Origin of the sequence: Chryseobacterium sp. SIMBA_029 (assembly GCF_046535275.1) — a bacterium.
Classification (GTDB): Bacteria; Bacteroidota; Bacteroidia; order Flavobacteriales; family Weeksellaceae; genus Chryseobacterium.
Genome location: NZ_JAWRXA010000003.1, coordinates 1 through 57,671 on the forward strand (window position 1 = coordinate 1; position 57,671 = coordinate 57,671).

The following is a 57,671-nucleotide window of genomic DNA, read 5'->3' on the forward strand; positions in this document are numbered from 1 at the left end:
TTACTTGGTTGTTATATTATTTTTCAATGATCTTCTCTTCTTCCGCTTTTTACAATACCCTACTTTCTGTCGTTTCGAATACTGATTTGCGAGTGCAAAAGTAATGGTTTTTATTAAACCAGCCAAATCTTTTTAAACAAAATTTTAAAGTTTTTTAAGTAACCCTAATCTATTATTCTCTTTCAAATCTGACCCGCTCTGCGCTCCCCCTTAAGGGACTGCAAAGATACAAACTTTTTTAAATTATCAAAATTAAATCCTGATTATTTTTTTAGTTCATCCCTTATCTCAATTACTGTCTCTGCGCTACCTACTATCTCTCGTTTTCAGTGGGGCAAAGATAGAAACTTTTAACCTCCCTACCAACTTTATTTAACATAATATCCACAAAGTGGATAAGTAATTACCTAATGTTTTGATTATGAATTTTTTATATCAATCAGTGGAGTTATCCACTTTGACACGATATTCATCTTTGTCAGGGTATCAGCTTCTTTACTGCTTATTTTCAGCATAAATTACACTTAAAAATTCTGCGTAAGATTTCTCCAAACCGATAATATCTCCAGTTTTCAGGTTTAAACCGCCTACTCCGGAGGTATCTGGTTTAACTTTTAGAGATGATATCTGAAAATACAGGTTTTCATCTTTATCTTTGGGCTGGATCTTTATTGCAGATCCTAGAAGTTTTTTCGTAGAAATAGTATATACTTCTCCAGGAACTGTCTTTAGCTTTATATAAGATCGGGGTGATAAGACATAATCTTTTCTATTGATGCTTATTTTTTGTTCTTTGTCTGAAGAAGCAAAGATGTATAATGCTCCGTTCTGGTCTGCAAGTTTTTCTTTAGGCGTATAGTATAATGCCAATTTATAATTTGCAGGATTGAAGGACTGGGGCGTACCTTCTATATTTTCAAAAGGTTTTAATGAAAATGTATTGGCTCCAATTTCTTTTGCCTTCTTATATATATGTGAAAAAACTACAGCATCATCTTTTGAAAATCCCTGCACTTCTAGTTCTCCCAGATATTGTCGATCTTTTATATCTTCATTTACATGGTATAAAAATTTATCTGTGTTGTCGTTTGTTTTTTCAACTTTGTTGAGATATACATTTTGTGCATTAAAAAGCTGAATACATAAAACGAAAATGATAAGTGCTGGATTTTTCATAGTATTAAATTATGATGAAAGTGTATTTACACAGTCTTCTAAACTGTTTTCCCAATGTTTGGGTTCTATTTTATAAACCTGCTCGATTTTATCTAAAGCTAATGTGCTTCTGGTTGGCCTTTTTGCAGGCGTAGGATATTGTTCCGTCGTTAATGGGTTTAATTTCACTGTGGACTTGGAAAATTCAGCGATTTTTTTCGCAAATTCGAACCAGGTTGTTTCCGGATAGTTTGAAAAGTGAAAAATACCAAACGTTTTATTTGGAGTTTCAATGATCTCCATAATCGCTTCGGCTAAATCATTGGCATTGGTTGGCTGGCCAAACTGATCAGCAACGATTCCAAGTTCGTCTTTCTGAGAGAAAAGATTCATCATTGTTTTAAGGAAGTTTTTATTGAACTCTGAATACAGCCATGAGGTTCTCAGGATTACTGTTTTCGGATTGATTTCCAACGCTAATTCTTCTCCTTTTCTTTTGGACTGGCCATACACTCCTATTGGATTGGTGAAATCATCTTCGGAATAGGAAAGATTGGTATCTCCATCGAAGACATAGTCTGTAGAAACATGAATTAAAATGCTTTTGTGGTCTACACAAGCCTGAGCAAGATGGGCTACCCCATATGCGTTGACCGCAAATGCTTTTTCTTCTTCTTTCTCGGCAAGATCCACAGCAGTATAAGCTGAAGCATTGATACAGAAGTCTGGTTTGTGATCATAAAAAAAATCATTTACCTGATCTTCGTTTGTGATATCTAAGGTTTGTGAGTCTGTAAAAATAAATTCATATTTATTTTCAAAATCAGGAGCTATTTTTCTGATACAGTTTCCTAATTGTCCGTTTCCTCCTATTATTACTATTTTTTTCATTATGAATTTTTTGCGTTTTGCGATCTTAAAAATTTAACTCTTGACTGGAAATCTTTTTGTTCCAGATCAACATAGAATTGATGAAATGTTTCTTTTATATCTTCCGGATGTATTTCCGATTTTCTCTTTTTTACATTAAAATAGATGATGGTAACCCATAATACGGCATGGATAGTTTTCTCGTCTAAACTTTTCATCAGGATTTCCACCTTCGCCGTCCTGTCTTGTATATCAATTGTTTTGCTGCTGATGACCACCTGGGTATTATATCTTACTTCTCTAAGATATGCAATCTCATTTTGAATGGCAATCCATGTACAGCCTGTTTTCTTGGTGTATTCTTCATATGTAAACCCGTAAAATGTTTCTACGTGATCTTCTCTGGCATTGAACATATAATCCAAATACTTTACATTATTCAAGTGCCCAATAGGATCGCAGTCGCTAAACCTTACTTTTACCTTAGTTGATACTTCTTTTTCCATACGGCAAAAATAAAAAAACCGCCTCTAAAAGAGACGGTTAATTTATAAAACTTTGTTAATTTATCGAATTATTGAATTCCTAATTCTTTTTTAACAGCAGCAGTAGCGTCAGCACCACCTTTGTAAACAAAAGCAGAAGAGTTAGAATCCATTACAAATTCGAATCCGCTAGCTTTAGCTACTTTTTCGATAGCTTCATTTAACTTTTTCTCGATTGGAGCGAAAGCGATGTCTTGCTTACCTTGTAGGTCTTTTTGCGCTTTTTCTTGCATTTGAGCAATTTCTTCCTGCAACTTCTGTAATTCAGTTTCTCTAGCTTTGTTTTCCTCAGCTGTTTTCTTAGGAGCTTCTTCGCTGTATTGCTTTAGTTTAGCTTGTCCGGCGTCTGCTTTTTTCTTGATTTCAGCTTGCTTAGCATCCAAGAAAACTTTTATATCAGCATCTGCTTTTTTCTTTTCAGGCATTGCGTTAAGAACCGCCATCACATCTAAAGTAGCAATTTTTTGAGCTTTTGCCATACCTACCGATACAACCATCATTACCGCTGCAAATAATACACTTAATTTTTTCATAATTGGTAAATAAATAATTTAATTTGTTTTAGATCTTTAATTGTCGTAAAAGTTAATTTTAAATATTACTTTTTACTTTTACTATTAGTTTTTTCTTTTTTATCAGTTCCTTTTAATAATACATCCAGAACTTTATCGGTGTAGTCATATCTTTTTTGAAGAAAAATGACACTAATGTTATTGCTTTTATCAAGAACTATGCCCAATCCATTTTTTTCGGACATTGTTTTGATAGCAGTCCAGATCTGATCCTGAAAGGGTTGTACTAAGTTTGTTCTTAGTTTGGTAATCTCTCCGTTGGCTCCAAAACGTAAACTTGTTGTTGTTTTCACATTTTTGTCCAGATCCATTACTTCTTTTTCTCTCAGCTTCAGTTGATCCCCTATCAATAATACCTTTTCACTTTCAAAAGCTGCTTTTTTTCTTTCGAACTCGGACTGCAGATTTTGCAATTCAGACTGCCAGGTATCGATTTGCGAGTTTAATCTTGCTTCTGCTTCTTTATATTGAGGCAATTTATTCAAAATATACTCTGTATCTACAACTCCAATTTTTTGTGCATTGCTTACTCCGAAAAGCAACAAAAATACAAATGTGAAAATGATTTTAAAGTTCTTCATATGTATGATTATAACGATTGGTTCATCAGGAAGTGAGTCTTCCATCCAGAAGGATCAGTTCCTGAAATAGTTTTATCAAAACCATAAGCAAAGTCAAATCCAATCAATCCGAAGGCTCCCATATAAACTCTTACTCCGACTCCGACTGATCTTTTCAGCTGGAATGGGTTGTAAGTACTCCAAGAGTTCCATACGTTACCTCCTTCAGCAAATGTAAGGGCATAAATTTTAGCTGTCTGGTTCAATGAAATCGGATATCTTAATTCCAAGGTAAATCTGTTATAGATTGTTCCTCCTCCTTTTTGAGTGATATCTTCAGCTTCACCACCATAGGTAGATGCATTTTCGTATCCTCTTAAAGGAATAAGTTCTCTACCATCATATCTACCTCCAAACAAACCGGTACCTCCAACATAGAATCTTTCGAAAGGCGGTGCACCCAATTGTTTGTTATACCCATCCATGAATCCCATTTCAGCAGAAGATCTCAAGACTAATTTTCCAGCGATTTCGTTATATACATCCGCTTTGAATTTGATCTTATAAAACTCCATCCACTTATACTTTTCAGTAGGTGTCATGGTTGAGTAATCTTTATTGCTGAATAATGAATACGGCGGAGTTAATTTTGCCGAAAGTTCAATATTTGAACCTGTTGTCGGGAAAATAGGATCTAAACCTGCAGAGTTTCTGCTCAACCCTAAGTTGATACTGAAGTTATTGGCATTACCGTAATATTCTGTAGTATTTCCAAATTCAAAAGGATAATTGTTGAATGTATACTTTTGAAACTGAATACCTGTGTATAAAGAGAAATAATCATCCGGCCAGTTCAATAGTCTGTTCAGACCTACTGAAGCAGAGAATATATTTAATTTCTGAGCATTTCCGCTAACATCAGAATATTTTACTCTAGATGTATTCAAACTTACAGAAAGAGCGGTAGGTTTTGTTCCAAATAACCAAGGTTCAGTGAATGAAACTCCGTAGTTCTGGAAATACTGACCTGCCTGTGCCTGGATAGAGAATGTTTGTCCATCTCCCTGAGGTACCGGTCTGAAGTCTTTAAATTTAAGGAAATTCTTTAAAGAGAAGTTATTGAATGTTAATCCTAACGTTCCGATAAAGCTGTTTCCACCATATCCTGCCTGAAGCTGAACCTGTGATGATCCTTTTTCAACTAATTTCCAGTTGATGTCCACGGTATTATCCTGTTGGTTTGGCTGAATATCCTGTCCTACCTGTTGAGGGTCGAAGAATGACATCCCTGCAAGGTCGAAATAGGTTCTTTTAATTTCAGTTTTCTTGAAAAGCTCACCTGGTTTTGTTCTTAATGCTCTCAATACAACGTGGTCATGGGTGGTCGTGTTTCCCTGCCAGGTTACTTTATTCCAAGTTGCCTGTTCTCCTTCATTAATTCTGATCTCCAGATTAACTGCATCACCTGTTACTGATTTTTCTACCGGTGTAACGCTAGAGAAAAGGTAACCGTTGTTCATGTAAATGGATTTGATATCGGAATCATCTTCCTTACCTCCGTCTTCTCCCACTTTTTTGTTGAAACCTACAGCATCGTAGATATCTCCTTTTTTATATCCTAATAATCTTTGTAAAACATCTGTAGCATACACGGTATTTCCAGTGAATGTAATATCTCCGATATAATATTTTTTACCTTCGCTAAGCTTTACATTGATCTCGTAATTATTTCTTTTGTTTCTCCATACGGAATCTGAAACAATTTTAGCATCTCTATATCCCAACGAGTTATAGTAGTTGATCAAACTTTGTTTGTCTTCCTGGTATTTATCGTCAATAAATTTGGAAGATTTAAGAATTCCCCCGATACTAAACCTTTTTTGTTTGGTTTCTTTGAATGCTTTATTTCTAAGCTGTCGGTCGGTAACACTTGGATTACCTTCAAATTCGATATGGTCAATTTTTATTCTTTTGCCTTTATCTACATTGATGGTCCAGTCTACTAAAGCGGGGTCATTTGCATTTACTTTGTCCTGAATGGTAATTTTAGCATCTGCAAATCCTTTCTTTATATAGTCTTTCGGGATATTGGTCTTAAGGCTGGAAATCAAATTTTGGGTAATTTTTGTACCTGGCTTCAGATTGTTATCTTTTGCCATTTTTTCATTCTTTGATTTGCCAATTCCTTTTCCTTTGAATTTAACTTCTCCAAGCTCTTTCAAATCTTCAAGGTAAAATCTTAGAATAACGGTTTTACCGTCGATGCTTTGCACGTATACCTCTACTTCAGAAAAAGATTGGGTATCCCAAAGCTTTTTAACAGCAGTGCTGATTTTCTGTCCTGGAATATCTACGCTTTCACCTTTGGATAGGCCTGTAAAACGCAAGATTTGAGCCGGCGTATATTTTTTGACCCCATCTACAACGATGTCCTTAAGCGTGTAAGTTCCTGCTTCGTTTTCTGCGTGTACAGCACTATTCACTTTCGTGCTGTCCTGAGGAGTTACTTGTCCATAAAAATGCGCAGAAGCAGCAAACATTATGATGGGTAATAGTCTAAACTTCATTTTATCGAGTCTTTCTTTTCTTAAAAATTTATTGAGCTTTTATTTGCTCTCCGGTTAATCCGTATCTTCTTTCTTTGCTTTGGTAATCTACAATGCACTGGAAAAAAATATCTTTGGTAAAATCCGGCCATAGGACATTTAAAAACTGTAGTTCTGCATAAGCAATCTGCCAAAGGAGGAAATTGCTTATCCTTATTTCCCCGCTTGTTCTAATAAGCAGGTCTACAGGAGGAAAGTCTTTTGTATAAAGATAGCTTTCGAATAATTTTTCATCAATATTCTCTACATCTACCTTTCCTTCTTTCACATCAGAACTTATATTTTTTATGGCATCCAGTATTTCGTTTTGTGAGCCGTAGCTTATTGCCAATACTAAATTGCCTTTTGTGTTTTCTTTTGTAAGTTCCACAACACGCAGCAATTGTTCTTTCACTAGGGAAGGCAGTTTGTCCAAATTCCCTATAACATGCATTCTCAATCCTTTACTAAAAATCTCTTCGGCTTCCAGCAATAAAGTTTCAACGAGTAAATTCATTAAAGTATTTACTTCATTTTCTGGACGGCTCCAATTTTCAGAAGAAAATGTATAAAGCGTTAAATAGGGTATATCGACCTCATTACATGCGTTAATAGCATTTCTTACAGCATTAATGGCATTTTTGTGACCGAAAGTTCTGTCTTCGCCACGAGATTTTGCCCATCTCCCATTGCCATCCATAATGATGGCTACGTGTTTCGGTAAATTCTCAGAATTTATTTTATCTTTAATCAACGACATATTAATTAATCACAATAGCATGGAGGTCTACCAAATGAATAAGTCAGCCCTAAACTGAATGTGTTCATCCAATCGTTAGAATTTCCATCCCCAATATTTCTTTTACCGATAATCCCGGCCTCTCTTTCTTTGGAAACTGCATAATAGTTTCCAGACTGTAGCAATGAACCTCCTGTTGAAGGATTCAAAATATCTGCATTATAAGAATACTTTACATCTTTAGAAAGCACTTTGCTGTGATCAAGCTGATCAGTCAAGGTATATCTAAATGTAGCTTCTGCAAATATTGCCCAGCTATGGTTAAATTTATATTTCAAACCTACCCCAAAAGGAATATGTACGGTTGTCTTTTTTCCTACTGAATATTGTGCAGTGGTTGTAAAATCCAACTCATTAATAGGAGCCTGCGCTACCCCATCTGCATCTCTTCTAAAATCATTAACAAGCGTTGCCTTAGGAGCATCAAACATCAAAGCACCGATCCCTCCAAAAATGTATGGACTCAACATGCTTATCTGATCATTATTCACTGGTAAAAAATTGTATTCAAACACTAAACTTGCTTCGTACACATTATTCTTTCCGAATGCATTTCTATTTTTTCTATATTCTTCTTTAGCAACTTTATCACTAAACTGAATCTGGTTATATCCCAAGTCCAATCTAACAGTCTGATGCGGATTAAAATTAAATCTATATAATAAACCTCCATAAAATGGAACTCCCCATTCTGACACTCTATCTAAATCCAACGGCTTTTGTAAAATATAATTGGTTCTTCCTACGTCCCCTACTAGGTTACTCATACCCAGACGAATTCCCAATTCGTTTCTTTGTGCTTTAACACTTACCAATCCTAAGAGGGCAAGAAAGCTAAACAATAATTTTTTATTCATAAAAGAATACGGATTTATGGTTATTTTAAAATTTAATTTTTGCAAATATAAAACATTTTTATATTAATGATAATCTTAATGTTTAGTTAAAAATAAACAAAAAAACATAATTTGTTATAAAGTAAACGATAAAGTGGCAAAAATATTCTTTTTTCGATAGAATGAAAATGATCAAAGTATGAAAAAACCCCCATTACATGAGGGTTTAAAACTCTATTTTTTATTAAATATTGTCTGTATCTTATTTCTTATTTTAATCAATAAAGGTTCTTTATAATTTTTATCTTCATCAAAATATCCATATCCATACCCGTATCCGTACCCATATCCGTACCCTTGTTTGGTATTATAGTCATTATAAATAAGCCCTAAATGCTCGATTTCATCGTTGTGATACTTTTCTGTTATCATCTTCAGCATATACTTTTCTGTATATTCATGACGAACAACATAGATATTGGCATCAGATTGTTTCATTAATTCATAGGAATCTGCTACCAAACCTACTGGTGGAGAGTCAATGATGATATAATCATACTTTTCTCTCAAAGCGTCAATAAATTTAATATTTTTTTCGCTCATTAAGAGTTCAGAAGGGTTTGGCGGGATGGGTCCCGATGTGGCCACATCCAGGTTCGGAACTTTCGTTTTATTGATAATCTGTTCTATAGATACTTCTCCTGTCAGATAATTGGAGATTCCATATTTATTGTCAATTTTAAAATCTCCGAAAATTTTCGGCTTTCTTAAGTCCATTCCTAACAGGATCGTCTTTTTATCACTCAATCCTATTACAGAGGCCAGGTTAATAGAAATATATGTTTTTCCTTCCCCTCCAATAGATGATGTTATCAGTATTACTTTTCCTTTTTCACCATCATTATTCATCAGGAATCTCATATTAGCCCTGATTCCCCTGAATGATTCTGAAACCGATGATTTCGACTGTTCCAGCACGGTAAGCATGTTTTCATTGGTATTGTTTCCAATAACTCCAAGTAATGGAATTTTCGTTGCGCTCAATAGTTCTTTGATATTCCTGATCTTACTGTCAAGCAATTCACCGATTAGAATAAACAGTAACGGCAGAAGTAATAATCCAAACATGATCGCTGCTTTGGTTGCTTTCACATTAGGACCGATTGGCGACTGTCCCAGATTCTTCGCAGGGTCAATTACAGTAATATCAGACTGATTGGTAGCTACTTTCATCTGAGCTTCATTCTGACGTCCCAACAAGCTGTTATAGGTTGCTTCAATCATATTATACCCTCTTTCTGCATCCAGATATCTTCTTTCTTTTTCAGGATATGTTACCAAATCAGAGTTTGCTTCTGCTACCTGTCGGTCAATCTTGTTAATTTCTTCGTAATATCTCGTGTAATAATTCCTTAAAGTTCCTGAAGAACTCATTTTGGCATCATCAATAAGCCTGTTGATTTCCTTCATTGGTTCGGAATTCGGTTTATAGATCGCCGCCATTTCTCTTTTCTTAAGATATAACGCTTTCAACTCGGTTACAGATGCAGAGAAAAGTCCATCTTCAAAACCTGCCGCATTGGTACTGATCATCTTGTCAAAATTCTGCGCCTGAAGGGTATTTTTAATATTATTCAGTGAACTTATTTTGCTTAAGATGTCAGCTTTTTTAGCTTCAAGATCTTTGATCGCCTCCAGAGATTTTTCGTCTCTGTCTTTGATATTATAAAGTTTTTCGGATGTTTTTAAATAATTTAAAACATTGGCGCTGGAATCTAATTTCTTACGTATACTGCTAAGATTCCCCTGAAGATAAACTTCTGTATTTTTATTAACTATATTCTTATCAGCCAATCTTTTTTTCTGAAGCTCTGTTACAGATTTATTCAAAAAGTTAACCGTACTGTTCAGATTATATCCTTTTTTGGAAATAATCATAATGGTTCCGATTTCTTTATCAAAATCTACTCCTGTTGTAGAAACAATTTCGTTAACGCTATTGTTTACCGAACTCAGATTTATGATAATATTATCAAGTTTAATGTTGGATGCAACTGGATTGGGAAGCAGCCTGAATCTTAGATTCGGCGCATCATACCATTCATTTATCTTTATGATCTTATTAGCGGGTCTATTATAGCTGCTAATAGATTGATATCCTTCTGATTCGTAGCTGTACAGACTGGTAGATTGTCCTTCTTCCGGTAAAACTACTTCATAGGTACCATTTCCTTTCGGTATCACAGTAATAGGATAGTCAATCTGCTGAAGATGTTTTTTGTCAATTTGCAGAAAAATAGGAGAATCATCTTTATCCAGATAGGTAGATTTGATCATTCCTTTAGTAGAATAATTAACAAAAAGGTCCAATTCTTTTACCAAAAACTCATTGTGAGATCTCGACAAAAGCATTTTTTTTAGATAAATTCCATCCTGATTCCCGTTTTGTCCCCAAATGAAGTTGATGGATTGATTAGGAGTAAAATAACTTGCCGTATTATTCGATACACTTAGGGATAAATTGGATGCATAAATGCTCTGTGCATAGTATTTGGTATATACCCAAGAAGCAAGGTATCCAATACTCAGCATCAGAACGAACCAATACCAATTTTTGAGTATTCTTCTCAGAAAATGCTCGATATCAAATAATGCAAATGATCCATACTTCTCTTTCGGAGAATCTTCTCTCCCTACTTTAATGTCTTTTCCTGGAATCATGATTAAAGGTTTTTAAGAAGTAGGTAAATTGATAATGCTGTAGTAATTACGGACACACCGGAAATTAAAGTCTGTATAGGATCTTTTCCAAATCCATTCAAGCTTTTCGCTCTGGTATTCAAATAAATCTCGTCCCCATTTTGTATGTAATAATAAGGAGAATTCATAACATCTTCACGGGTAAGGTCTATTTTTGCCACCTTAATCCCTTCCGGTAGTTTTCTATGTATGACAATGTTTTTTCTGTCAATGGTTCTGTTAAGTCCTCCATTAATAGCCAAAGCTTCTGTAATATTGAGGGTGTTTTTATGGGCTACTTTCTCTCCTGAAAGAGCTGTAGTTTCCACATCTCCAAGAATATAGTAGGTAATTCCGTCTGTATTCAGTCTTACTTCCGATTTTCCTTCCTGAAAGTTTTCATTTACTTTTTCCTGAATCTCTTTGGTCATATCCTCAAGGGTTCTTCCTTCCGCTTTTATATAACCAATTCCAAAGACATTTATATCTCCGTTGGAGTCAACTTTCAATCCGTTAAAATAGAAATTTGTATTTCCACCCGTGCCTGACGCTCCTCCTGTTGCAGGATTATTCGATGAGGCAGCGCCTCCTCCTCCTGAAGTATTAAACGAAGAGTAAAATTGTGCAGCATCACCTTTGGGAGTGGTAACAATATTCAAATTGAGTATATCGTTTTTCGTAATTCTGTAGGTGGGAATATTATAAGGGATAAGGCCTTCTTCGTTAATTACCAGACTTTCGTTTGGCTGCATATACCTCACATCTTTTGTTGTAATGCAAGATGTGATCAAAAAGGGTACTATTAAAAATAAATACTTAAAGTTCTTCATCATATTTGAATGTTGTTTACAAAAGTAAAGATTAAATTGTTAGTTTTTATTATTTCTTAAACGATAAACCATATCCGGCAAATAGGCACCCAAGAATCCTAACGACAGCACAATAAATAATAATAGATTTACATTTAAGTGCCTTAAATAATAGGCTGCTGCCACTATCATCAGATAATAGACAATAATATAGAAGCTTGATCTTCTATGGGTAATATTAAGCTTCAGCAGCTTGTGGTGGATATGATTTTTATCTGCATCAAAAGGGGATTTCTTGTTGCAGAGCCTGATAATAATTACATTTAATGTATCTACAATTGGTAAAATTAATATAGCTACTGCTACAACAGGCGCCGATTGAAGATGATACTTTGGGATATTAGGCAGTTTTTTATCAATAAAAATATCAATAAAACAGATGCAGGTAAATGCCAGTAAAAAGCCTAGCAGCATAGACCCTGTATCCCCCATGAATATTTTGTTGGTTCTATAGTGCGAAAGATTGTAGTACAGGAATGCCAAAACGGTTCCTATTATGATTGCAGATAAAACAACCAGCGGATAATTATATTCTCCTAATCTATAGTAACTTATTCCAAATAATGCACTGCAGATTACAGAATATCCACCCGCCAAACCATCGATACCATCAATCAAATTGAAAGCATTGATAAGGATAATAAAGGTGATGATGCTGAAAAGGACGCTTGCCCAATAATTAAATTCATATATTCCGAATATTCCGAATAAACTCCTTATTCTGATATCTGACCCAATAACGATAAGTGCAGACACAACAATCTGCGCAACAAGCTTTTTATAAGCCCTCATTACCACAATATCATCCATTACTCCAACATATAGCAGAATAATGAGCGAAGCAAATAAGAATTTATATAGATCAAAAAGTTCGTACGCAAAAATAGAAGCGCAGATTCCAATGGAATAAAAAATGGCAATACCTCCTAAATTAGGAATTTTTCTAAGATGTGAACTCCTTACCCCGGGTTCATCCATAAGATTCTTCCTTCTGGAGATCTTTACGATGGTAGGTATGGAGAAAAAGGTAATTAAAAAGGAAAATACGAAGCCTAACCCTATCTTCACGTAGAAAATAGAAATCCCCGACTCGCTTAAGAACAATTCAAAATTCTTCATTTTTTTTATCTAGTACAGCTGTGTTTCTTTTAATAACTTATCATAAGAATTGTATAAAAACATCCCTTCAAAGTTTTTACTGATCGAAACGATAGTACTTACATTTGTGTTTACATTAACTTTTTTATCAGTCTTTTTTGTCCGGCAAAAAACAACAGATAAAAAATCTTTTTTTTCAGGGGCAAAGATAAAAGATAATTTTTACCAAAACGACTATAGTTGAATATATCTTTGATTTTTATTTTTCTTTCCTTCATGAAAATGCTTAGTTTATCGGCCATTCCGTAAAAAGTTTCATGATCTTTTACAAATGCCAAATATGCAAGAAAGGAATAAACTCCCTCAAAAATCTGAAAATTTTTCAGTTCTTTTCTTTTATCAGAGTAGCTAGATTCTTCAAAATACCGCTCTACATCTTCTACTGCTTTCAGCATATCCACCCCCTTTTCCGTGTGGGTTTTTGTAATAGAGTCCGTGCGTTCAAGATATTGATAATGGAAATTTTGAGTCTGAGCAAGGATCTCACATTGCAACAAAAGCTGTGGGATAAGCTGAATGTCTTCAAAATGAATCCCTTTTTTAAATCTCCTATGCTCAAAAAGGTCTTTTTTAAATAATTTATTACATGCAAAATAACTGACGTCCGAAAAAACAGAAAAGTTCTTTTCCAGATCAATCTTTTCAGGCATGTTGGGAATTTGTGTCAGTTTCTGAGTGATTTTTCCATTCTGATCTACTTTTTGAATGTTACAGATGACCATTTTTGCCTGATGCTTCTCTGCAAGATGCAGCATTTCTTCAAACATTGTTTCTGTAACGTAATCGTCGCTGTCTACAAAACCGATATAATCTCCGGTTGCCCTGTCGAGCCCAAAATTACGGGCATCACTTAAACCTCCGTTGGTTTTGGAAAAAGCTTTTATTTTTTCGGGATACTTTTGTGCATATTGCTGAATGATCTGTTCAGACTGATCCTTACTTCCGTCGTTTACTACTACAATTTCAATATTCTGATGGCTTTGGGCCACCAAAGAGCTTAAACATTTTGCGAGGTAATTTTCAACATTATAAACGGGAACAATAATGGAAATCTTGGAGGGAATACTTGTCATACATTAAAATTTCGTCAGTCGCGCGTTCAGCCAGCCTTTTTTAGCTTCATCAAAGTCTTTTCTTGAACACGGAATGCAGTTTTCTATATTTTCATCGTCGCCAAAATACCACAAATTACTGAAAGTATCACGCTTGAATGCATATTGTGTGTCATCGATCAGAATATAAAACACTTCGTATTGTCTTTCTTTAGGATGCGACCGCTGAATATTGATCCCTTCAATCAGGTACCAGAGCATCTGAGCAAGGAGTTGGTGGTTCAGCTGATTTTCAGAATAGATATTATAATTGAAAATCCCTACGGATTTAAGGTTTTCACTGAGGCCTATTTCTTTCATATAGGCACATATTTCTCTTCTGTTTAATCCATTTACCTGTGGATTCATGGAAAAAGGAGTGCTAAAACTTTCTATCGCATCACAGTTTACCGTCACCAGATCTGCTTTTCTGAAGAAAGGTTCTGTTTTTTCTGTGGAATTCATCATTTCAGCCAGGCGGATGATTTCAAATTCCACTTCTTTAATCAGCCTTACAGAATCTGCTTCATTCAAGTGTTTCTGATATCCTAAATGGTGATAGTTTTTAATGGAAAAATCTTTAGCTCCAAAAATTTTACTTAAAAAAGTATATTCATTAATATGTTCACCCTGTTTTAAGGAGATGATATTGCTGATCTGTGTATAATTGATGTTTTTATGATGGAAATTTAATCCGGAAAACAGTGAGAAAGCAAAGTCATTGGATCCTCCGATGATAACAGGAATAGCTCTTTTATAATGACAGGCCGACAACACCTCCTGCAGGATGTAATGAGAATCCTGAACTGATTTTCCTGAAACCAGATCTCCAAGGTCTACCACCGGAATATCAAAATCCAATTGAGAAAGCTTGTAAAATTCTTTCCTTACAGCTGTAAAGTCCTGCACTTCTGCTTCTCCATCTGAACCTCTGTAATCTGAAACAAACAAAATAACAATACTGTCTTCTTTTATTTCTTTGGTAATCTGATATCCGATCTGCCAGCTTTCCGTTTTGAAATTTCTTGGTGAAATAATAAAGTCTTCAAAATCCATTCTCTAAATATGTCTTAAAAATCAAAAATATTAAAATAAAATCATTTTATGGTATAAAAAAAGCCATTAACACACAATGTTAATGGCTTCTTACTATCCTTTTATGATTACTTTTTCTTTGCAGCTGGTACTTTTTTAGCGGCAGCAGTTGTTTTTTTAGCAGCAGGCGCTTTTTTCTTTGCGGCTGGCTTCTTCTTCTCTGCAAAAGCATTTTTATCCTGATCGGTGATCCATTTTTTAACCTCATCTAATGAGATATCTTTCAGCTCATCCGCTTCATATTTGGTATCATCTTTTTTCTTAGGGATCTTGAACATGGCCTTTCCAAATTTAACAAAAGGGCCCCATCTGCCGTTTTCAATAGAAATTTTCTCTTTTTCCCACTGCTGGATGTATCTGTTGGCTTCTTTCTCCAGTTTAGCATCTATCAATTCATTGATATCGCTTTGAGAAAGGTTTTCAAAATCATATTTTTTAGGGACATTGACGAAAATGCTCTTGTATTTGATGAACGGACCGAATCTTCCTGTTCCTTTGGTTACCGGCTCTCCTTTGTAGGTAGCAATCGGTGCATCGGCAAGTTTCTTTTCTTTGATAACCTCTTCTGCTCTTTCCTGATTTACAGAAAGCGGATCTTCTCCTTTGGGAATACTGATGTACGTTTCGCCCCATTTTACGTAAGGACCAAATCTCCCAACACCTACAGAAACTGGCTGTTCTTCAAAATCACTAAGTTCAAAAGGCAGCTTGAAAAGCTCTAATGCCTCATCAAAAGTGATGGTTGCGATATTCTGCCCCGTCATCAATGATGCAAAAGTTGGTTTTTCTTCATCTTCTGTTTCTCCAATCTGGATCATAGCTCCAAATCTTCCGATTCTTGCATGAACATTTTTTCCGGTTTTAGGATCAACTCCTAAAAGCCTGTCTCCTGTGGCACGGTCAGCATTCTCTTCTACATCTGCAATTCTAGGATGGAATTTCGAGTAGAAATCCAGCATCATTTCTTTCCATTTCTGACCTCCACTTGCAATTTCGTCGAAGCTTCCTTCTACTCTTGCCGTGAATCCGTAATCCAGAATTTCTTTGAAATTTTCGGTTAAGAAATCACTTACCACTTCACCGATATCTGTAGGAATGAACTTATTTTTATCACCCCCGAATTTTTCATCAAGGACTACTTTTTTAATTTTATCTTTTGCTAAAGAAATTTTAACCACCTCGCGGGTTTGAGGTTCTATCTCTCTTTTATCTACATATTCACGATTCTGAATCGTCTGGATCGTTGGTGCATAGGTTGACGGACGTCCTATTCCTAAATCTTCCAGTTTTCTTACCAATCCGGCTTCAGTGTATCTCGCGCTTGGTCTGGTGAATTTTTCGGTTGCAATAATTGTTTTATAGCTTAAAACTTCACCAACACTTACTTTCGGTAATAGTTTTTCGTTGTTTTCCTCATCATCATCTTCCGCCTTTACAATTCCATATGCTTTTAAGAAACCGTCGAAGATAATTACTTCCCCCTGTGCTTCAAAATGCTGAGCCAGTTTTGGGTTTCCTATTTCGATTACCGTCTTCTCTATTTTAGCATTAGCCATCTGGGAAGCCAGTGTTCTTCTGTATATTAACTGGTATAATTTACTCAGCTGCGCATCTCCGATCGTTTTTACTGAAAAATCTGTAGGGCGGATGGCTTCGTGAGCTTCCTGTGCAGAGGCTGATTTTGTTGTATAATTTCTTGGAGCTGAATATTCTGATCCGTATTCTGAAACGATTTGTTTTTTTGCTCCTTCAATGGCTTCCTGAGAAAGGTTTACAGAGTCTGTTCTCATATAGGTAATGAATCCTTCCTCATACAGTCTCTGTGCAAGACGCATGGTATTGGTCACATTATACCCTAATCTTGAGGAAGCTTCTTGCTGCAAGGTAGAAGTTGTAAATGGTGCAGAAGCGGAACGTGTTCCCGGCTTTGTTTCAACATTCAGAACTTTGAATTCTGTGGTTCTCGCCTGCTCAAGGAATTTTTCTGCATCGGCTTCTTTTTCGAAATCTTTTTTAAGTTTGGAAGCGATTTCCTGTTCGTTGTTGTTTAAGAATATTCCATCTACTTTGAAACTTGCTTTTGGTACAAATTCGCGGATTTCTTTTTCTCTTTCAACAATTAATCTTACGGCAACTGACTGCACTCTTCCTGCTGATAATCCCGGTTTTACTTTTTTCCAGAGAACCGGAGACATTTCAAAACCTACGATCCTGTCTAATACTCTTCTTGCCTGCTGGGCATTGACTAAGTTCTGATCTATATCTCTTGGATTTTCGATCGCTTTCAGAATGGCATTTTTAGTAATCTCATGGAAAACAATTCGTTTTCTGTTTTCCGGCTTCAGTTTTAATTCATCTGCTAAGTGCCAGGCAATAGCTTCTCCTTCACGGTCTTCATCGGAAGCCAGCCAAACCATTTCGGCTTTCTTCACAGCAGACTTAAGTTCTGTTACTAATTTCTTTTTATCTGCAGAAACTTCGTAATCGGGGCTGAAGGTCTCCAGGTCTATTCCCATTCCTTTTTTAGGCAGATCACGGATATGTCCGAAGCTGGATTTCACATCGAAATCTTTCCCTAAATATTTCTGAATAGTTTTTGCTTTTGCAGGGGACTCAACGATTACTAAATTTTTCGACATTCTAAAATTTTTGCAAAAGTAAAGCTTTTTTATTACATACTTTTTGTTCTGGAAATTTAATTTGTCAATTAAAAAAGTTTACTCAGGGGTCGAGAATGCATTCCAGAAGACACCAACTGCTTCATACAATACGTTTTAAGCATCAATAAAAAGGGAAACAATGGACGATATAGAATTTTTCATCAATCGTCATAGAGTAAAGGATTTGCACAAATAAAAAAAGGAAGCAGAACAATTGGTTATATTCTACTTCCTTTATCAATCACTTATTCTAATCTTATTCTTTAATTATTTTTACAATGGTTTCGGAATTATTTATCCTTATTAAATATATTCCTGAAATCAATGATGAAAGATCTGTCTTTTCATTTTCAAATTTCCCGGACTTTATCATTTGTCCGGCCATATTATAAATCTGATAGAAGTATCCTTTTTCTTGTGTTGCTTTGATATACAGCATATTTTTCACAGGATTAGGGAATACAGAAATCCTATTTTCTTTAACTTTCGTGTCCACATCTGCTGCACTTAATACTGGAGCCGCCTTAGTTGCCGGCAATGCGGTTACGGGTAATCTGGGAACGGGCCCTTCTTCGTTTCCGTTGGTATCATATTTTATTTTGGAACAGCGGCAGCTCATGGCAAAATACGGATCGTTATTATCATGAAAAGCGATAAAACGGTTGGCCGTGGATGCTGCATCAAAAACAATACTCACTGATCTTCCCATATAGTTTGAACTTAAAGCATCAGTCCAGATCCCCGGATATTGAAAATTTATTGTATTAAATGTTCCCTGACTGTTTTGGTTTGCCGTTACACTTCTAAATCCGCGAGCTCCTGAATCGGGAAAGTTACCCACCTGGTAAGAGGCATTAAGGAACATATATCCTATCGTAGAAGTTGTAGAAGGATTTCTCACTCTGCTTCCCGCATAGTCTGTAGCTACACTATATGAAGTCGCTATATTTTTATCTTTTTTATACCATGGGGTCTGTCCAAAATCCTGTGCTGAAACAATTGCCGTACTGGTAAGATCTGGAATTCTCCAACCTTCAGGGCAGGGATCAAAAGGTGATTTCTTGCCACCCCTTCCCCATCTGTCGGGAGCCAAGTTGGGCTCATTAGCCAGCCAGTCCGTTCCATTGGTATAATTAGGAGTCGCACTGTTGAAAGGAGCAAATGAACTTGGAATCATATACACCAAAGGATTCTTTACAGAATATGACAATACTTTCGCCACTTTATCTGCAGGCACGTCAGAGGCTAATACATTGGAATTTCCTGCGTATGTAATGTAAGGAACAATGTAACTTCCTGCCATATTGTTGTATACGGCGGGAGTAAGTGTTGTATAGGTAATGGTTCCATTATCAGCTACTGTTCCTAAGAATACATTGTATGACGTCCTGTCATCTGCATTCTGGAAGACAGGGATAGGATCTTTTCGTCCCCATTGGTAATGCAGCCCCGTAGATGCTCTTATCGCCGCTAGTTCTACAGTATTGGGAGTAAGCGGATTGGCTACAGCTGGAAAGGCGTCGGTAGCCCCTAAATTCCTGTCCATAAATTCTGTCTGCAATATTACATCTGCTTTGGGCACATAGTTTACATAATTCACGGCTGCAGTTACCGGAAGTTCTGTTGTATAGGAATATGAACCTACGGTGCTATCTGTTATCCATATGTGCCAGCTCCAATATACCGGATTGGTAATACTTCCATTGTGAAGTGTTATCACTGCATTCCCACTCTGATTGGGTCTTATCTCAACTGAAATATTAGAATTACCAATTGTTGATAATGAAGCAGGAGATGGATTAACTACTGATATTTTATTGATTAAATTCGTATTGGTGGTCCATAGAACATTTGCTTTTAAATTGTTAAAACTGGATGGATCTAATATATCCTGGTTATTCAGCAACTGGCTTTGTACAGAAAATGCTTTACTTACCGGAATATCAATGGTAAAAGATGTTTCTTTTTTAACAACCTGATAGGTATTGGGATTGTTCATTCCCTCTCTATATTCTACGGGTGCCATTAAATATTCTGTAGGAAAATCATACCCATCAACAACATAAAGCGGATCTTTTATACATCGGCATCCGTTGGCATCTGAAGTATACATTCCAGCCAGTGGCTGATAAAAATACCGGCCTTTTATAGTAGGATAATTAGGATCTGGCACATCCAGCTGTCCTTTATCGGGAATCATGGATAATCCTCTGACTCCTACTGCAGGGGAGGCATCAAAATGTCTGGTCATTGTTGCGGTCCACAAGGCTGTATGATGCTGGTCACTGTATTGGCCTAAATGAGCTCCACGTATCAGCTGTCCGGATCCCGGGAATATTCCCATATTATACCCTCCTACATTCGATAAGTCGAAACCAAAATTAGAATAGATTCTAAATCCTGTCATAAACGCCGGCACACCATTATCAGTTGGCTTTATGATATGGTATTTATTGGTTTCGAAAGTATTCTTTGGCATGTTTGTCCTGACTCCAAAAGGAGAAAAATCTACCCTGATATCATCTATATATGATGGCGAAGCCAGATTGGCAACAAGCATCGAAGGTACTCTCCAGCCATTCGGACACGGATCATACGATGATTTATCCCTATACGGTCTTGCGCTGGTATCATTATTATAATTAATGCTTATTTTGCCTTGTGAATTATCAGACCATAAATTAAGTTCTGAGAGCCTGTTATCCGGCATTCCAGCAGATTTTCCAAACCAGTTAACAGGAAGGTTTGCATTGTTATTATAATATGCCTGGCCAGTGTTATCATTCTTATTCACATAGATCAGACTCAAAGGGTTTTTCACAGAAAGCCTTATGTTGTTAATGACTTCAGCATTTGATAAAAGAACAAATTGCCTTAGGTCATCAATACTCACTGCACCCGTAAAGTTTTTTGAGGCCCTATGCCTTACTCTTCCTACAGATCCTGAAACTTCATAGAAATCATTCCCTCTCGTCACCAAAGGAGGGATTGGATCTTTCCGTCCCCACTGATAAAGTAATCCTATACTTTTATTCCAATCTGATGCAGTAATAGAATTACTTAAAGCTCCTAAATTCCTATCCATCCATCTCCAGTCGGAATCCGGAATCGGCTCTATGACACCATCCGACCTCATTCTTGTAAGATTGGTAAAACTTTTATAGGTGGATCCATTCCCCGGATCATCCGTCACCCAAATATGCCAGCTCCAGTAGATATCACCATCTACCCTAAAAGCAATAACTGCGTTCCCTTTTTTAGACTTGTTGATAGGGATTTTTATTTTTGCATTCTGGCTAGTGTCCATTATCTCCAAAGAATAATTGGACCCTGATTTAATTAAACCATGAACATCTTCCCATAATACATCGGCTGTGATTTTACCGTTAGGAATTCCACTGCCTTTAATATAACTGTCCTGTTCCCACATCGCATAAGCTTTTCTTACAGGGAGCAACAGCCCTTCACTGCTCTGGCTTGGATCAAAAATATAACTGTTGGGCGCTTTTGTCCAATCTATAACAGTTGCCCTGCTATTCAGTTTATTGTAACCAGGTTTCCCTATTGAATCTAATCTTCTATCGGATGATAGCTTGTCAGTCTGTACAACCAAAGAAGTCCTCTCCTTACCTTCTAAACTATTTCTAGAATAGATACAAATCGACACTAAGCAAAAAATTGCCGCAATTTTTTTAACTAAATTTCTCATATCCTTGAATTGGTGTTATCACCACAAATACAACTTTTAAGCCTTTATCAAAACAAATCGATTTATAATATAAATAACAAAATCATACATAAATTATCATACAAATGATTCATAATAATAACATTATACATATAAAAACAATATTTAAAAACTTAATAATTGCAAAAATAAAAGATTGTATTTAATATTTTCATGACCAAGATCAAGTTGAACAAATATTAATAGCCCATTTGAAAGCTGTAATTCATAAAACAGAAAGACGACCATTGGGTCGTCTTTCTATGATATTGTTAAAAGAAAAATATTTTATTATGGAAGCAGGAAGTTTTTATAAAGATCAATTGTAAATCTTCCGGCCTTAATGTTATTAAAGGTTGAAAAAACAACGAAGTTGAAAATGGTAAGAGCGATAATAAAAGAATAAATCATCTTTTTAGTATTATCAGAAACCACATACATTGCATTAGGAATTATCACATAAGAGAATCCAACAAAGGCACCCGCCAGTCTTGATGAAAATATGGGATTATTCCTGAAAATAAAATAAAAACATATTCCAATCACAGTATAGTTTCTGTGGTATTCGTAGTAAGGATATTTTTCCTTCATCTGAGTATCAAACGCAAAAAGGAAAAAGGTAAGAATAAGCATCAATACTTCCGGAATACCGATGCCGCCGTTCAGCCTCTGAGAACCCACATCCACATATCCGTTAAAACCTTCTACAAGACTACTCTCAGCTGTCATACTGCCCAAAAAGTCACCAAATGCCCTGTACACCTCAAACGGTGACAAAAACACAGATCCAAGAATGAGGATAAGCATTACTGTTTTATTCAATGGTACGCGGGCCAGCCAGTACATCGGTAAAAATAAGTAACAGACACTATGGATTCCTGATGCCAGAAACACAAAGAAGAGATAATGCCACAGCTTCCGTTCTTTGATATAGCGTATCGCAAAATAAATCATGAAAGTTCCCAAATTCTGCCTGATCTGTCCGCTTTCCCCAATAAAAAAGTTGGGAATAAACATCAGCAATGTGAAGGTAAAGGGATAGAACGTATTGTCTTCGGTATATTTTATTTTAAAGAAGATGGCAAATATGGCAACCACCAGCGTAAGCATATAATAGGGAGCATTAAAGAAATTAAGCAATACCTTGTTGATCAATACATACAGCCATTCAACATCAAAAGTCTCCGGCCCCTGCATATGAAGAGCCTTCATGAATATACTCAGATAGCTATTCATATCAGAATAAATGTATATCCCTTTATAACTTCCGTAATCCGGCCCTACATCATTACGTAGTCCGGCAATGATAACGAGATAAACTCCCAGAAACCAAAACCATTTCTTCTCTACTTTATTTCCAAAAACTTCCTGGAAACTAAAGAAAAGCATGTAGATAATTGCTAGGATATAATATGGGTGTAATAAACTCATGTCAAATCTAAGGGATTTTTAAACTGATGATAGGCAACGATAATCCCTGTAAGAATCAAGGGCAGGAAAAGTCTTACTTCCCAAAATAACCCAACCAGCGTTATCATAAGGAGATAAGGAATGGAGAAGAAAAGATACTTCCCAAAAATAATTTTATTGTCTTTGCTGATACAAAGTTTGTAGATAAAATAAAGGACTATCACCGCAAAAACCAGCCCTGCAAGATTAAAAGGACTTGAGAAATTTCTGTTGATATAAAATCCTTCTACAAAAGTCGTCTCTTTCTGTGAAATCATCATCCTAAGTCCAAGGTAAGGAAGCAAAAAGGCAACAACCAATGGAAATATTTTCCAGATTACCTGATATTTTCCTTCTTTCAGATCCTTTATATTAAGGAAAACGGCTGCAAAAAAAGCAATATTGATGCATGCAGTTTCTCTTACAAACGTTGAAAAAACAATCAACCCTGTTAAAGCATAGAAATAGACATTTTTTCCGATATGCAAATATTCCAGCGTGAGTAAAACCCCTGTTAAGTAACAGAATAAAGCAATCATATCACAATTGGTGGGTGCATACTGAGTAATGACAATAAAGAAAACACCCAGTAAATGAATGATTCTTTTGAAATTAATGTTTAAATACTGTTCAGTCCTGAATGTAAGCAGCTTATTTAAAATCACTGAACATAAAACAAAGAAAAAGCTATTGAATATAAAAAGGGCATGATAAAAAGGCGTCCCGTTTTTTGAAAGAAAATCTTTAAAAAAATAAAGATAATGCTCTTGTACATAAGCAAATGCATCTGTCATATACAAACTCAGATAATTAGGAATCACCCGGTACGCATAGACTGATGTGAATAAAAAATCCGGAGGCCTTTCTGCGGTCTTCAATCTGGTATAAGAAGACTCGAATCCATAATAGGACATCGCAAAAAGTAAAAGAGGGAGCACTATTACAAATAGAAATCCATTTATTTTTTCATCATTTTTTTTCAACATATCAAAAACAGATTCTTATTTTTTTAATAATAATTTGGCTTTAAAATACATTATATCATAAGGGAACTTTTGCAAAAGTAAAGTTTTTTTTATTGAGTCCGGAATATTTTATTGATTTTCAGATAAAACTTCTTTATTAAAACTTGTTAATCTAATGCTTAAAAAATTAAATTTGCAGACTTGATTTTACCATGTAATGCATCGCGCTTTTATATTTTTATACTACCAGATTTCAAAAAACAAAATCCTTTCTGTAATACTTGCAGTAGGATTTGCCGTTTTATGCGGATTTTTCGCCTCAAAAATCAATTTTGAGGAGGATATCAACCAGATTATTCCGAAAAGTGAGAAATCTGACCTTACCGCAAAAGTTCTTAAACAGTTGAATTTCTCAGATAAGATCATTGTCATCATTGAAAACCAATCTAAAGAAGACAACTTCCAGCTGTCTGAAACTGCCGATACTTTTCTACAGAAAATAGAACCTTTACATCAATATATCGGTTCAGTACAGGGCAAGATCAATGATCAAGAAATCTCAGAAACCTTTGATTTCGTCAACCAGAACCTCCCTTTATTTTTAGATGAAAAGGATTATCAGGAAATTGAGAGAAAACTTCAGAAGGACAGCATCGCCAAACAGGTAGAAAATAATTATGTATCACTCGTATCACCTACCAGCCTGGTAACCAAAGATTTTATAAAAAAAGATCCGCTGGGAATTACTTTTTTAGGAATCAAAAAACTCAATGCCCTTAACATCAGCAAGGATTTTAAACTGGAAGATAATTACATCGTTACCAAAGATGGCAAAAATCTCCTGCTTTTCATTGATCCTAAAAACAAGAGCAACGATACCAAGAAGAATGAGGTTTTTGTTGACCAGCTGAACACGATAAAAGAAAATATCAACAAACAATTCAAAGGAAAAACAGAATTGAGCTATTTCGGATCGCCCGTGATTGCTGTTGCCAACGCACAACAGATTAAAAAGGATATCCAGAATACCGTGATTATCTCCATGACCGTTCTTCTTATCCTGTTGATTTATTATTTCAGAAATGTGTTTACCCCGATCATTGTTTTCCTACCCACCGTTTTTTCAGTGCTGCTGGCTTTAATGATCTTATATTTTATTAAAGATAAAATTTCGGCCATCTCCTTAAGTGTAGGGGCTATCCTGATCGGAATAACGATTGACTACGCTCTGCACATTCTGACCCACTATAAACACAATAATAATATTGAAGAGCTTTATAAGGAAATCACACAGCCGATTATCCTGAGCAGTGCAACTACAGCAGTTTCATTCCTGTGTCTGATTTTTGTCCGTTCAGAGGCATTGAAAGATCTTGGCCTTTTTGCATCCATTACCGTATTTTTATCTTCCGTTTCAGCGCTGATTATCGTACCGCAGCTATACCATCCGAAAGAGAAAGAAGGAAAGCTGAGCACCAATTTTATTGATGTTATCGGATCTTATCCTTACGAAAAGAACAAGCCTCTTATTATTGGCTGTTCTGTGGTTATTATCGCCTGCCTGTTTGGTTTCAGGCATGTTGGCTTTAATGAAGACATCGGAGACCTGAATTATATTCCAAAAGATTTAAAAATAAGTGAGGCAAAACTGGAAAAACTATCAGATATCACCTCAAAATCTATCTACACCATTTCTTATGGGAATTCTGAAGAAGAAGCACTCACCAGAAATTCTCAGTTGAGCAGTTTCCTGGAAAAAGAGAAGAAAGATGGAAAAATTTTAAGCTACAATTCCCTGGGAAATGTCGTTTTATCTGAAAAAGAACAGCACAAGAGAATTGAAATCTGGCAAAAATTCTGGAACAGTGCTAAAAAACAGCAAACTTTATCTGAATTAGTTTCCAATGGTAATAAATTCGGCTTCAACAGTTCTGCATTTGACAATTTCAATGAAAATTTAAATAAAGAATATCCTATTTTAAGCTTACGGGATTACGAAAAGGTAAAAGCGCTGCAGGTTTCTGAATTTTTAAGCAGTGAAAAAGGATTCTATACCGTTTCCAATGTAGTGAAGGTAGACGAAAAGAAAAGAGATGCCTTTATTAAAGATGTGGAAAAGAAGCACGATGCTTTGGCGATTGACCGTCAGCAGATGAATGAAAATTTTCTGGGTTTACTGAAAAGGGATTTCAACACCCTGATCAATTATTCTTTACTGGCTATCGTTCTTACCATTATTGTATTCTTCCGGAATTTTGAACTGACGCTTCTTACCATGTTTCCTATTGTATTAACCGGAGTGGTAACGGCAGGAATATTATATTTCTTAGGACTGGAACTTAATATTTTCAGTACGGTGGTGTGTACACTGGTTTTTGGAGTCGGGGATGATTTCAGTATTTTTCTTACCAAAGCAATGCAAAAAGAGCATACTACGGGGAAAAATGAACTTCCAACTTACAGAACATCCATTATTTTGGCTGTATTCACGACGATCCTGTCGATTGGATCTTTAATTTTCGCTAAACACCCAGCATTACATTCGCTGGCACTGGTTGCGTTGATCGGGATGTTTTCCGTTATCATCATTACCTCAACATTATATCCTTTCTGGTTTAGGTTTTTAATCATCAACAGAGCAAAGAAAGGACTTTCACCTATTACTTTCAGGCTCTTCTTACATTCGGTTATCTCCTTCTTGTATTATGGTCTGGGAGGATTGTTTTTCTCATTGTTCGGGAGCTTCTTTGTGAGAAACTCAAAAGGAAAAACCTTAGACTTTATCAAAATAATTTTAGCGCGATTTTTAACTTCTGTCCTTTTTACGAATCCATTTGTAAGGAAAAGAGTCATTAAAAATGCTAAAGAAGATTTCAGTAAGCCAGCTGTGATCATTGCCAATCACAGTTCTTTTCTGGATACCTTAGCCATTGCTATGGCTACGCATAAAATTATATACTTAGTAAATGACTGGGTGTATGATTCTCCGGTTTTTGGAAGGCTGGTAAAAGCGTTGGGCTTCTATCCGGTTTCTCAGGGTATTGAAAATGGCATTGATCCTTTAAAGGAAAAGATCGCACAAGGATATTCACTGGTGGTTTTCCCTGAAGCGGAACGTTCTTATACCAATGATGTAAAGAGATTCCACAAAGGAGCTTTCTATCTTGCGGAACAGTTTGGTCTGGATATTTTACCGTTGTATATTCATGGGAATTCTGAAGTTCTGCCAAAAGGAGATTTCATTATTTATGACGGAAGTATTACCGTAAAAGTGGGCGAAAGAATCAGTAAAGACGATATGCAGTTTGGAACTAATTATTCTGAAAGGACAAAAAAGATCAATGCCTACTTTAGAAATGAATTTGCAGCCTTAAGAAATGAGATCGAAAATGAAGATTATTTTAAAAAGAAATTATTGTTAAGCTTTCTCTATAAAGAAAATGAGGTAGTGAATGAAGTAAAAGCTGATTTCAATGCCCATAAGTCTGTATATTTTGAATTGAATAAACATATCCCGAAAGAGGCATCAATTCTTCATATCGCTGATGACTTCGGACAAAAGGATGTTTTACTCAGCCTTTATCAGGCAGGCAGAAAAATATTCAGTTTCATTCATAATGAGGAAAAAAGAGCCGTTGCTGCTCAAAGCTATGTGATTAAGAGAAGAAAGATACAGTATATACAGGACGTTTCGGAGATCAGCAAAAAGATAGATGTTCTTCTTGTGTCCGATGAAAGTTTTAATATCAATGCTTTATCAAGCTTTCCGGATACCATAATTTTCATCAATATTAAAAATGTAAATTTTGAAAACAAAGAATACCATAAAGAATATCAATCAGAAACAATAAAAATATTCAAAAAACACTAAATACATCTGAAAAGCATATTTTTGTAACCGATAAAGAAAATCAATGAAAAAAAATATCCTTGTCATCTATTACTCACAAACCGGGCAACTGGAAGATATTGTAAAAAATATCGCCCAACCTTTTGAAAATAAAAAGGAGGAATACGATGTCACGTACTACAATATCCAGCTTAAGGAAGATTTTCCTTTTCCATGGCCAGGTGATGTTTTTTTTAATACATTTCCTGAATCTTATCTACAGATTCCCAAAGAGATTTTTCCTCCGGCAGCAGACGTGCTGAACAAGAAATATGATCTTATTCTGTTTGGATACCAGGTATGGTATTTGACGCCGTCTATCCCGATCATTTCATTCCTGAAAAGCAGCTATGCAGAAACTCTTCTGAGGGGTTCTAAAGTAGTCACCATTTCCGGAACAAGAAATATGTGGATGCTTTCTCAGGAAAAGCTGAAGGTACATCTGAAGAATTTAGGGGCAACATTGGTGGGAAATATCGCTTTAGTGGACAGGCACGACAATTATACCAGTGTTCTGACTATTTTACGCTGGCTGACCACCGGACAGAAAGAAAAATCCGGAATGCTTCCCGCAGCAGGAATTTCTGATGAAGAAATTTCAGGTGCAGGGAAATACGGAACCATTATTGAAAAGCATTTCAGCAGTAATGATTTATCCGGTTTACAGCCTGAACTGGTAAAAAACGGAGCGATTGAAATAAGACCGTTTCTGGTAAGAGTAGAGAAAGTAGGAAACAAAATTTTCACGGTCTGGTCCAACCTCATTATCAAGAAAAAAGAGAAACGCCCATTGCTGATAAAATTCTTTAAGGTATATTTGATGGCTGCGATATGGATTATATCACCTATCGTTTTAGTTTTACACCTACTTACCACCCCTATATTTTGGTTTAAAAGAAAAAAACAAAAAGAGTATTTACAAGGAATTAATTTAAAATAGAATGTACGACGTATTTATAACAAAATCATCAACATACTTACCTAATGAGCCGGTATCTAATGATGAAATGGAGACTTATCTTGGTTTAATTAACGGAGTTCCTTCCAAAGCGAGATCTCTGATTTTAAGAAACAACAAAATCACCACGAGATATTACGCTCTAGACAAACAGGGAAAACCTACCCACTCCAATGCACAACTTACAGCAAAAGCTATTGAGGGACTTTTTGACGAAAATTTCACAAAAAGTGATATGAAATTACTGTCTTGCGGAACGACTTCTGCGGATCAGATTCAACCGTCACACTCTTCTATGGTTCATGGTGAGCTCAACATTGGCAGATCTATAGAAATTAATACAGCAACAGGTCTTTGCAACTCAGGGATGAATGCCCTGAACTACGGTTTCCTTGCTGTAAAAGCCGGAGTACATGAAGCGGCAGTATGCGCAGGTTCAGAAAGAATGTCTTCATGGATGACTGCTGATAAATTCAATCATGAAGCAGAAAATTTAAAGCAGTTGGAAGAAAGACCTATCATCGCTTTCAAAAGAGAGTTCCTGAGATGGATGCTTTCTGATGGTGCGGGGGCTTTCTTACTGGAAAATAAACCCAGAGAAAACAGCATCTCTTTAAAAATAGACTTTATTGATTTCTATTCGTATGCTCATGAAATAGAAGCGTGCATGTATGCAGGATGCGAAAAACAGGAAGACGGAAGCTTACAATCATGGGCAGATTACCCATCTGACGAATGGCTGAAGCAGTCTATTTTTGCATTAAAGCAAGACACGAAAATTTTAGATAAATATATTTTGGTGAAAGGAGCCGAAAGTTTAAGATCTTCTTTTGATAAACACAATCTTGATCCGGAATCTGTCGATCATGTTTTAGCCCATATTTCTTCAGGTTACTTTAAAGAAGGTTTAAAGGATGAATTCGCTAAGGTAGGATTAGATTTCCCTTGGGAAAAATGGTTCTATAACCTTTCTGAAGTAGGAAACGTTGGTGCTGGATCTATTTTTATTGCTCTTGAGGAATTAATGAATTCCGGTAAGCTGAAAAAAGGAGAAAAAATCCTTCTTTGTGTTCCTGAAAGTGGAAGATTTGCTTATTCTTGTGCCTTGCTAACGGTTTGCTAATGGAGAACAAACTGCCAACTTCTGATCAGAAATTTGTGGAAAGCCTTATTCCACAAAGGTTTCCTTTTGTGATGGTACACGAGATCTCAGACTATTCCGAGAGCCATCTGGTTTCTGGATTTGAAATAAAGGAAGACAATATCTTTCTTCTGGACGGTACTTTTCAGGCATCAGGCCTTATTGAGCATCAGGCACAGAGTGTAGCACTCCATACCGGATACAAATATTATCTGTTAGGAAAAGAAGCTCCGACAGGATATATTGGTGCCATCAAATCTTTTGAAGCAGAGGAGCTTCCAAAAGTGGGAGATCACTTGAAAACCGAAGTTACCATTCTAAATGAAGTAATGGGAGTAACGCTTGTTAATGCCGTTACCACTCTGAATGATCAAATCATTGCAAGATCTGAAATGAAAACTGTTGTAAAATAAATAGCATGGAAACCAAGGAAAACAACCTCATCAATATCCATCAGTTCTTACCCCATCGCAATCCTATGCTGATGGCTGATTATATTTTGGAATTGACCAAAGAAAAAGTTGTGACCTCCTTTACCATACTTGAAGACAATATCTTCGTTCATAATAGTGAGTTTGTAGAGGCCGGTTTAATTGAAAACCTTGCCCAAACCTGCTCTTCTATTCTGGGACAGAGTTTCTTTGAGAACCCTGCAGCAGATACCAAAGTGATCGGCTTTATTACCAATATCAAAAAGATTGAGATTTTTTCTTTACCGAAAGTGGGCGACACCATTATTTCAAAGGCATCACTGATCTCTATGTATGAAAATATATGCAATATCTATTGTGAAACTTTTAATAATGATGAATTACTGATCCGTGCTGAGATCAATCTGTTTATTCAGGAAGTAAAGTCGTAGAAAAATTCAATTGAAATATCAAAGGCTGTGCGGTTTCGTGCAGCTTTTTGTTTTTTAATTCTCTTTCTTTTTACCACAGATTACACAAATTTGCACAGATGTTGATGTTAAAAAAATTGTCTGTTATATAAAAACAAAAAGTGAGGCATTGCTGCCCCACTTTCATTATAATAATAATCCAAGGAAATTAGTATCCGAAGATCTCTTCCAGTGATATTTCTTTGAACTCACCCATTTTATTAATAGATTCCATATTCAGGTTTTCTCTTTTCCCGATGATGGCAGTGTTATATTTCAATGGCTTTACTTCCGTATCATAGAAACCGGTAAGCTGAGGTAATGTCAGACCCTGGATTTCTGAATAAACATCTTTTCTGATATCATAATCAACGCCCAATTTTTTAAGCGATAACTGGCTGTAGAAAATATTCGTTCTGTTGATTCTGTTAGAAGCGATCTGCTTCAGCGCAGAACCTTTAGAGTTTTCAAACTGCGCAGGAATCTGAGGCAGCTGTGCCATCAGGTCATTCATCGCGTTAACGGCTAACGGCAGCTTATTAGACTGTGTTCCGATGTAGTTGGTTACATAATTCGGATGGTCTTTTTCTGTAGCGTTGGCATAAGATACATATGCAGAATAGGCCAGAGATTTACTTTCTCTGATCTCCTGGAATACAATAGAAGATAATCCACGTCCAAAATATTCATTGAAAACATTAGCTTTTCCAAAGTTGCCTAAATTCACATTGCTTCCTTTTGCGATTTTAGACATTTCCATCTGCACCATGTCGTAATTGGTGAAATACACCTTTCCTTCTGTAGCTGGTTCCGCATACACCTTCGCTTTCGCAGGCTGCAGGTTTGTGTTTACAATATATGGCTTAACCGCTTTCTCCAGAGACTTCTGATCTTTTCCGTACAAGAAAACTTCGTAAGGATATTGGTTCAGTGTTTTGATTTTTGACATCAGTTCAGCAACATTAATGCTCTGTAAACGCTCTTTAGAAATTATATCTGTCATTCTGGAATCCTTTCCATATTTCGCATAATTGCTTAAAGCCGCCATAATTCTGGTTTTGTCTTTTTTAGCAACTTCTCTCGATTCCAGAATTGTTTTTACAGTTTGGTCATAAATTGCTTTATCCGCTTTTACGTTGTTTAACCAATGATTCATAAGCTCTACTCCTTTCTGCATATTGCTTTCCAGTCCGCTTAACGTAATCACTGTCTGATCATTTGAAGTTCTAAAATTATTAGAAATTCCCAACTTATAAAACTCTTCTTTAAGCTGTTCCGGACTGTACTTGTCTGTTCCCAGATATTGGAAAACCGTTACCCCTAAAGATAATTCCTTATCATTGTCTGTTCCGAAAGGGAAAATATAATTTACTTGGGCAACTTCGTTATATTTATTCTCTACAAAACTTACTTTCTTATCTTTGATCTGAGAAGTAGCGATGGCTGCTTTATAATCGATAAATTCAGGCTTGATCTCAGAAGCTTTAACCGCTAAAATATCCTTAAGGAAAGGTGACTGTGCTTCCCTGTTCAGTTTGATAGGCGTAATGCCCGGGTTTTCTACACGAACAAGTTTATCATTCACCCCTTTTTCCTTATAAACTGCCACATAATTATCCTTGAAAAACTCATTGGCAAATTTTACAACATCTGCTTTTTTAATTTTCTCATACTGATTGATTTCGTCCAGTTCCTGCTCCCAGGTCAATCCATTGATGTAAGTTCCATACAGTGTGGTAGCCAGCCCGTCTGCCGTTTCCCACATTTTCATACGCTGAACCTTTTTGTCATTAAGAATAGCTTTCAGCATCCAGTCCGGGAACTGTCCTTTTTTCACAAGATCAATCTGATCCAGCAACAGTTTTTTAGCTTCATCAAAGCTCTGTCCTTCTTTTGGAGTAATCGTTAAGTTAAAAGAACCATACATTTTGAAAGGCGACTCGTACGCTCCTGCTCCTAATGCTTTTTGTTTTTGATTGATATTAAGATCTATTAAACCTGCATCCCCATTATTGCTTAGAATTTCAGCGACCACATCGGCTAACCTTGCCTCCTGAGTTCCGTTAGAATCCGTTCTCCAGGCTAAACTTAACCTTGGGGTTGAAGGACTCTTTACCGTTCTTGTAACCACCTTGGTCATTGGTTCTTCCGTTACCATTTTTTTCATCGGAAGCTCCTTATATTTGAAAGTCCCGAAATATTGATCCACCATTTTGATGGTTTTATCAAAATCCAGATCTCCTACCAATACAACTGCCATATTATTAGGCACATAGTACGTGTCGAAATATTTATGGATGGCTACCATAGAAGGGCTTTTCAGGTGCTCAGAAGTCCCGATAGTAGTTTGCTGCCCGTTCGGATGTTTTGGGAAAAGAGCTTCCATCATTGCATAATTTACAAGACGGCCGTCATTATCCTGGGCTCTGTTATATTCTTCGTACACTGCTTCCAGTTCAGTATGGAAAAGACGAAGGACCAGTTCCGAAAAACGCTCCTTTTCCACTTTCAGCCATTTTTCAAGTTCATTGGACGGGATGTTATTTTTATATACGGTTTCATCTAACCAGGTGTGTGCATTGGTTCCCGTAGCGCCCAATGAAGAGATCGCTTTATCATATTCATTGGCAATCGCATATTTAGAAGCTTCCTGAGAAACCTCATCTATCTTTTTATAAAGCTCTTTTTTCTTTACAGGATCTTTTTCAGCTTTGTGTTGCTCATAAAGATCTGAGATCTGCTGAAGAAGCACTTTTTCTTTTGCCCAATCCTGGGTTCCCAGATGAGACGTTCCTTTGAAAACCATATGCTCAAGGTAGTGAGCCAATCCGGTATTCTCGCTAGGATCATTGTTTGAACCAGTTCTTACAGGGATATAGGTCTGTATTCTCGGGGCATCATCATTTTTAGCCAGGTATACTTTTAATCCATTCTTCAATGTATACACTCGTACTCCAGCCTGGTCATTCTTCACTGTTTCATAGGTGTATCCCTGAGTATCCGTCACCTTTTGTGTGTCAAATTTCTGAGCCATTGCACTCAGCATACAAAAGAGCGAAACAGAAATAAAAACTTTCTTCATAATATTATTTTAGTTAAATCTATATATAGATTAGTCTTACTTAGACATCTACTTGTTACAGATCAATGGACGGTTAATGAATCATTATATCTGTGAAAAATATATTCATCTTTTTCTTAGATTCTACTAGACAAAATTCATATTATCATATCAATATATTCTATGTGATTTACATATAATGTATTTTCACTATTTTAGCCACCTGATTATAATAATCATAAAAACAGATGAAAAACATTCATTTGGAATTTAAAAATATACTATTCAGATGAAAAAGCAGGATCTTCCCCAAGACGAAAGCAACCTGAAATCAGCCAACATGACTGAGGTTCTGTATGTCACTGATGAAAATGACAATTATACAACCGCCAACAGTGTGGGCTGGGAAGCCAAGAAATTAGCGTTGAATGAATCGCTGGATCTTATCAATGAAAGAATCCAGGAAGCCAGACAAAACGTTGCAGACCATATTGCAAGTCCTATTATTTATTTCATGGAACTGAATAAAATGGATTTGGGCGTCCTTTCATCCTATGTCGGAATGTGGCAGTGGAGAGTAAAAAGGCATGCAAAACCAAAAATATTTAAGACACTAAGCGAATCTGTCCTGAAAAAATATGCCGATGCATTTGGTATTTCAGTAGATGAATTAAAAAACTTTGACGGAAAATAATCAAGCATTACAGTGCCTGCTTCCATCAGACTAAGGAAAAAATAACAAGTTACGAATGAAACTTAATTTTGAACACCATCAGACTGCACATTGCGAAAACGGTGTTGCCTCTAACCTATTAATCAATAAAGGTCTCAAACTCAGTGAGCCGATGATCTTCGGAATCGGTTCCGGACTGTTTTTTGTGTACCTCCCTTTCTTAAAAGTCAATTTTGCGCCCGGTTTCAGCTATCGCCCGATGCCTGGTGCTATTTTCAGTAAAGCGGCCAAAAGATTAGGAATTAAAATTAAAAGAGAAAAATTCTCAAGTCCTAAAGATGCCCAGCTAGCATTAGAAAGAAACTTAGAACAAAATATACCTACAGGGCTACAGGTAGGGGTTTTTAACCTCACTTATTTCCCGGAAGAATATAAATTCCACTTCAACGCCCACAACCTGGTGGTCTACGGAAAAGAAGACGGAAGGTTTCTGATCAGTGATCCCGTAATGGATTACGTCACTTCCCTATCCGAAGCAGAACTGGAAAAAGTACGCTACGCCAAAGGAGCACTTCCTCCCAAAGGCCACATGTACTATCCTACCTATATTCCGGATGAAGTAGATCTTAAAGAAGCCATTAAAAAAGGCATCAGGGATACCTGCAAAAATATGCTGGCTCCCGTTCCTCTTATCGGGGTAAAAGCGATGAGATGGGTAGCCAAGAGCATTCCGAAATGGGCTGAGAAAAAAGGTACGAAAGTAACCAATCATTACCTGGGACAGCTGATCAGGATGCAGGAAGAAATCGGGACCGGCGGCGGCGGTTTCAGATTTATTTATGGAGCCTTCCTACAGGAAGCTGCCGATATTCTGAAAAACGATCAATTAAGAGAATTATCCAAGGAGATTACCGCTATCGGAGATCTTTGGAGGGATTTTGCAGTAGATATCGCCCGTGTTTACAAAAACAGAAATTCGAAAAGCAATATTTATCAGGAGCTTTCAAAATCAATGCTTCATATTGCAGATCTTGAAGAAGCTTTCTATAAAAAACTAAGAAAAGCGATCTAATATGGCGGAGAATATGATTGAGATCAAAAATCTATATAAAAAGTACAAAAATTCTGAAGACTTTTCAGTCAACGATATTTCGTTGAATATCGAAAAAAATGACATCTATGGAATTCTTGGGCCCAACGGAGCTGGAAAAACCACTTTGATTTCCATGCTTTCGGGATTGATAAAACCTACTTCAGGACAGTTTACAATCAATGGATTATCGCCTCAGAAGGACAGCTTTAAACTGAAACAGATAATCGGAATCGTTCCACAGGAATATGCTCTTTACCCTACTCTTACTGCAAAAGAAAATCTGATGTTTTTTGGAAGCCTGTACGGATTAAAGCACAAACACCTCAGCAAAGCGATTGATGAATCGTTAGAAACAATGGGACTCTCAAAATTTGCCGATAAAAAGGTAGAACAGTTTTCAGGAGGGATGAAACGACGATGCAACCTCATTGCCGGAACCCTTCATAACCCGAAGGTCCTTTTTCTGGACGAACCTACGGTAGGAGTAGATGTACAGTCTAAAAAAGTAATTATTGATTTCCTCCAGGAACTTAATAAAAACGGAACGTGTATCATTTACACCTCCCACCACCTTTCTGAAGCAGAAGAGTTCTGTACCAAGATTGCAATTATCGATAAGGGCAGAATCCATGCGGTGGGAACACCAGAAGAACTGGTAGCCCAAATCGCTAGTGCAGAAAACCTAGAAGATGTTTTCATTTCATTAACCGGAAAAGAATTAAGAGATGTTGTTGTATAAATTGTGGCGGAGTTTTATTAAGGAAATACTTTTGCTGAAAAGAGATATCGGAGGGATTGTCATTATTTTTGTGATGCCCCTATTACTGATCATCACCATTACGCTGATCCAGGACTCTACGTTCAAAAATCTTGAAGGCTCAAAGATTCCGATTATTTTTATCGATAAAGACCAGTCTGAAGTCTCTAAAAGTATCAAAAAAGAACTGGAAGGCAGCAAAACGTTCCAGCTGATGACTCAATATAACGAAGCATCTGCCCAAAAAGCGGTTTTCTCAGGAGAATATCAAATGGCTATCGTCATTCCTGAAAACCTCACGAAAGACCTGAATTCCAATATCGATTCCAAGGTACAGACCATTGTAAGTTCATTTGGAATAGAAGCAGATTCTGCGGCAACCAAAAAAACAGCTCCAAGAGCCAAAGAGATTCATTTGTATTTTGACCCTGCCACCAATGCAGGATTCAAGAACTCTGTGATGAATTCCGTCAACAAAATGGTTTTTGAAATTGAAAACAAGAAGATCTACAAAGCGTTCCAGGATCAGCTGGGAACTACAGAAAATCTTGAAGAAAATAAAAACCTGATCAGTTTTAAAGAAATCACCCCTAAAAAAGGACCCACAGAAATTATGCCCAACTCAGTACAGCATAATGTTCCCGCATGGGCACTTTTTGCTATATTTTTTATTGTGGTTCCTCTTTCTATTAATTTAGTGAAAGAAAAAAGCCAGGGAACCAGTGTGAGGGCAAGAATAAGTCCGACGCCGTATTACGTTCACATTTTAGGAAAAACGTTTACCTATCTTATCATCTGTATCATCCAGTTTTTATTGATGGTTGCCGTGGGAGTTTATCTGTTCCCGTATATGGATCTTCCTCAGTTTGATGTTACAGGTAAAATGTTCCACTTGCTTATAGTTACCGTCTTTGCCGGATTAGCAGCCATCGGTTTTGGTATTCTGCTGGGAACTCTTGCAGATACACAGGAACAGTCTGCTCCTTTTGGTGCAACTTCTGTAGTAGTTCTGGCAGCCATTGGCGGAATCTGGGTTCCGGTTTTTTTAATGCCTGAATTTATGCAGACGATTGCCAAGTTCTCCCCGATGAACTGGGGGCTGAACGCCTATTATGATATTATTTTAAGAAACAGTGGTATTGCAGGGATAGCTAAAGAATTAACCTTCTTATTTTTATTTTATCTTGCCATGGTCACTATTTCTATTTTTTACGAAAGAAAAATTCATAGTGTATAAAAAGTTTCAGGACTACGATGTACATTAAAAACAATAAAAAATCTCAGAAGAGAATAAAAAATGCAGTCTAAAGAGAAAATACTAACCTGTACCGAAGAAGTAAGAGTACGGTTCAATGAAACGGATCCATTAGGAATCGTTTGGCACGGCCATTATATTGTATACTTTGAAGACGGAAGAGAAGCTTTCGGACGGGAGCATGCTCTCACCTATCTTGATATTCAAAACGCAGGATATGTAACCCCTATTGTAAAAAGTACGTGCGAACATTTTCTTCCTTTACGATACGGAGAAACGTTTAGAGTGGTAACCACTTTTGTGAACTCAGCTTCTGCGAAATTAATTTACAGATACGAACTTTTCAATCAGGATGATCAATTAGTATGCAGCGGAGAAACCATTCAGGTATTCTTAGACAGCAACGGCAGTTTATGTTTATATAATCCTGAGTTTTTTCAGGCATGGAAAGATAAAATGGGTTTATCATGAAACGAGAAGTTTATATTACAGACCACAACTGTGTTACCCCGCTAGGATTTGATGTGTCTTCCAACTGGAATGCATTGCTTCAGGGACAATCCGGAGTGGCAAAACATAAAATCATTGAAAATCTGGATGCTTTTTATGCCTCAGCCATTGATGATGAAAAACTGGAAGAGGAATTTAACCTAAATTTCGAACGTCAGGATTTCACGAGATTAGAAAAGATGTTCCTGTTATCCCTGAAACCCTTAGTTGAAAAACATACAATCTCAGAAGACACTGCTTTTATTTTATCGACTACAAAAGGTAATATCAGTCTGTTGAAAAACCAGACCACGCTGCCGGAAGGAGTTTACCTTTCCCGGTTAGCACAAAAAATTGCTGATTTTTTTGGATTCACCACAAAACCGATTGTGGTTTCCAATGCCTGTGTTTCCGGAGTAATGGCGATTGCCGTTGCCAAGAATATGATCCAGGCCGGAAGATATAAAGATGCCTTTGTCGTAGCAGGAGATGAACTTTCAGAATTCGTAATCTCAGGATTCAATTCCTTTCAGGCGATCGGAAGCGAACCTTGCAAGCCTTATGACAAAACCCGCAACGGAATTAATATTGGAGAAGCTGCCGCTGCTGCGTACATCACCTCCCATCCTTCTGAAAACGAAAAATTCAAATTTAAGATACTCGGCGACTCTGCGGTTAATGATGCCAATCATATTTCCGGGCCTTCCAGAACGGGAGACGGATTGTACGCAAGCATTAAAAACGCAATGACCGAAGCTCATGTTTCCCCGGAACAAATCGATTTTATTTCCGCTCATGGAACAGCCACGCTGTATAATGACGAAATGGAAGCCATCGCTTTCAACAGAATGGAGCTTCAGTATGTCCCTCTGAACAGTTTGAAAGCCTTTTATGGCCATTCTTTGGGAGCATCAGGACTGTTAGAAAGTATTATTTCGATGGAAAGTGCTTTACACAATATGTTACTTCCCTCGAAAAACTTTAAAGAAATGGGTGTTTCGCAGCCGCTGAATATTATTACAGAAAATCAATCGGCCGAAATCAATTATATTCTGAAAACCGCTTCCGGTTTCGGAGGATGCAATGCAGCCATTGTACTGGAAAAATGCTAACGTAGAATTCATGAAAAAAATCAATAGCTGTACCATAGAACACTCAAAAATCGTCATTAATGATGAGGTTATTTTTGAAAGCCAGGCTGAACTCTTTTCAGATTTTGCCAAGGAAGCCTATAAAAGTCTTCATCTCAACTATCCGAAGTTTCACAAAATGGATTATCTGAGCAAGCTTGCTTTTCTGGCTGCAGAAAGCCTTTTACAAGAAGATGATCACAGCAGAACAGCTTTAGTGTTTGCGAACAGATCTTCAAGTCTGGATACCGACTTTAAATATCAGGAAAGTATTAATTCTCAGGAAAATTTCTTCCCGAGTCCTGCTGTTTTCGTGTATACCTTACCGAATATATGTGTTGGTGAGATCAGCATTAAACATCAGATGCAGACAGAGAATGCTTTTTTTGTTTTAGATGAATTTGATGAAGAATTTTTAAACGATTATTCCCGGCAGATTCTAGAATCCGGAAAGGCTGAAAAAGTCTTATGCGGCTGGACAGAACTATATCAGGAAAGTTACAAAGCTTTTGTATATTTGCTGACCTTATAAAAATGTAACAATTATAAAAATATAGCAATGTAACAATCTTAATGGGTTAACCGCTACATTATTACCTTGTTAAATGAATGAATATTTATGGAAAATTTAAAAACCGAATTGAAACACAAAATTATTGACGTTCTTAATCTTGAAGACGTATCTATTGAAGAGATCAACGATTCAGATCCGTTATTCGGTGGCGGACTGGGATTAGATTCTATTGATGCTCTTGAACTGATCGTGCTTCTTGATAAAGATTATGGAATAAAATTAGCCGATCCTAAAAAAGGAAAGGATATTTTCCAGTCTATTGACACGATGGCCAACTTCATCGAAGCGAACAGAACAAAATAATTTAATATACCTATTTAACACTATAACAGTCCAGCAATGATGGGTAAACTGCTATATTGATACACTGGTAAATTTTGCATAAAAATGAGTCAAAAAATTGCCATTACAGGAATGGGCATCATATCTTCCATTGGGAACAATGTAGAGGAAAATCTTATTTCATTACAATCCGGAAAACACGGTATTTCAGATATTGAACTGTTTGAAACCCGACATGCCGGAAACATTAAAACGGGTGAAATAAAATTGTCTAATGAAGAATTGGTACAAAAGCTTCAGCTGAGTGAAGACAATCATGTAACAAGAACTTCTTTATTAGGAATGGTTGCCGCTCGGGAAGCCGTAGAAAGTGCCGGAATTTCTGATATTAATGAATACAGAACCGGTCTGATATCTTCCACCAGCGTAGGCGGAATGGATATCACTGAAAAGTATTTCTACTCCTACGAAGACTTTCCTGAAAAGCAAAAATATATTGACGCTCATGATGCAGGAAGTTCCTCTCTGGCGATTGCTGAACGGTTAGGCCTTAAAGGTATGGTTTCTACCATCAGTACCGCTTGTTCATCAGCAGCCAATGCCATTATGATGGGCGCCAAGCTTATTAAAAACGGAGTATTGGACCGTGTGATTGTGGGGGGAACAGATTCGCTTTCAAAATTTACGCTGAACGGATTCAATACGCTGATGATCCTTACCGATTCTTACAATACCCCTTTCGATAACGACAGAAAAGGATTAAATTTAGGCGAAGCTGCTGCTTTTTTGGTGCTTGAATCTGAAGAAATCGTACAAAAAGAAAATAAAAAAGTACTAGCCTACCTTTCCGGCTATGGAAACGCCAATGATGCCCACCATCAGACCGCTTCTTCCGAAAACGGACAGGGTGCTTATCTTGCTATGGAACAGGCATTGAAAATATCAGGACTTTCAAAAGAAGAGATTGATTATATTAATGTTCACGGAACTGCTACCCCTAATAACGATCTATCGGAAGGAATTGCGATGATCAGGATTTTTGGAGAAAATAAGGTTCCTGAATTCAGCTCTACAAAAGCATTTACAGGTCACACGCTTGCAGCAGCAGCCGGAATTGAAGCCGTATATTCCATTCTAGCCATGCAGAACAGCCTGATCTTCCCAAATCTGAACTTCAAAACGAAGATGGCAGAATTTGATTTGACTCCTGTTACCGAACTGAAAGAAAAATCCATCAATCATGTCCTCTCTAATTCATTTGGATTTGGAGGAAACTGTTCAACATTAATTTTCTCAAAATCATGAGTGCCGTTTACATCAACAGTGCAGCCTGTATTTCAGTCCAGGACACTTTAAATGAAAATTTCCTGCAAGGTCTTACCACTCGAGATGATATCCAGCTTTTAAAAGCTGTTGAACCCAATTATAAAGAATTTATTCCTCCTGCGATGAGCAGAAGAATGTCCAAAACCGTAAAAATGAGTTCCGTAGCTTCTCAATATGCTTTGAAAGAAGCGGGAATTGAACAACCGGATGCCATTATTGTAGGAACAGGAATGGGATGTTCCCAGGATTCTGAAAAGTTTTTAAAAAATGTGATTGATAATAACGAGGAGTTTTTAACGCCTACCTATTTTATTCAATCCACCCATAATACGGTTGCTGGCCAGATTGCTTTAGGTCTGCAGTGCCATGCTTATAATTTCACCTATGTGAATACTTCGTCTTCACTGGAATTCTCTATGTTAGATGCTAAACTTCAGATCAATGATGGCGAAGCAGAAAACGTACTGGTGGGTTCTACGGATGAACAGACTGAGAGAACCATGCAGCTTTACTGTTTAAACAATACCATTAAAAAACCGGAAGACCTTCCATTTGACCTTTTACAGTCAAAAACAGACGGCGTTATCTGGGGAGAAGGCTCAAGCTTCTTTGTACTGGGAAAAAACAAAACAGAAAATTCCTATGCACAGCTTAAAGACATTCAAATCAGCAATACAGTGGAACTTGATGAAGTTCAACAGTATATCGGAAAGTTTTTAGCGAAAAATAATCTTACCTTCGGGGAGATTGATGTGGTTATTTTAGGTTTCAGTGGTGATGCTACATCTGATAAGTATTATACGGAAACAATGGATCTTTTCCCTGATTCTTCCTTGTTATATTACAAACATCTGAGCGGAGAATTCAACACAGCAAGTGGTTTTTCTATGTTTATGGCCAGCCATATTCTTAAAGACCAGCACATTCCGGAAGCGATGATGATCAATACCGTGAAAAAAGACACGATTAAAAATGTTCTTTTGTATAACCATTTATTGGGAAGTGACCATAGTTTGGTTTTGTTGGAAAAGATATAGGAAAGATAATATAATCAGTAAAAGTATACGGCATCACTGTCATTTCGACGTAGGAGAAATCTCTCAATATTATAATTGAAATTAAAATAGTAAGTTTGGGATTAAGCTGGTAAGAATAGTAAGATGAGATTCTTCACTACACTCCGTTTCGTTCTGAATGACATATGAACGGTTTACAAGTCATACACTTTAAAATAATAAAGATGAAACACTATCTGTTTATCCTGTTCTATCTGTTCTGCAACGTATTTACTTATGCGTTTCACGGGACGTTTTGGGTGTATCTATTCTGTTTCCTGCTTTTTTCCGCAGTAGTCGTTTGGGGATCTTTTACTATTGAACTGGGATATTTTGTCAACAGCATTACCCACAAAAGAACAAAGACTAAAGAAGTCGCTTTAACTTTCGATGACGGACCGACAGAATATACCCCTCAATTTTTAGATCTGCTTAAGGAAAAGCAGATAAAGGCTACCTTTTTCTGTATTGGAAAACAGATCGAAAAATATCCCGACACCTTTAAAAGAATCATTACTGAAGGTCATACCATAGGAAATCACACACTTTCTCACTCCAACTCAACAGGTTTCTTATCAACTTCAAAAATGGTTGAAGAAATTCGTAAGTGTGATGAAATAATGTACAACGTCGGAAGTATTACAACAGATCTTTACAGACCTCCTTTTGGCGTAACGAATCCGAATATTGCGAAAGCCATTGCAAAGACCGGTAAAAAAAGCATCGGCTGGAATGTTCGCTCCCTGGACACTATTACCGATGATGAGAAAAAAATTTACAGAAGAATCACCAAAACAATGAAACCGGGAAGCATTATTCTTCTTCATGACACTTCAGAAAAGACGTATCGCGTTTTGGGAGATTTATTAGTATTTTTGAAGAATAAAAAGTATTCAGCTTTTACCATCGATTCCATTATAAAATCAAATAAAAAATGATTAAAAATATTGCTTTTGGAGCATTTTTATTAGTTTCAGGCTTCTTTTTTGCTCAAAACACCTCAATGACCGGAGCTGAAGCCAAAGCTTTTGTTACCAGAATATCTTCAGAAACCCAGCAGATTAAAACGCTGCAAAGTGATTTTACCCAAACCAAAAAAATGGATTTTCTGGACAAAAATATTGTCACTTACGGCAAAATGTCTTTAAAATCCCCGAATATGCTGAGCTGGAAGTATACAAAGCCTTATCAGTACAGTATTGTTTTTAAAGACAATAAAATTTTCATTAATGATCAGGGGAAAAAATCTTCTGTAGATGCCAAAAGCAAAACCTTTGAGAAGATCAATAAGCTGATCGTAGGCAGCTCTAACGGAAAGATGTTTAATGATCCTGAATTCACCGTAACCTATTTCAAGAACGGGAATTACAACATTGCGAAGTTCATCCCAAAATCTGCTCAACTGCTAAAATACATCAAACAAATCGAACTTCATTTTCCTAAAAATGAAACAACGGTTTCTCAGGTGAATATGACTGAAGCTTCCGGAGACACTACGAATATTCTATTCAAAAATACGAAGATCAATGCGCCGATTCCTGCTTCAGAGTTTTCTTTATAGTATTATCTTACTGGTATTGGGATCCTGCAAAACCTATAAGCTTGCGGATGTCCAGCCGATTTCGGGCACAGAGAAGACAGTAGAAAATTTATATTTTTCATCTTCCGAAGATTATGTCTATAAGTGCCAGATGGATATTTACAACAACCATGTCAGCGGGATTTTAATCGTCAAAAAGATCAATGATACGATGCACCGCGTTGTTTTAACGTCTGATTTCGGGAATAAACTGATTGATTTTGAGATTTCCGAACATAATTTTAAACTGAATTATGTGCTGCCGGATCTGGATAAAAAAATAGTCATCAATTTTCTGAAAAATGATTTCCAGCATCTGCTGAGAAAGGAATATCCGGTGAACAGCCGTTTTGAAAATAAAGAATCCAACATTTACCTTTCAAAGCTTGATAAAAAGACATACTATCTTTTCTTTAATAAAGAGAATGGTTTACTGAATCAGATCATTTATACGAGAAACAACAAGGAGAAAATCGATTTTACATTTGCAGCAAAAAAACATATCTTCGCGGACAGTCTGAATCTGCAGCACAAAGATTTTAAGATTAACATAAAACTATTCCAAATAACCGAAACTGATTAATTTTCATGAAAACATTCTACTTCCTAGTTTTTATCTTTTTTACAAGCTTATTTTCTGCACAGGTAACTTTCAAACCTGGAATAAGAGCAGGAGCTAATTTTTCTCATTTTTCACAAAGCAATGATAATGCTACCTATTATTATTACAATAATTCGTCTTATCAGACAATGAAAACGAATTATGACTTTAAAACCCGCACGGATTTTTACCTAGGAGTTTACGGAAATATCAGACTGGCTAAATTTTATGCTTTACAACCGGAGATCAATTACTCCAGACAAGGTTCAAAACTGGATACTTCCGGAAATTATTACAGAGATAGCTTTGCCGTTTCTTATCTGGGAACTCAATTAATCAATAAGTTTTATTTCAACAAATTTAATGTACACATCGGCCCGACTATTGATATCGTTGTAGATAAAGACTTTACAATGGCTAATGAAATTGATTTCGGAATTGTAGGAGGTGTAGGTTATGACATTACAGATAACTTTGGAATTGAAGCCAGAGCAAAACGAGGATTTTTTCAAACCATAACTTTTGAAAGCCATCATACGAATGTGGTATTCCAGGCAGGAGTTTATTATTCATTCAATCTGAAAAAAAAGTAATATGCAAACCATTCTTACAGACTTTTATACTTTAGAATCATATGAACAGGCAGAAAATGGAAATTTTACGGCCTACATCACGCTGAATAAAGACCACGATATTTTCAAAGGTCATTTTCCGGGCAATCCGGTAACTCCGGGAGTTTGTATGATGCAAATCGTGAAAGAACTTACCGAGGAATTTACCTCTTCAAAGTTATTTTTACAATCGGCATCAAATGTAAAGTTTATGGCGATTATCAATCCTTTTGAAACTCCGGATCTGAAACTTCAGTTAGACATTAATGCTACGGAAAATGAGGTTAAAGTAAAGAACACCACTTCATTTGGCGAGACAATTGCATTAAAAATGTCTGTACAGTATAAAAAATTGACCTCATGAAACTGATCTTTTCTTTAGTAACCGCTTTTATTCTTTTCTTTCAGTCTGATATAGAGGCTTTAAGGAACAGCTATGCAAAAGCGAACCAGTCGAATGCCAACACGCAGAGTTTTATTACCATCGCTGAAAATCAGACGGGTTCTGATGCTTTAACGACAGGTTATAAAGCCGCTGCACAGATCATGGAAGCTAAAATAACGACCGAAAAAGGCAAAAGAAAATCGTTTGTAAAAGCAGGTGCTACCCGTCTTGAGAGTATTATCAAAAGTAATCCGAATACGATTGAACTGAGACTGATAAGACTCAGCGTTCAGGAAAACATTCCCATGATTGTAGGCTACCGCGGAAGTATAAAAGATGATAAGGCTTTCATTCTGAATAATTACAGCAAGCAAAGCACTGCATTAAAAAATTATATTAAAAGGTTTGCCCTCCAGTCTAAATCTATGACGGAAGCTGAGAAAGCGTCCTTAAAATAAAACCATGACCCTTCCTGAAGTACAAAATGCCATTTCTGAACAAAAGATCTGCATTGTAATACCTACCTACAACAACGAAAAAACTCTGAAAAGAGTGATTGATGGTGTACTGGCTTATACGCAGAACATCATTGTAGTGAATGATGGTTCTACAGACTCCACCCCTCAGATTCTAAAGGAATATCCACAGCTTACGGTACTTTCTGTTTCAGAGAATAAAGGAAAAGGTAACGGGCTTAAAACCGGCTTCAGAAAGGCAACAGAACTTGGTTATTCGTACGCAATTACCATTGATTCAGACGGCCAGCATTATCCTGATGATATTCCCGTGTTTGTAGAGGCTCTTCTTGCTGAAAAAGAAGAGGTACTGCTGATTGGCAACAGAAATATGTCGCAGGATGGCATCCCGAAGAAAAGCAGTTTTGGAAACCGTTTTTCTAATTTCTGGTTTTGGTTTGAAACCGGAATAAAACTTGAGGATACCCAATCGGGTTACAGGCTATATCCTTTACATAAAATTCCCAAAAAATATTTTACTCCAAAATTTGAGTTTGAAATTGAAATCATTGTAAGAACGGCATGGAGACATGTTCCCGTAAAAAATGTTCCGATAAAAGTTTTGTATGATCCTGCGGAAAGGGTTTCTCATTTCAGGCCGTTCAAAGACTTCACAAGAATCAGTATTCTGAATACCATTTTGGTAACGATCACGCTGTTGTATATTATTCCGCGGAATTTTATCAATAACTTCAGAAAAAAAAGTTTTAAAAAATTCATTAAAGAAGATGTGCTGGAAAGCGACGGAAGCAACCGTACCAAGGCACTTTCTATTGCTTTAGGAGTATTTATCGGATTCTCTCCATTCTGGGGATTTCAGACCCTTCTTGTTATTTCTTTATCGGTTCTCTTTAAACTAAATAAAGTACTGGCTTTTGTAGCATCTAATGTCAGCCTGCCGCCTTTTATCCCCTTTGTGATCGCCGCCTCCTTATTTTTGGGGGCACCTTTTGTACAGGGGGACAGTAATTTTTTAAGTCATGAGCTTAATTTTGATCTAATCAAGAACCATCTGCTTCAATATGTTATCGGAAGCGGCATTCTGGCAACCACCATGTCTGCACTTTCCGGAATTGGCGTGTATCTATTTTTGAATAAGATCAATCCTGAGAACAGTTAAACACTTTCGAGTTTTTCGAGTTCATTCTTTCTTTTCCTGATAAAATCTTTCGGACGGATCCCGTTGATCTCATAAAACAGATCCGAGAAATTTTGCCGGGAAGCAATACCACATTCTTCGGCGTAACTTTCTATGGTGTAGCTTAAATATACTTTATTGCTGTACAGTTGCTGGGTAATGTAATTGATCCTTAATTCTCCTAAGTATTTATTAAAATTGGTCCCTTTATACTCATTGATCACCTGGGAAAGGTAATGGGCATTGGTTCCCAGTTTAGAGGCGAGTTTATTCAGGGTTAATCCTTTCTGGTTAAAAAGTTTTTTCTCTTCAAAAATCTTTAATTTTTTAAGAATATCATCTACTACTCCTTCGGGCATTCCCGGTTTTTTTTCCCTGGATAGTTCGGGGACTTCATCAGGTATCGCTGCATCGGTCGTAATCTCCTCTATCGGGTTATCCTGCTGCATCCGGATCTTCTCTTCCAGCAGGTTATATTTTTTCTGAATATTCCTTTCTCTTGTCAGGCGAATGGACAATAAAACCAGCAGGATGATCATTAAAGCCACTAAGCTTTTGATGATAAAAATGCCTGAAGATTTTTCTTTTTCCAGTTTTTCTTTTTCATTCAGTAATGTCCTGGTATCATATTCTTTATGGATTTTGGAAGAGAGATAGCTGAAGTCTTTAGATATCAGGCTGTCTGCTTTTAAAAGCTGCTTGGTGTAAAAGAGTTCCTGTTTGGGATCATTTTCTTTTTTATAATAATTGATCAGCAATTCGTAGTTTTCCCGGAGCTCAGGAAGAATGAATTCATGTTTTTGAAAAATTGAATCGACTTTCTTAAAGTTGCTGATACCCATTTTCTCATTCATCAGTCCTAAATAGCTTTTCCCGATGTAGAAATAATCCACCGAAGCCCACGCAAAATCATCATTACGAATAATCTTAGGCAAAGAGGCGTTCAAAGATTCAATGGCTTCCTGGTATTTTTTCTGATGAAAATAGGAGATCCCCCGGCATTTCAGGAAATAACTTTTTTCCTGAAGAAAATCATCTGTAGTTCCTATCTGATCAATCCCTATCAGTGTAAGAGAATCCACCTTCTGATAATCTTTCATATTAATATAGCACACAATCATCTGATGAAGACTGTTGAAATATCCTCTTTTATTATTGAATACTTCATTGGGATGTATATTCTGCCTGATTTTAGATTGAAAATAGATGATACATTCTTTAAAGTGAACCAAAGCATCATCATAATATCCCAAATAACTCTTGACAACGCCTAAATGATAAATGATTTTGTATTTCAGATATTCATTTTTGGTTTTTTCAGCATATTCATAGGCTTTCAGATATTCATCAAGGGCGGGTTTATATTTTTTATAGTTAAAATAATACACAATTCCCTTTCCCAGGTAAGCAGTACTTATAAGATCTTTATCCTCTGATAAATGGGCAGCCCATTTGGTACTGTCTGCATATTTAAGTTTATTTTCTTTGGAGGAGGAATAAAAAACCCCGTCTTTATATCCCTGTACAAGCATAGGGTAGTTGTTTTCATCTTTAGCTTTATGGATGTATTGGTTAAGATATGGAAGTGCCCTTTCATCATTTTCTTTATAATTTTCATACCTCCCTCTTAGTTTTTCATAGCTGTTTTCGTCTTTTGAATGCGGATAAGCAATATTAAATATTAATAAAACAAGCAAATACACGGTTTTTTTCACAATCATATAAGAGAAACTTTATATTATATAATAAAAATAACGAAAAACAATATAAAATCACACTATATGGAGTAATTTTTATATAAACATTGATTAACACATGATTAGAGGCCATTTTTTGACTGTCCTAATTCATAAATTAAGACGTCCTGATTCTTAAATAGTGACAGACAGTGTTTTTAATCTCCATAATCTTCCTATAAATTCGACATCGGAATCAACACCAATCACCTGGCCGGGATAACTTTTAAATCTTAAAAAATATGAAAAAGCTTATCTCAATATGTATAATAACAATCGTAATGGTGTCTCTTAGTGCCTGCAGACAGGATAACGATGAGACTATTTTTGAACAAACCGGAAAAAAAGACACACAAACAACTAACAGGTCTGGCGAAAATACAGACAGAGACACCGCCCACATCAATCCCACAGATCCACCGGTAAAAGACGGACAACAGTGGAAAATAAAAAAATAATGATTATTTCTGACCTGTTGCAGTGCGCAATGCAATAGAAACAGAGGCATCATAAGCGCCTTCGGGCAAATGTAATTAAACCAAACTAATTTCAAAATTTAACACCATGAAAAACATCATTTACTTATCATCAGGGATTCTAGCAATTACCCTAATGTCTTTCAGCAGCAACAAAAGCAACAATACGGAGATCATCGAAGTATTAGGCAAAACTGTTCACGTAAAAAACACTCAGGCGGTAAAAGCTGCGGACCTTGCCTTTTTGAGCCAAAATCTTGTAGGATGGTCTGTTTGTGACTATCAGGCTGTCAGTAATGAGTGTACATCGAGATATAGCAATTTTCCTGACGATGTAAATATTGCGACCAAAATCAAAGTAATTATTGCAAAATATCAATAATTTTTTATGACAGGGTACTGTAAAAGGTACCTTGTTATTTTACCATGAAAGGGATTTTTCACTTCAAAGTTATACTTCAAACAACTAACCATGAAATTCAGAATCTTTCTGAACCCCTCCAAAAACTAATAACCGCGAAAACTCAATTTTAAACATTTTGATAATGAATAAGCCCGTAAAAATTATAGAAATAGTGGTTTTTACCGCTATCCTTTGTAAAGTCTTCGTCACAGGAATACTCACAACCATGTCTTCTTTCTGCGAATTCTATGAATATAAATATCCGGACCTCAGCGAACGGATCAATAACAACCCGCTATACAGAAATACCATTTCCACCTATGCAGGCTTTGATACCGGCTACGGTTTTTTTGCGCCTAATGTTTCCAGCAACTTTGTGATCATCAGCCAAAACTCAAATAAATCTTATATTTCCGATGACCTGCTGAAAACCAACGAAGGTAAAATGAGGTTTATGAACGCGAATGATATCTTTTTCAAGAATTTTAATAAGGTAAAGGGAACGGAACATGAAAAAGACCAGATCGCAGTGAATAAGATTATTCTGAAACGCATCAATACCGTTTTTGAGGAAAAATACAATTCAAAATTCAGGACTTCCGTTTATCTCTATGAACATCCGAAACTGGAAAATATGGCAAGCAGAAGAGAACACCTAATAAAAATCGATGAAACCCCATGAAAACTTTACAGACTATTTTTTCAAAATCCTTTTCACCTGAATTCATTGTATTCTTTAGGATCGCGATCGGAATCATAGTATTGATTCATTTTTTATCATTCTGGAGCGATTTTGATCTGCTTTACACCAATCACAGCATCATACCCCTGGAATTACACACCGCTTACAATACGTTTGATATTTTAACGATAGAAAAAATATTAGGATTCCTGAATAGCTATTTTACTGAAAATCAATCAATATTGATCTTTAAATACACCTATGTAATTTTATGCATTTTGATTATTTCAGGGTTTTTCAGCAGAATCAGTGCTTTATTCCTTCTTATTCTCCAAGTTTCCTTTGTGAAATCCGGCAGTCTCTTTTTTTATGGCGCCGATTTTTTCACGAGCATGTCTTTATTTTACATTATTCTTTTCCCTTCAAGCTCTTTTTTTTCTCTCCAGCAAAGATTATTTCCGAAATTATCCCGAAACTTCCAATCTTTAACGCTGTGCAAAAGACTTATCCAGATTCACGTATGTATCGCTTATTTTTTCTCCGGACTTGATAAGATACTGGGATTTAACTGGTGGAACGGAGAATCAATCTGGAAGGCGATACACCTGCCCAATTTATATAAATTTGTTGCATTAGGTGATTACATACAGAATCCTGTTTTTTATATCATTTTTGGATGGGGAACGATTATCATCGAACTTTTTTATCCTTTATTCATCAATCTGAATAAAACGAGAAAATATTGGCTGATACTCACGATCTCAATGCATGTTGGAATCATCATATTTTTCAATCTCTTTTTCTTTTCAGCCATCATGATCGTTTGGAATCTTACTTCATACTATTTTAATTACTACAATGAAACTAAAACAGTTGCTGCTCACAGCCCTTCTGTCAGCGGTATTTAACAGCTTTCTTACAGCACAGTCCTATAAAATCATCTATGAAATGAAATGGAAACCCACGCAAAATGCTGCACAATACAATACTGAACTTTGCGCCTTAATTACGGGTAACGGACAGGCATCTTTTTTTGAGTCGTATGAAAATTTCAGGCAGGATTCTCTAAAAACCAGAATCATCACTGAATATGCTAAAAATGACTCAAAAGGTTCATTGCGGATTCCCTCGAGCACCAAAACATCATTGTTCAGGCCGCTGATCATCAAAAATATCGTTGATAAAAAGATCACCGTGGAAGAAAGGCTGTATATCAAAACATTTGTAATGGAATATCCCAACTGTCCTATACATTGGAAAATACAGCCTGGAAATACGGAACAGATTTTCGGATATAAAGCTGAAAAAGCAGTCTGTGAATTTGGAGGAAGAACATGGACCGCATGGTTTACGCCTGATATTCCGATCATGGATGGTCCTTATAAATTTTATGGATTGCCCGGTCTTATTCTAAAAATACAGGATTCCAAGGAAGGCTATATTTTTGAAATCAAAGGACTTACGAAAGAAGAAAATGATATTGGAAAAAGGAATTTTGGTTCTCAGCAATCCATCAAATTATCCCCTAAACAATGGGCCTCATTCTGGGAAAGGTATAAGAAACAGCCCTCCTCTATTCTTGAAAACCTCAACAGCTCCCAGACGACCTATGTCATCAATGGGAAAAATGCCGACAGCCGCGAAGTAAAGGAAGAATACAATAAAAAAGAATGGAACGCTATGAAAGGTTTTGAAAACCCCATTGAATTATCTCAACCCTGTAACTGATCCAACCTATGATTATTTTTTATGACAACTGGTGCCCGAAATGCAGCCGATTTGTTAAGCTGGTAAAAAACCTTGATTGGCTCTCGCTGATTCAGGAAAAACCGTTGAGAGATTTTCTTTCGTCGCCGTATTTTCCTAAGCTGGACCGGAAACTCGCTCTCCGACAGATGGCTTCCTACAACGGAAGCTGGCATTATGGCTTCCAGTCGATTTATCTTATTTTGATAAGCCTTCCTGTGTTTTGGCTGTTTATCCCGGTTTTATATCTTCTGAAAGTCTCAGGATTAGGACAGTTTCTTTATATCCAACTGGCTGTAAAAAGAAAGATCATTCCCTTCCACTGTGACGATAAAAGCTGTGAAATCCTATTCTAGTCTACCCATACACCACATCAGAAAATAACAGAGTCGTCATAATCGTTACAAATATGGCGATGACTACCAGCACCATCTGAAGCATATAATAGGTTTTTTCTTTATCTTCCTCTTTTACTTCAAAGGAAAACTTCATCGCATCCGGTTTCCTGATACACATCCATATAAACATCAGGATAATCAGGTTGAGAACAACAGGTAAAAAAAGGAATTTTTTACTTCCAAATCCATCCGCATTATTTCCATAGCCATGAATGGGTATGGTGTCAGGAATGGAGCTGTATTTACTCATAAGATATCCTAAATAACAGATTATAATAACGAATGGAATGCAAAATAGGAGTTTTATATTTTTAGGAATCATCTTAGTTTATTTTCTGTTTTCTTCAGGTAATTCTCTACCTTTTTCTGATCAGGAAGGGTGGTAATTTCTTTTGTCAGTGCTTTTTCAAATTCAGCTTTTGCTTTCTGATATTCTTTTCTGTTAAAATAATACCTGCCAGCCTGTTCATAGACCAGCCAAAGATCGGGATTTAAAGACTGATATTGACGAATAAAATCATCTGTCAAAGATTCTTTTTTATGATCAATCGCTTCCTCTATTGTTGAGCTCAGCTTTTTATAGGCTTCATAATTTTTAAAATCAGCAGAATTTACAAAAGGATCTTTAGGGATATTGAGTGCTGAAACGGCAAACTCTCCTTTTTTCAGTCTGTTTTCCGAAAAGATAGTATTCAGATCGTAGCACACAAATTCTCCAAGCTGATAGGGATTTGAAGAAACCCAGACTAATCTTTTTTCAGGTGAAAATATCACGGCATGATGAGCTAAAAGCTGATTGATCGCCTTTTCATTCCCATATCCTATTTTTTCATCCTTCAGTCCTGATTTGTCTCTTAATAAGGCAGCCATCTTTTCAGGTGTAAGCTTTTTATTTTCCTGCACAAGCTCCTGAAGTTTTTCATACCTATATTCCGAATGGCTTTCAAGGATATGTTTCTGGTTTCTCTTATCATTTTTGTAAGCTTCCGACTGAAAATGATTGGTGCAAAATATCTTGCTGCTGTTCTGCACTTTATAAACACCGAAATTATTAGGTGAAACTTCTATAATAACAGCCGTTCTATCATGGGCGCTTCCTACTAAAATAGATTCTGAAACGAAGACTTTCCTTTTTTTAGCAATGGCAATCGCTTCTTCTATATTTTTGGCATACTGTAAGATTTCCCTTGTTACCAAAGAAATAGGTGTTTTTGCTGTTAAGGGAATCTTAGATTTCCCTGCATTGATTGTCACGGTAATCCCTTCCTTATTCATCCCGGAAACCACTCCGATCATTCCCGGCCAGCTTACGGACAGATAAGGGATGCCCTGCTCTGGTTCTACCAGTTCTACCAGTTTGTTTTTTGCAAAATCATCACCGACGTAGAAATCAAAATTCCTTCCGATCAGCAGGTCTCCATCCTCTGTATTTTCATTCCAAACGGCTAAAGAACTGCATCCAACTACCGCCAGATCCTGCATTGCATGTCCGATATCGTGGGCACCATGCAGATAAAGGCTTCTCAGGTATTTTGGGGCAATAAAGTCATACCGGTCTGATGAATATTGAGACATTCCATACAATTCTGCCTGATAGTCTTCTCTTACATTCAGGTACATTTTCCGGTTGTACCATTTCAGAAAGCCTCTCAGCAGTTTTTGTTTAAATTTCGAAGGAACAAAACCTTCCACTTTGGAAAAGAAAATCTCTTCCTGCTGCTGCATCAGTTTTTGAGTCAGTGCTCCGTTATTATATCCCAGCTGTAAAGGATTTCCTTTGATATAAAGCTCCCACAACTGTTGTTTATTTTTGGTTAAATAATTCTGATTATAGCTAAAAGTGGAATCGTTGATCTTATGAACCGTTGGAACCTCCAGTGCATATTGCTGTACGTCAGGAATATGTTGTATTGACTTTCTGACCCCGCAAGATGTGAAACTTAGGATTAAAACAATAAAAAAAAAGGATTTCGTTACATCATTTCGGCTAAAGAAGACTTCTAAACTTGGTAATTTAGATCCTTCGCTCCACTTAATTCCGTTATGGATGACAGCATGCCGCCTACTATTTTTCTTCACTCTTACTGGTATTAATCATTTGTGTTAAGCGTTAAGCGTTCATCGATACGTTCCTTTCCCAGAATTTCTGCACAGGTATTGAATGCCCCGATGGTAACTCCTAAAATTCCATGCATATTAACCGACTGCCCGGTGAGGTACAGGTTATCAATTTTAGTGCGGGGAGAGACCATAGTTTTCAGCGGGTTTTCAGAACTTTTCATATATCCGTACATATTTCCGTCAAAACCTCCTATATAGTCACGATATGACAGCGGAGAAGAAGTATACACCTTATGGATGGATCGTTTTAAGCCCGGAACTTTCTTTTCTAAGGCATTAATCATTTTTTCCGCCTTTTCAAGTTTAAACTTTTCGTATGCTGTTCCTCTCTCGTGTTCGTCTGCAATGGTATTGATGGTTTTCTCCCAGGCTTTTACCTCATCAAAATCCATGTAGGAGATCGCCGTAAGGCTTTCTGCAAATTCCGGATGATGTTTTGAAGGGGTTGAGGAAAGCATATAAGTTTCCGGCCATTTGTCTTTGGTGTATTTAAAAGCATTCCAGACCATTTCTTCTGAGGAATAATGGTAGCGATTATAATTAAAATTGCGTACCGACTGAGGTTTCAGAACAAGATAAATACTGAAGCATGATGATACCGGCTTCCAGCTTAAGACTCGGTTGAGAAAAGATTTTTTCAACCGGTCCTTACCGATCAGCTGTATGGTAGTACGGATCTCTATATTAGAAATAAACCGTTTGGCGGCATATTCTTTACCCGATCTGGTTTTTACAGCAGTTAATATCTGATTTTCATTAAAGATCATTTCGGAAACTTCGGCATGTTTGTACACTTCAGCGCCGTATTGTCTTAATTTCCTGATCAATAGCTTGGAAATCTGGCTTCCTCCTTTCACACATTTATAAGCGCTCTGGATATATGAATTCACCGTCAGGGCATGTACATAAAAAGGAATATGTTCAGAGTCTCCACCGTACAGGAAATTTGAACCCAACAGGACAGACTGTAGTTTTTTGTTCTGGGTAACCGATTCAATGAATCTTTTGGTATTGAGATGCAGGATTTCCTCGTTATACTGATCTTTTCCTACCACATGATACCGTGGAAACTGTGCGCAAACATATTGTATTTCACTACAATAGCTCTCCAAGTTTTCTTTTTCATCCGGAAAATAAGCTGTAAGCTGTTCCACAAAATTATCATATCCCTGAGCATGCGGATATTCAATCTCATCATCTCCGAATGTAATCCGGTCATAGCCGTCCTCCTCCATTTTCTGGAGATCAAGATCATCCATAATTTCGAGATAGGAAAAGAACTGATAGAGGTTTTGACCTTTTGAAAGCCCTCCTAAGTAGTGAACTCCGGTGTCAAAAATCAGTTTATCGCGTGAAAAAGTCTGCAGATTTCCCCCATATTGATTGTTTTTCTCCAATACGCAAACCTTCAAGCCTTCTTTAGCCAAAATAAGAGCCGAAACAAGGCCTCCCAAACCGCTTCCGATTACAAGTATGTCGTATTCTTTTTTCAAAGGAGAAAAATGTGTTTTTCATAGAATAAGATCTCATTTTCAGGACAAAAGCTGCACCTGGTTTTACAATACTTCATATTTACGTTTAAAAGGTCGCAACACTTAGTATTGTAAAAAATCTTCATTTCTACAATATTTTTAATAGTTTGAGTTTTGTTATTTGTTTTCGGGGATAAAATTAGAAAAATTAATCAATATCATCCCAAAAATCAAAGTAATTGAACCATTGAAGGGGATATTTTTTAATCATAGATTCAAGGTTTTGAACATAAGAGTTCAAAAGTCCCTGAGAATCGCGGTTTTTTATGTTTTGTGCAACGCGTGCATACAGATGGTAATGAAGATTTTTTTCTTTCATTACGTACACATACACAACAGGAACACCTAATCTGGAAGCAATCAGGAAAGGACCGGCGGGAAATTTGGCGCTTTTCCCTAATAAATCTGCTTCGAGGTATTTTGAACCTTCGAAATAGCGGTCACCGGTAAAGCAGATAAGCTCATTCTTTGATAATGCTGCATTAATCTCGAAAATATGGGACATATCTTCTTTCACATAGATGAATTTAATACTGCTTTTTTTAACCGCCACACTTTCCAGATATTCTTTAATGACCGTAACTTCCTGATCGGTCGTCACCAGATTAATCTGACAGTCAAAATCTATATCCGCAAAAAAGTGTTCTGCAATTTCAAAATTACCAATGTGGGCACTGATCAGCACGCCTCCTTTCTTCTCGTGTAAAAGATTTTTGAGGTTTTCAACGCCGTCAAATTCGTAAGTGAATCGATCTCTTAAGCCTGTGGAAATAGCCGTTTTGTCAATCAGCACTTTCCCGAAGGTAAAATAGCTTTTAAACACAGCTGTTTTTGTCTTCCAAAAGCCATATCCCAATCTTTTTGAAAAATAATAAGAAATATAACGGTTGCTCTTTTTGAGAAATAAAAAATAGTAGGCAGCTACGAAGTAAAGCACTCCATATGAACTCCGGATCCCGGCATTTCTAATGCACCAGACGAATATTTTATATCCTGCTATGGTTCCTTTAGATTTACCTTTCCACTTGTTCATTACTTACAGTTTACCAATTTATCAGTGTACCAGTGTCATAATACTTCGGCTGAAATAGTTATGACACTGGTACATTGTTTTATTGTTACATTATTAAAAAATAAAGTTTCAATCAATAATTACGCTTTTTTTTCAATAATTTTATTTTCGATCGTCGTATAGAAATCGTCAAACGTGATCATTTTTTTAAAATCTGCTTCGCCTAATTTCACTCCGAAATTAGATTCAATAATCACCACCATATCAATATAGTCCAGACTGTCTAAGCCCAGCGTTGTTTTAAGGTTGGCATCATTGCTGATTTCGTCGCTGTCAACTTCAAATTCATTGACCAAAAAATCATTAACGATCGCAACAATTTTTTCCCTTTCCATGTTTTTAATCAAATTTTTTTACAATTAATGCGGAATTGGTACCCCCAAACCCGAAAGAATTCGACAAAAATACATCAATTTTTTGATTTTTCGTTTTTGAGAC

The 57,671-nt window shown here is 36.5% G+C and carries 53 protein-coding genes (1 of these 53 running past the window's edge); 28 read left to right on the plus strand and 25 right to left on the minus strand.

The window, feature by feature from the left end; all coding sequences use genetic code 11:
• Nucleotides 1-495 precede the first annotated feature (495 nt).
• The 17 genes from SB679_RS05525 to SB679_RS05605 all read right to left on the minus strand — a co-directional run bounded on the left by SB679_RS05525 (nucleotide 496) and on the right by SB679_RS05605 (nucleotide 23,696).
• Entirely contained in the window at nucleotides 496-1,176 is a 681-nt protein-coding gene (locus SB679_RS05525) for a hypothetical protein (protein ID WP_410701245.1), read from the minus strand.
• A 9-nt stretch (nucleotides 1,177-1,185) separates the two neighbouring features.
• Nucleotides 1,186-2,046, minus strand: coding sequence for a dTDP-4-dehydrorhamnose reductase (rfbD, locus tag SB679_RS05530; protein ID WP_410701246.1), 861 nt, complete (start codon nucleotides 2,044-2,046; stop codon nucleotides 1,186-1,188).
• Nucleotides 2,046-2,531 carry an acyl-CoA thioesterase gene (locus SB679_RS05535; protein ID WP_034709452.1) on the minus strand — a complete coding sequence of 162 codons (486 nt, stop codon included), beginning with the start codon at nucleotides 2,529-2,531 and terminating at the stop codon, nucleotides 2,046-2,048. The genes rfbD and SB679_RS05535 overlap by 1 nt, the downstream gene beginning before the upstream one ends.
• A gap of 68 nt (nucleotides 2,532-2,599) precedes the next feature.
• The gene (locus SB679_RS05540; protein WP_410701247.1) at nucleotides 2,600-3,103 is read right to left on the minus strand and encodes an OmpH family outer membrane protein; all 504 of its coding nucleotides are present in this window, start codon (nucleotides 3,101-3,103) and stop codon (nucleotides 2,600-2,602) included.
• A gap of 65 nt (nucleotides 3,104-3,168) precedes the next feature.
• Nucleotides 3,169-3,723 (minus strand): OmpH family outer membrane protein, encoded by a 555-nt coding sequence (locus SB679_RS05545; RefSeq protein WP_410701248.1) that lies wholly within the window; start codon nucleotides 3,721-3,723, stop codon nucleotides 3,169-3,171.
• A gap of 8 nt (nucleotides 3,724-3,731) precedes the next feature.
• Complete coding sequence (gene bamA / locus SB679_RS05550; RefSeq protein ID WP_410701249.1) at nucleotides 3,732-6,269, minus strand: outer membrane protein assembly factor BamA; 2,538 nt, start codon at nucleotides 6,267-6,269, stop codon at nucleotides 3,732-3,734.
• 28 nt (nucleotides 6,270-6,297) lie between these two features.
• The gene (locus SB679_RS05555) at nucleotides 6,298-7,047 is read right to left on the minus strand and encodes an isoprenyl transferase (protein WP_410701250.1); all 750 of its coding nucleotides are present in this window, start codon (nucleotides 7,045-7,047) and stop codon (nucleotides 6,298-6,300) included.
• 5 nt (nucleotides 7,048-7,052) lie between these two features.
• Entirely contained in the window at nucleotides 7,053-7,943 is an 891-nt protein-coding gene (locus SB679_RS05560; RefSeq protein ID WP_410701251.1) for a DUF6089 family protein, read from the minus strand.
• Between the two features lie 213 nt (nucleotides 7,944-8,156).
• The gene (locus SB679_RS05565) at nucleotides 8,157-10,643 is read right to left on the minus strand and encodes a polysaccharide biosynthesis tyrosine autokinase (RefSeq protein WP_410701252.1); all 2,487 of its coding nucleotides are present in this window, start codon (nucleotides 10,641-10,643) and stop codon (nucleotides 8,157-8,159) included.
• Nucleotides 10,644-10,645: 2 nt separating this feature from the next.
• Nucleotides 10,646-11,491: a polysaccharide biosynthesis/export family protein gene (locus SB679_RS05570; RefSeq protein WP_410701689.1), complete on the minus strand. Its 846-nt coding sequence runs from the start codon at nucleotides 11,489-11,491 to the stop codon at nucleotides 10,646-10,648.
• A gap of 39 nt (nucleotides 11,492-11,530) precedes the next feature.
• Nucleotides 11,531-12,649: a glycosyltransferase family 4 protein gene (locus SB679_RS05575; RefSeq protein ID WP_410701253.1), complete on the minus strand. Its 1,119-nt coding sequence runs from the start codon at nucleotides 12,647-12,649 to the stop codon at nucleotides 11,531-11,533.
• Between the two features lie 110 nt (nucleotides 12,650-12,759).
• Complete coding sequence (locus tag SB679_RS05580; protein ID WP_410701254.1) at nucleotides 12,760-13,761, minus strand: glycosyltransferase family 2 protein; 1,002 nt, start codon at nucleotides 13,759-13,761, stop codon at nucleotides 12,760-12,762.
• Between the two features lie 3 nt (nucleotides 13,762-13,764).
• A complete protein-coding gene (locus SB679_RS05585) occupies nucleotides 13,765-14,835 on the minus strand; it encodes a formimidoylglutamase (RefSeq protein ID WP_410701255.1) in 1,071 nt (356 codons plus the stop codon).
• A gap of 107 nt (nucleotides 14,836-14,942) precedes the next feature.
• The gene (gene topA / locus SB679_RS05590) at nucleotides 14,943-17,513 is read right to left on the minus strand and encodes a type I DNA topoisomerase (RefSeq protein ID WP_410701256.1); all 2,571 of its coding nucleotides are present in this window, start codon (nucleotides 17,511-17,513) and stop codon (nucleotides 14,943-14,945) included.
• A 277-nt stretch (nucleotides 17,514-17,790) separates the two neighbouring features.
• A complete protein-coding gene (locus tag SB679_RS05595) occupies nucleotides 17,791-21,243 on the minus strand; it encodes a T9SS type A sorting domain-containing protein (RefSeq protein WP_410701257.1) in 3,453 nt (1,150 codons plus the stop codon).
• Between the two features lie 309 nt (nucleotides 21,244-21,552).
• Complete coding sequence (locus tag SB679_RS05600) at nucleotides 21,553-22,692, minus strand: EpsG family protein (protein ID WP_410701258.1); 1,140 nt, start codon at nucleotides 22,690-22,692, stop codon at nucleotides 21,553-21,555.
• On the minus strand, nucleotides 22,689-23,696 hold the full coding sequence (locus SB679_RS05605; protein WP_410701259.1) for a hypothetical protein: 1,008 nt from the start codon (nucleotides 23,694-23,696) through the stop codon (nucleotides 22,689-22,691). Before SB679_RS05605 ends, SB679_RS05600 begins: the two co-directional genes overlap by 4 nt.
• 196 nt (nucleotides 23,697-23,892) lie before the next feature.
• Between SB679_RS05605 and SB679_RS05610 the strand changes: the two genes are divergently transcribed.
• Genes SB679_RS05610 through SB679_RS05630 form a run of 5 tightly spaced genes read left to right on the plus strand, consistent with a single transcriptional unit; the run spans nucleotide 23,893 to nucleotide 30,525 of the window.
• Entirely contained in the window at nucleotides 23,893-27,546 is a 3,654-nt protein-coding gene (locus SB679_RS05610) for an MMPL family transporter (RefSeq protein ID WP_410701260.1), read from the plus strand.
• Nucleotides 27,547-27,589: 43 nt separating this feature from the next.
• Complete coding sequence (locus SB679_RS05615; RefSeq protein ID WP_410701261.1) at nucleotides 27,590-28,504, plus strand: dialkylrecorsinol condensing enzyme DarA; 915 nt, start codon at nucleotides 27,590-27,592, stop codon at nucleotides 28,502-28,504.
• A gap of 1 nt (nucleotide 28,505) precedes the next feature.
• Nucleotides 28,506-29,645: a beta-ketoacyl-ACP synthase III gene (locus tag SB679_RS05620; RefSeq protein ID WP_410701262.1), complete on the plus strand. Its 1,140-nt coding sequence runs from the start codon at nucleotides 28,506-28,508 to the stop codon at nucleotides 29,643-29,645.
• Entirely contained in the window at nucleotides 29,645-30,076 is a 432-nt protein-coding gene (locus SB679_RS05625) for a hypothetical protein (protein ID WP_410701263.1), read from the plus strand. The genes SB679_RS05620 and SB679_RS05625 overlap by 1 nt, the downstream gene beginning before the upstream one ends.
• A gap of 5 nt (nucleotides 30,077-30,081) precedes the next feature.
• Nucleotides 30,082-30,525 carry an ABC transporter permease gene (locus tag SB679_RS05630; protein WP_410701265.1) on the plus strand — a complete coding sequence of 148 codons (444 nt, stop codon included), beginning with the start codon at nucleotides 30,082-30,084 and terminating at the stop codon, nucleotides 30,523-30,525.
• A gap of 187 nt (nucleotides 30,526-30,712) precedes the next feature.
• Here SB679_RS05630 and SB679_RS05635 read toward each other — a convergent pair whose 3' ends face one another.
• Complete coding sequence (locus SB679_RS05635) at nucleotides 30,713-33,625, minus strand: M16 family metallopeptidase (protein ID WP_410701266.1); 2,913 nt, start codon at nucleotides 33,623-33,625, stop codon at nucleotides 30,713-30,715.
• 268 nt (nucleotides 33,626-33,893) lie between these two features.
• On the opposite strand from SB679_RS05635, the gene SB679_RS05640 reads away from it, so the two are divergent.
• The 17 genes from SB679_RS05640 to SB679_RS05720 all read left to right on the plus strand — a co-directional run bounded on the left by SB679_RS05640 (nucleotide 33,894) and on the right by SB679_RS05720 (nucleotide 47,049).
• Nucleotides 33,894-34,298, plus strand: coding sequence for a hypothetical protein (locus SB679_RS05640; RefSeq protein WP_410701267.1), 405 nt, complete (start codon nucleotides 33,894-33,896; stop codon nucleotides 34,296-34,298).
• 55 nt (nucleotides 34,299-34,353) lie between these two features.
• Nucleotides 34,354-35,349 (plus strand): BtrH N-terminal domain-containing protein, encoded by a 996-nt coding sequence (locus tag SB679_RS05645; protein ID WP_410701268.1) that lies wholly within the window; start codon nucleotides 34,354-34,356, stop codon nucleotides 35,347-35,349.
• 1 nt (nucleotide 35,350) lies between these two features.
• Nucleotides 35,351-36,109: an ABC transporter ATP-binding protein gene (locus SB679_RS05650; RefSeq protein WP_317740128.1), complete on the plus strand. Its 759-nt coding sequence runs from the start codon at nucleotides 35,351-35,353 to the stop codon at nucleotides 36,107-36,109.
• Nucleotides 36,096-37,364: an ABC transporter permease gene (locus SB679_RS05655; protein ID WP_410701271.1), complete on the plus strand. Its 1,269-nt coding sequence runs from the start codon at nucleotides 36,096-36,098 to the stop codon at nucleotides 37,362-37,364. Before SB679_RS05650 ends, SB679_RS05655 begins: the two co-directional genes overlap by 14 nt.
• Nucleotides 37,365-37,424: 60 nt before the next feature.
• Complete coding sequence (locus tag SB679_RS05660; RefSeq protein WP_034709423.1) at nucleotides 37,425-37,853, plus strand: acyl-CoA thioesterase; 429 nt, start codon at nucleotides 37,425-37,427, stop codon at nucleotides 37,851-37,853.
• A complete protein-coding gene (locus SB679_RS05665; RefSeq protein WP_410701273.1) occupies nucleotides 37,850-38,983 on the plus strand; it encodes a beta-ketoacyl synthase N-terminal-like domain-containing protein in 1,134 nt (377 codons plus the stop codon). Before SB679_RS05660 ends, SB679_RS05665 begins: the two co-directional genes overlap by 4 nt.
• A gap of 10 nt (nucleotides 38,984-38,993) precedes the next feature.
• Entirely contained in the window at nucleotides 38,994-39,533 is a 540-nt protein-coding gene (locus tag SB679_RS05670) for a 3-oxoacyl-ACP synthase (RefSeq protein WP_410701275.1), read from the plus strand.
• Nucleotides 39,534-39,620: 87 nt separating this feature from the next.
• Complete coding sequence (locus tag SB679_RS05675) at nucleotides 39,621-39,878, plus strand: phosphopantetheine-binding protein (RefSeq protein WP_034709421.1); 258 nt, start codon at nucleotides 39,621-39,623, stop codon at nucleotides 39,876-39,878.
• Nucleotides 39,879-39,962: 84 nt separating this feature from the next.
• The gene (locus tag SB679_RS05680; RefSeq protein ID WP_410701277.1) at nucleotides 39,963-41,162 is read left to right on the plus strand and encodes a beta-ketoacyl-[acyl-carrier-protein] synthase family protein; all 1,200 of its coding nucleotides are present in this window, start codon (nucleotides 39,963-39,965) and stop codon (nucleotides 41,160-41,162) included.
• Nucleotides 41,159-42,220: a beta-ketoacyl synthase N-terminal-like domain-containing protein gene (locus SB679_RS05685; RefSeq protein WP_410701279.1), complete on the plus strand. Its 1,062-nt coding sequence runs from the start codon at nucleotides 41,159-41,161 to the stop codon at nucleotides 42,218-42,220. The genes SB679_RS05680 and SB679_RS05685 overlap by 4 nt, the downstream gene beginning before the upstream one ends.
• Nucleotides 42,221-42,423: 203 nt before the next feature.
• Complete coding sequence (locus SB679_RS05690) at nucleotides 42,424-43,176, plus strand: polysaccharide deacetylase family protein (protein ID WP_410701281.1); 753 nt, start codon at nucleotides 42,424-42,426, stop codon at nucleotides 43,174-43,176.
• Entirely contained in the window at nucleotides 43,173-43,799 is a 627-nt protein-coding gene (locus SB679_RS05695; RefSeq protein WP_410701283.1) for a LolA family protein, read from the plus strand. Before SB679_RS05690 ends, SB679_RS05695 begins: the two co-directional genes overlap by 4 nt.
• Complete coding sequence (locus SB679_RS05700; protein ID WP_410701285.1) at nucleotides 43,765-44,400, plus strand: hypothetical protein; 636 nt, start codon at nucleotides 43,765-43,767, stop codon at nucleotides 44,398-44,400. The genes SB679_RS05695 and SB679_RS05700 overlap by 35 nt, the downstream gene beginning before the upstream one ends.
• Before the next feature lie 5 nt (nucleotides 44,401-44,405).
• Entirely contained in the window at nucleotides 44,406-45,011 is a 606-nt protein-coding gene (locus SB679_RS05705) for an outer membrane beta-barrel protein (protein ID WP_410701287.1), read from the plus strand.
• A gap of 1 nt (nucleotide 45,012) precedes the next feature.
• Nucleotides 45,013-45,393: a 3-hydroxyacyl-ACP dehydratase gene (locus SB679_RS05710; protein ID WP_410701289.1), complete on the plus strand. Its 381-nt coding sequence runs from the start codon at nucleotides 45,013-45,015 to the stop codon at nucleotides 45,391-45,393.
• Nucleotides 45,390-45,872, plus strand: a complete 483-nt coding sequence (locus tag SB679_RS05715) for a hypothetical protein (RefSeq protein ID WP_410701291.1) — start codon at nucleotides 45,390-45,392, stop codon at nucleotides 45,870-45,872. The genes SB679_RS05710 and SB679_RS05715 overlap by 4 nt, the downstream gene beginning before the upstream one ends.
• A gap of 4 nt (nucleotides 45,873-45,876) precedes the next feature.
• Entirely contained in the window at nucleotides 45,877-47,049 is a 1,173-nt protein-coding gene (locus tag SB679_RS05720) for a DUF2062 domain-containing protein (RefSeq protein ID WP_410701292.1), read from the plus strand.
• On the opposite strand, the gene SB679_RS05725 is transcribed toward SB679_RS05720, so the two are convergent.
• The gene (locus tag SB679_RS05725; protein ID WP_410701690.1) at nucleotides 47,046-48,770 is read right to left on the minus strand and encodes a helix-turn-helix domain-containing protein; all 1,725 of its coding nucleotides are present in this window, start codon (nucleotides 48,768-48,770) and stop codon (nucleotides 47,046-47,048) included. The two genes, SB679_RS05720 and SB679_RS05725, sit on opposite strands and share 4 nt — an antisense overlap.
• A gap of 275 nt (nucleotides 48,771-49,045) precedes the next feature.
• Between SB679_RS05725 and SB679_RS05730 the strand changes: the two genes are divergently transcribed.
• From SB679_RS05730 to SB679_RS05755, 6 genes are all read left to right on the plus strand, one after another.
• On the plus strand, nucleotides 49,046-49,261 hold the full coding sequence (locus SB679_RS05730) for a hypothetical protein (RefSeq protein WP_410701293.1): 216 nt from the start codon (nucleotides 49,046-49,048) through the stop codon (nucleotides 49,259-49,261).
• 106 nt (nucleotides 49,262-49,367) lie between these two features.
• On the plus strand, nucleotides 49,368-49,661 hold the full coding sequence (locus SB679_RS05735) for a hypothetical protein (RefSeq protein WP_410701294.1): 294 nt from the start codon (nucleotides 49,368-49,370) through the stop codon (nucleotides 49,659-49,661).
• Nucleotides 49,662-49,824: 163 nt separating this feature from the next.
• On the plus strand, nucleotides 49,825-50,364 hold the full coding sequence (locus tag SB679_RS05740; protein WP_410701295.1) for a hypothetical protein: 540 nt from the start codon (nucleotides 49,825-49,827) through the stop codon (nucleotides 50,362-50,364).
• Nucleotides 50,361-51,272 carry an HTTM domain-containing protein gene (locus tag SB679_RS05745; protein ID WP_410701296.1) on the plus strand — a complete coding sequence of 304 codons (912 nt, stop codon included), beginning with the start codon at nucleotides 50,361-50,363 and terminating at the stop codon, nucleotides 51,270-51,272. Before SB679_RS05740 ends, SB679_RS05745 begins: the two co-directional genes overlap by 4 nt.
• On the plus strand, nucleotides 51,223-52,092 hold the full coding sequence (locus tag SB679_RS05750; protein WP_410701298.1) for a GLPGLI family protein: 870 nt from the start codon (nucleotides 51,223-51,225) through the stop codon (nucleotides 52,090-52,092). The genes SB679_RS05745 and SB679_RS05750 overlap by 50 nt, the downstream gene beginning before the upstream one ends.
• 8 nt (nucleotides 52,093-52,100) lie before the next feature.
• Complete coding sequence (locus tag SB679_RS05755; protein ID WP_410701299.1) at nucleotides 52,101-52,466, plus strand: DCC1-like thiol-disulfide oxidoreductase family protein; 366 nt, start codon at nucleotides 52,101-52,103, stop codon at nucleotides 52,464-52,466.
• 1 nt (nucleotide 52,467) lies between these two features.
• On the opposite strand, the gene SB679_RS05760 is transcribed toward SB679_RS05755, so the two are convergent.
• The 6 genes from SB679_RS05760 to SB679_RS05785 form a co-directional block, all read right to left on the minus strand.
• A complete protein-coding gene (locus SB679_RS05760; RefSeq protein ID WP_410701300.1) occupies nucleotides 52,468-52,830 on the minus strand; it encodes a DUF1648 domain-containing protein in 363 nt (120 codons plus the stop codon).
• The gene (locus SB679_RS05765; RefSeq protein ID WP_410701691.1) at nucleotides 52,827-54,464 is read right to left on the minus strand and encodes a C45 family autoproteolytic acyltransferase/hydolase; all 1,638 of its coding nucleotides are present in this window, start codon (nucleotides 54,462-54,464) and stop codon (nucleotides 52,827-52,829) included. The genes SB679_RS05760 and SB679_RS05765 overlap by 4 nt, the downstream gene beginning before the upstream one ends.
• A gap of 134 nt (nucleotides 54,465-54,598) precedes the next feature.
• Nucleotides 54,599-56,122 (minus strand): phytoene desaturase family protein, encoded by a 1,524-nt coding sequence (locus SB679_RS05770; protein ID WP_410701301.1) that lies wholly within the window; start codon nucleotides 56,120-56,122, stop codon nucleotides 54,599-54,601.
• A 187-nt stretch (nucleotides 56,123-56,309) separates the two neighbouring features.
• The gene (locus SB679_RS05775) at nucleotides 56,310-57,194 is read right to left on the minus strand and encodes a lipid A biosynthesis acyltransferase (protein ID WP_410701303.1); all 885 of its coding nucleotides are present in this window, start codon (nucleotides 57,192-57,194) and stop codon (nucleotides 56,310-56,312) included.
• 119 nt (nucleotides 57,195-57,313) lie between these two features.
• Nucleotides 57,314-57,568: an acyl carrier protein gene (locus SB679_RS05780; protein WP_410701304.1), complete on the minus strand. Its 255-nt coding sequence runs from the start codon at nucleotides 57,566-57,568 to the stop codon at nucleotides 57,314-57,316.
• 4 nt (nucleotides 57,569-57,572) lie between these two features.
• Nucleotides 57,573-57,671 carry the final stretch of a beta-ketoacyl-[acyl-carrier-protein] synthase family protein gene (locus tag SB679_RS05785; RefSeq protein ID WP_410701305.1) on the minus strand. The gene runs 1,122 nt beyond the window's last position, so the window shows 99 of its 1,221 coding nt (coding positions 1,123-1,221); its start codon lies off the right edge, out of view; it ends in the stop codon at nucleotides 57,573-57,575.

What these genes read in the sequence shown, in the direction of transcription:
- SB679_RS05525 (WP_410701245.1), bottom strand. Translation starts at nt 1,176, where the DNA reads ATGAAAAATCCAGCACTTATCATTTTCGTTTTATGTATTCAGCTTTTT.
- rfbD (WP_410701246.1), bottom strand. Translation starts at nt 2,046, where the DNA reads ATGAAAAAAATAGTAATAATAGGAGGAAACGGACAATTAGGAAACTGT.
- SB679_RS05535 (WP_034709452.1), bottom strand. Translation starts at nt 2,531, where the DNA reads ATGGAAAAAGAAGTATCAACTAAGGTAAAAGTAAGGTTTAGCGACTGC.
- SB679_RS05540 (WP_410701247.1), bottom strand. Translation starts at nt 3,103, where the DNA reads ATGAAAAAATTAAGTGTATTATTTGCAGCGGTAATGATGGTTGTATCG.
- SB679_RS05545 (WP_410701248.1), bottom strand. Translation starts at nt 3,723, where the DNA reads ATGAAGAACTTTAAAATCATTTTCACATTTGTATTTTTGTTGCTTTTC.
- bamA (WP_410701249.1), bottom strand. Translation starts at nt 6,269, where the DNA reads ATGAAGTTTAGACTATTACCCATCATAATGTTTGCTGCTTCTGCGCAT.
- SB679_RS05555 (WP_410701250.1), bottom strand. Translation starts at nt 7,047, where the DNA reads ATGTCGTTGATTAAAGATAAAATAAATTCTGAGAATTTACCGAAACAC.
- SB679_RS05560 (WP_410701251.1), bottom strand. Translation starts at nt 7,943, where the DNA reads ATGAATAAAAAATTATTGTTTAGCTTTCTTGCCCTCTTAGGATTGGTA.
- SB679_RS05565 (WP_410701252.1), bottom strand. Translation starts at nt 10,643, where the DNA reads ATGATTCCAGGAAAAGACATTAAAGTAGGGAGAGAAGATTCTCCGAAA.
- SB679_RS05570 (WP_410701689.1), bottom strand. Translation starts at nt 11,491, where the DNA reads ATGAAGAACTTTAAGTATTTATTTTTAATAGTACCCTTTTTGATCACA.
- SB679_RS05575 (WP_410701253.1), bottom strand. Translation starts at nt 12,649, where the DNA reads ATGAAGAATTTTGAATTGTTCTTAAGCGAGTCGGGGATTTCTATTTTC.
- SB679_RS05580 (WP_410701254.1), bottom strand. Translation starts at nt 13,761, where the DNA reads ATGACAAGTATTCCCTCCAAGATTTCCATTATTGTTCCCGTTTATAAT.
- SB679_RS05585 (WP_410701255.1), bottom strand. Translation starts at nt 14,835, where the DNA reads ATGGATTTTGAAGACTTTATTATTTCACCAAGAAATTTCAAAACGGAA.
- topA (WP_410701256.1), bottom strand. Translation starts at nt 17,513, where the DNA reads ATGTCGAAAAATTTAGTAATCGTTGAGTCCCCTGCAAAAGCAAAAACT.
- SB679_RS05595 (WP_410701257.1), bottom strand. Translation starts at nt 21,243, where the DNA reads ATGAGAAATTTAGTTAAAAAAATTGCGGCAATTTTTTGCTTAGTGTCG.
- SB679_RS05600 (WP_410701258.1), bottom strand. Translation starts at nt 22,692, where the DNA reads ATGAGTTTATTACACCCATATTATATCCTAGCAATTATCTACATGCTT.
- SB679_RS05605 (WP_410701259.1), bottom strand. Translation starts at nt 23,696, where the DNA reads ATGTTGAAAAAAAATGATGAAAAAATAAATGGATTTCTATTTGTAATA.
- SB679_RS05610 (WP_410701260.1), top strand. Translation starts at nt 23,893, where the DNA reads ATGCATCGCGCTTTTATATTTTTATACTACCAGATTTCAAAAAACAAA.
- SB679_RS05615 (WP_410701261.1), top strand. Translation starts at nt 27,590, where the DNA reads ATGAAAAAAAATATCCTTGTCATCTATTACTCACAAACCGGGCAACTG.
- SB679_RS05620 (WP_410701262.1), top strand. Translation starts at nt 28,506, where the DNA reads ATGTACGACGTATTTATAACAAAATCATCAACATACTTACCTAATGAG.
- SB679_RS05625 (WP_410701263.1), top strand. Translation starts at nt 29,645, where the DNA reads ATGGAGAACAAACTGCCAACTTCTGATCAGAAATTTGTGGAAAGCCTT.
- SB679_RS05630 (WP_410701265.1), top strand. Translation starts at nt 30,082, where the DNA reads ATGGAAACCAAGGAAAACAACCTCATCAATATCCATCAGTTCTTACCC.
- SB679_RS05635 (WP_410701266.1), bottom strand. Translation starts at nt 33,625, where the DNA reads ATGAAGAAAGTTTTTATTTCTGTTTCGCTCTTTTGTATGCTGAGTGCA.
- SB679_RS05640 (WP_410701267.1), top strand. Translation starts at nt 33,894, where the DNA reads ATGAAAAAGCAGGATCTTCCCCAAGACGAAAGCAACCTGAAATCAGCC.
- SB679_RS05645 (WP_410701268.1), top strand. Translation starts at nt 34,354, where the DNA reads ATGAAACTTAATTTTGAACACCATCAGACTGCACATTGCGAAAACGGT.
- SB679_RS05650 (WP_317740128.1), top strand. Translation starts at nt 35,351, where the DNA reads ATGGCGGAGAATATGATTGAGATCAAAAATCTATATAAAAAGTACAAA.
- SB679_RS05655 (WP_410701271.1), top strand. Translation starts at nt 36,096, where the DNA reads ATGTTGTTGTATAAATTGTGGCGGAGTTTTATTAAGGAAATACTTTTG.
- SB679_RS05660 (WP_034709423.1), top strand. Translation starts at nt 37,425, where the DNA reads ATGCAGTCTAAAGAGAAAATACTAACCTGTACCGAAGAAGTAAGAGTA.
- SB679_RS05665 (WP_410701273.1), top strand. Translation starts at nt 37,850, where the DNA reads ATGAAACGAGAAGTTTATATTACAGACCACAACTGTGTTACCCCGCTA.
- SB679_RS05670 (WP_410701275.1), top strand. Translation starts at nt 38,994, where the DNA reads ATGAAAAAAATCAATAGCTGTACCATAGAACACTCAAAAATCGTCATT.
- SB679_RS05675 (WP_034709421.1), top strand. Translation starts at nt 39,621, where the DNA reads ATGGAAAATTTAAAAACCGAATTGAAACACAAAATTATTGACGTTCTT.
- SB679_RS05680 (WP_410701277.1), top strand. Translation starts at nt 39,963, where the DNA reads ATGAGTCAAAAAATTGCCATTACAGGAATGGGCATCATATCTTCCATT.
- SB679_RS05685 (WP_410701279.1), top strand. Translation starts at nt 41,159, where the DNA reads ATGAGTGCCGTTTACATCAACAGTGCAGCCTGTATTTCAGTCCAGGAC.
- SB679_RS05690 (WP_410701281.1), top strand. Translation starts at nt 42,424, where the DNA reads ATGAAACACTATCTGTTTATCCTGTTCTATCTGTTCTGCAACGTATTT.
- SB679_RS05695 (WP_410701283.1), top strand. Translation starts at nt 43,173, where the DNA reads ATGATTAAAAATATTGCTTTTGGAGCATTTTTATTAGTTTCAGGCTTC.
- SB679_RS05700 (WP_410701285.1), top strand. Translation starts at nt 43,765, where the DNA reads ATGCGCCGATTCCTGCTTCAGAGTTTTCTTTATAGTATTATCTTACTG.
- SB679_RS05705 (WP_410701287.1), top strand. Translation starts at nt 44,406, where the DNA reads ATGAAAACATTCTACTTCCTAGTTTTTATCTTTTTTACAAGCTTATTT.
- SB679_RS05710 (WP_410701289.1), top strand. Translation starts at nt 45,013, where the DNA reads ATGCAAACCATTCTTACAGACTTTTATACTTTAGAATCATATGAACAG.
- SB679_RS05715 (WP_410701291.1), top strand. Translation starts at nt 45,390, where the DNA reads ATGAAACTGATCTTTTCTTTAGTAACCGCTTTTATTCTTTTCTTTCAG.
- SB679_RS05720 (WP_410701292.1), top strand. Translation starts at nt 45,877, where the DNA reads ATGACCCTTCCTGAAGTACAAAATGCCATTTCTGAACAAAAGATCTGC.
- SB679_RS05730 (WP_410701293.1), top strand. Translation starts at nt 49,046, where the DNA reads ATGAAAAAGCTTATCTCAATATGTATAATAACAATCGTAATGGTGTCT.
- SB679_RS05735 (WP_410701294.1), top strand. Translation starts at nt 49,368, where the DNA reads ATGAAAAACATCATTTACTTATCATCAGGGATTCTAGCAATTACCCTA.
- SB679_RS05740 (WP_410701295.1), top strand. Translation starts at nt 49,825, where the DNA reads ATGAATAAGCCCGTAAAAATTATAGAAATAGTGGTTTTTACCGCTATC.
- SB679_RS05745 (WP_410701296.1), top strand. Translation starts at nt 50,361, where the DNA reads ATGAAAACTTTACAGACTATTTTTTCAAAATCCTTTTCACCTGAATTC.
- SB679_RS05750 (WP_410701298.1), top strand. Translation starts at nt 51,223, where the DNA reads ATGAAACTAAAACAGTTGCTGCTCACAGCCCTTCTGTCAGCGGTATTT.
- SB679_RS05755 (WP_410701299.1), top strand. Translation starts at nt 52,101, where the DNA reads ATGATTATTTTTTATGACAACTGGTGCCCGAAATGCAGCCGATTTGTT.
- SB679_RS05760 (WP_410701300.1), bottom strand. Translation starts at nt 52,830, where the DNA reads ATGATTCCTAAAAATATAAAACTCCTATTTTGCATTCCATTCGTTATT.
- SB679_RS05775 (WP_410701303.1), bottom strand. Translation starts at nt 57,194, where the DNA reads ATGAACAAGTGGAAAGGTAAATCTAAAGGAACCATAGCAGGATATAAA.
- SB679_RS05780 (WP_410701304.1), bottom strand. Translation starts at nt 57,568, where the DNA reads ATGGAAAGGGAAAAAATTGTTGCGATCGTTAATGATTTTTTGGTCAAT.